Origin of the sequence: Saccharopolyspora sp. NPDC000359, assembly GCF_040300525.1 — a bacterium.
Lineage (GTDB): Bacteria > Actinomycetota > Actinomycetes > Mycobacteriales > Pseudonocardiaceae > Saccharopolyspora.
In genome coordinates this window covers 1-57671 of sequence record NZ_JBEPDU010000046.1, presented here as the reverse complement: position 1 = coordinate 57671, position 57671 = coordinate 1, and the positions used below count along the sequence as shown (strand labels likewise).

General features: G+C 71.9%; 46 protein-coding genes, 1 pseudogene and 2 riboswitches (1 of these 49 running past the window's edge). Of the genes and pseudogenes, 24 read left to right on the top strand and 23 right to left on the bottom strand.

Annotated elements, in window-relative coordinates; all coding sequences use genetic code 11:
- Positions 1–951: the 5' portion of an N-acetylglucosamine kinase gene (locus tag ABT324_RS25830; protein WP_351182701.1), read on the bottom strand. 3 nt of this gene lie to the left of the window's left edge; only the first 951 of its 954 coding nucleotides appear in the window; the start codon lies at positions 949–951; its stop codon lies beyond the left edge, outside the window.
- Positions 952–1137: 186 nt separating this feature from the next.
- Between ABT324_RS25830 and ABT324_RS25825 the strand changes: the two genes are divergently transcribed.
- Positions 1138–1980: an amidohydrolase family protein gene (locus tag ABT324_RS25825; protein WP_351182699.1), complete on the top strand. Its 843-nt coding sequence runs from the start codon at positions 1138–1140 to the stop codon at positions 1978–1980.
- A 427-nt stretch (positions 1981–2407) separates the two neighbouring features.
- Here the strand turns inward: ABT324_RS25825 and ABT324_RS25820 are convergent, their stop codons facing one another.
- The 4 genes from ABT324_RS25820 to ABT324_RS25805 form a co-directional block, all read right to left on the bottom strand.
- Positions 2408–3457, bottom strand: a complete 1050-nt coding sequence (locus tag ABT324_RS25820; RefSeq protein WP_502949795.1) for an SIS domain-containing protein — start codon at positions 3455–3457, stop codon at positions 2408–2410.
- 124 nt (positions 3458–3581) lie between these two features.
- The gene (locus ABT324_RS25815) at positions 3582–4403 is read right to left on the bottom strand and encodes a carbohydrate ABC transporter permease (RefSeq protein WP_351182695.1); all 822 of its coding nucleotides are present in this window, start codon (positions 4401–4403) and stop codon (positions 3582–3584) included.
- Positions 4400–5365, bottom strand: a complete 966-nt coding sequence (locus ABT324_RS25810; protein WP_351182693.1) for a carbohydrate ABC transporter permease — start codon at positions 5363–5365, stop codon at positions 4400–4402. Before ABT324_RS25810 ends, ABT324_RS25815 begins: the two co-directional genes overlap by 4 nt.
- A 2-nt stretch (positions 5366–5367) precedes the next feature.
- Entirely contained in the window at positions 5368–6636 is a 1269-nt protein-coding gene (locus ABT324_RS25805; RefSeq protein ID WP_351182691.1) for an extracellular solute-binding protein, read from the bottom strand.
- Positions 6637–6921: 285 nt separating this feature from the next.
- Here ABT324_RS25805 and ABT324_RS25800 point away from each other — a divergent pair, with 285 nt between their 5' ends.
- From ABT324_RS25800 to ABT324_RS25790, 3 genes are all read left to right on the top strand, one after another.
- Positions 6922–7677, top strand: a complete 756-nt coding sequence (locus tag ABT324_RS25800) for a GntR family transcriptional regulator (protein ID WP_351182689.1) — start codon at positions 6922–6924, stop codon at positions 7675–7677.
- Between the two features lie 110 nt (positions 7678–7787).
- The gene (locus ABT324_RS25795) at positions 7788–8738 is read left to right on the top strand and encodes a hypothetical protein (protein WP_351182687.1); all 951 of its coding nucleotides are present in this window, start codon (positions 7788–7790) and stop codon (positions 8736–8738) included.
- A 247-nt stretch (positions 8739–8985) separates the two neighbouring features.
- Entirely contained in the window at positions 8986–10107 is a 1122-nt protein-coding gene (locus tag ABT324_RS25790; protein ID WP_351182685.1) for a S1 family peptidase, read from the top strand.
- A gap of 254 nt (positions 10108–10361) precedes the next feature.
- Here the strand turns inward: ABT324_RS25790 and thiE are convergent, their stop codons facing one another.
- On the bottom strand, positions 10362–11033 hold the full coding sequence (gene thiE / locus ABT324_RS25785; protein ID WP_351182683.1) for a thiamine phosphate synthase: 672 nt from the start codon (positions 11031–11033) through the stop codon (positions 10362–10364).
- Between the two features lie 97 nt (positions 11034–11130).
- A riboswitch (TPP riboswitch) is annotated at positions 11131–11236 on the top strand.
- On the opposite strand from thiE, the gene thiO reads away from it, so the two are divergent.
- The 3 genes from thiO (at position 11228) to ABT324_RS25770 (ending at position 13309) form a co-directional block, all read left to right on the top strand.
- Positions 11228–12346 carry a glycine oxidase ThiO gene (gene thiO / locus ABT324_RS25780; RefSeq protein WP_351182681.1) on the top strand — a complete coding sequence of 373 codons (1119 nt, stop codon included), beginning with the start codon at positions 11228–11230 and terminating at the stop codon, positions 12344–12346. (Overlaps the previous riboswitch by 9 nt.)
- Positions 12343–12543 carry a sulfur carrier protein ThiS gene (thiS, locus tag ABT324_RS25775; protein ID WP_351182679.1) on the top strand — a complete coding sequence of 67 codons (201 nt, stop codon included), beginning with the start codon at positions 12343–12345 and terminating at the stop codon, positions 12541–12543. Before thiO ends, thiS begins: the two co-directional genes overlap by 4 nt.
- Before the next feature lies 1 nt (position 12544).
- Positions 12545–13309 carry a thiazole synthase gene (locus ABT324_RS25770; protein ID WP_351182677.1) on the top strand — a complete coding sequence of 255 codons (765 nt, stop codon included), beginning with the start codon at positions 12545–12547 and terminating at the stop codon, positions 13307–13309.
- Positions 13310–13509: 200 nt separating this feature from the next.
- Here ABT324_RS25770 and ABT324_RS25765 read toward each other — a convergent pair whose 3' ends face one another.
- From ABT324_RS25765 to ABT324_RS25750, 4 genes are all read right to left on the bottom strand, one after another.
- Positions 13510–15516, bottom strand: coding sequence for an FUSC family protein (locus ABT324_RS25765; RefSeq protein WP_351182675.1), 2007 nt, complete (start codon positions 15514–15516; stop codon positions 13510–13512).
- Between the two features lie 181 nt (positions 15517–15697).
- On the bottom strand, positions 15698–16564 hold the full coding sequence (thiD, locus tag ABT324_RS25760; RefSeq protein ID WP_351182711.1) for a bifunctional hydroxymethylpyrimidine kinase/phosphomethylpyrimidine kinase: 867 nt from the start codon (positions 16562–16564) through the stop codon (positions 15698–15700).
- Positions 16565–16688: 124 nt separating this feature from the next.
- A complete protein-coding gene (gene thiC / locus ABT324_RS25755) occupies positions 16689–18332 on the bottom strand; it encodes a phosphomethylpyrimidine synthase ThiC (RefSeq protein ID WP_351182673.1) in 1644 nt (547 codons plus the stop codon).
- Positions 18325–18448: riboswitch (TPP riboswitch) on the bottom strand. It overlaps the preceding gene by 8 nt.
- 313 nt (positions 18449–18761) lie before the next feature.
- Positions 18762–19340, bottom strand: coding sequence for a peptide deformylase (locus tag ABT324_RS25750; RefSeq protein WP_351182671.1), 579 nt, complete (start codon positions 19338–19340; stop codon positions 18762–18764).
- Between the two features lie 292 nt (positions 19341–19632).
- On the opposite strand from ABT324_RS25750, the gene ABT324_RS25745 reads away from it, so the two are divergent.
- Both ABT324_RS25745 and ABT324_RS25740 read left to right on the top strand, forming a co-directional pair.
- Complete coding sequence (locus ABT324_RS25745) at positions 19633–19944, top strand: DUF3263 domain-containing protein (RefSeq protein ID WP_351182709.1); 312 nt, start codon at positions 19633–19635, stop codon at positions 19942–19944.
- Positions 19944–20576 carry a LytR C-terminal domain-containing protein gene (locus ABT324_RS25740; protein ID WP_351182669.1) on the top strand — a complete coding sequence of 211 codons (633 nt, stop codon included), beginning with the start codon at positions 19944–19946 and terminating at the stop codon, positions 20574–20576. The genes ABT324_RS25745 and ABT324_RS25740 overlap by 1 nt, the downstream gene beginning before the upstream one ends.
- 30 nt (positions 20577–20606) lie before the next feature.
- Here ABT324_RS25740 and ABT324_RS25735 read toward each other — a convergent pair whose 3' ends face one another.
- The 5 genes from ABT324_RS25735 to moeA form a co-directional block, all read right to left on the bottom strand.
- Complete coding sequence (locus ABT324_RS25735; RefSeq protein ID WP_351182667.1) at positions 20607–22808, bottom strand: AAA family ATPase; 2202 nt, start codon at positions 22806–22808, stop codon at positions 20607–20609.
- A gap of 790 nt (positions 22809–23598) precedes the next feature.
- Positions 23599–24528, bottom strand: coding sequence for a CDP-diacylglycerol--serine O-phosphatidyltransferase (gene pssA, locus ABT324_RS25730; protein ID WP_351182665.1), 930 nt, complete (start codon positions 24526–24528; stop codon positions 23599–23601).
- Positions 24525–25241 (bottom strand): phosphatidylserine decarboxylase, encoded by a 717-nt coding sequence (locus ABT324_RS25725; RefSeq protein ID WP_351182663.1) that lies wholly within the window; start codon positions 25239–25241, stop codon positions 24525–24527. The genes pssA and ABT324_RS25725 overlap by 4 nt, the downstream gene beginning before the upstream one ends.
- 502 nt (positions 25242–25743) lie before the next feature.
- Positions 25744–27696, bottom strand: coding sequence for a M48 family metallopeptidase (locus tag ABT324_RS25720; RefSeq protein WP_351182661.1), 1953 nt, complete (start codon positions 27694–27696; stop codon positions 25744–25746).
- A 62-nt stretch (positions 27697–27758) separates the two neighbouring features.
- Positions 27759–29003, bottom strand: a complete 1245-nt coding sequence (gene moeA, locus ABT324_RS25715; protein WP_351182659.1) for a molybdopterin molybdotransferase MoeA — start codon at positions 29001–29003, stop codon at positions 27759–27761.
- Between the two features lie 157 nt (positions 29004–29160).
- On the opposite strand from moeA, the gene ABT324_RS25710 reads away from it, so the two are divergent.
- The 6 genes and pseudogenes from ABT324_RS25710 to ABT324_RS25680 all read left to right on the top strand — a co-directional run bounded on the left by ABT324_RS25710 (position 29161) and on the right by ABT324_RS25680 (position 36600).
- Positions 29161–29844, top strand: a complete 684-nt coding sequence (locus ABT324_RS25710; RefSeq protein WP_351182657.1) for a TIGR00266 family protein — start codon at positions 29161–29163, stop codon at positions 29842–29844.
- Positions 29845–30217: 373 nt separating this feature from the next.
- A complete protein-coding gene (locus ABT324_RS25705) occupies positions 30218–30421 on the top strand; it encodes a cold-shock protein (protein WP_093268692.1) in 204 nt (67 codons plus the stop codon).
- Between the two features lie 128 nt (positions 30422–30549).
- On the top strand, positions 30550–31776 hold the full coding sequence (locus ABT324_RS25700; RefSeq protein ID WP_351182655.1) for a serine/threonine-protein kinase: 1227 nt from the start codon (positions 30550–30552) through the stop codon (positions 31774–31776).
- Positions 31777–32005: 229 nt separating this feature from the next.
- On the top strand, positions 32006–33640 hold the full coding sequence (gene groL, locus ABT324_RS25695; protein WP_351182653.1) for a chaperonin GroEL: 1635 nt from the start codon (positions 32006–32008) through the stop codon (positions 33638–33640).
- Between the two features lie 120 nt (positions 33641–33760).
- Positions 33761–34422: pseudogene (locus ABT324_RS25685) on the top strand (copper homeostasis protein CutC).
- A gap of 168 nt (positions 34423–34590) precedes the next feature.
- Positions 34591–36600, top strand: a complete 2010-nt coding sequence (locus ABT324_RS25680) for a glycoside hydrolase family 84 protein (protein WP_351182649.1) — start codon at positions 34591–34593, stop codon at positions 36598–36600.
- Between the two features lie 7 nt (positions 36601–36607).
- Here the strand turns inward: ABT324_RS25680 and ABT324_RS25675 are convergent, their stop codons facing one another.
- From ABT324_RS25675 to ABT324_RS25665, 3 genes are all read right to left on the bottom strand, one after another.
- Complete coding sequence (locus ABT324_RS25675; RefSeq protein ID WP_351182647.1) at positions 36608–36838, bottom strand: PspC domain-containing protein; 231 nt, start codon at positions 36836–36838, stop codon at positions 36608–36610.
- A gap of 83 nt (positions 36839–36921) precedes the next feature.
- Complete coding sequence (locus ABT324_RS25670) at positions 36922–37479, bottom strand: suppressor of fused domain protein (protein WP_351182645.1); 558 nt, start codon at positions 37477–37479, stop codon at positions 36922–36924.
- Between the two features lie 27 nt (positions 37480–37506).
- The gene (locus tag ABT324_RS25665) at positions 37507–37998 is read right to left on the bottom strand and encodes an SRPBCC family protein (RefSeq protein ID WP_351182643.1); all 492 of its coding nucleotides are present in this window, start codon (positions 37996–37998) and stop codon (positions 37507–37509) included.
- Between the two features lie 66 nt (positions 37999–38064).
- Between ABT324_RS25665 and ABT324_RS25660 the strand changes: the two genes are divergently transcribed.
- The 4 genes from ABT324_RS25660 to ABT324_RS25645 all read left to right on the top strand — a co-directional run bounded on the left by ABT324_RS25660 (position 38065) and on the right by ABT324_RS25645 (position 42080).
- Positions 38065–38643: a TetR family transcriptional regulator gene (locus ABT324_RS25660; RefSeq protein WP_351182641.1), complete on the top strand. Its 579-nt coding sequence runs from the start codon at positions 38065–38067 to the stop codon at positions 38641–38643.
- Positions 38644–38687: 44 nt separating this feature from the next.
- Entirely contained in the window at positions 38688–39581 is an 894-nt protein-coding gene (locus tag ABT324_RS25655; protein WP_351182639.1) for an AAA family ATPase, read from the top strand.
- A gap of 18 nt (positions 39582–39599) precedes the next feature.
- Positions 39600–40730, top strand: a complete 1131-nt coding sequence (locus tag ABT324_RS25650; protein ID WP_351182637.1) for a vWA domain-containing protein — start codon at positions 39600–39602, stop codon at positions 40728–40730.
- Between the two features lie 234 nt (positions 40731–40964).
- Entirely contained in the window at positions 40965–42080 is a 1116-nt protein-coding gene (locus ABT324_RS25645) for an XdhC family protein (RefSeq protein ID WP_351182635.1), read from the top strand.
- Positions 42081–42083: 3 nt separating this feature from the next.
- Here the strand turns inward: ABT324_RS25645 and ABT324_RS25640 are convergent, their stop codons facing one another.
- A complete protein-coding gene (locus ABT324_RS25640; RefSeq protein ID WP_351182633.1) occupies positions 42084–42965 on the bottom strand; it encodes a transglutaminase-like domain-containing protein in 882 nt (293 codons plus the stop codon).
- A gap of 224 nt (positions 42966–43189) precedes the next feature.
- Here ABT324_RS25640 and ABT324_RS25635 point away from each other — a divergent pair, with 224 nt between their 5' ends.
- From ABT324_RS25635 to ABT324_RS25615, 5 genes are all read left to right on the top strand, one after another.
- A complete protein-coding gene (locus tag ABT324_RS25635; protein WP_351182631.1) occupies positions 43190–43756 on the top strand; it encodes a (2Fe-2S)-binding protein in 567 nt (188 codons plus the stop codon).
- Positions 43753–46185, top strand: a complete 2433-nt coding sequence (locus ABT324_RS25630; RefSeq protein ID WP_351182629.1) for a xanthine dehydrogenase family protein molybdopterin-binding subunit — start codon at positions 43753–43755, stop codon at positions 46183–46185. Before ABT324_RS25635 ends, ABT324_RS25630 begins: the two co-directional genes overlap by 4 nt.
- Positions 46182–47036, top strand: coding sequence for an FAD binding domain-containing protein (locus ABT324_RS25625; protein ID WP_351182627.1), 855 nt, complete (start codon positions 46182–46184; stop codon positions 47034–47036). Before ABT324_RS25630 ends, ABT324_RS25625 begins: the two co-directional genes overlap by 4 nt.
- 755 nt (positions 47037–47791) lie before the next feature.
- The gene (locus ABT324_RS25620; protein ID WP_351182625.1) at positions 47792–48610 is read left to right on the top strand and encodes an SRPBCC family protein; all 819 of its coding nucleotides are present in this window, start codon (positions 47792–47794) and stop codon (positions 48608–48610) included.
- 707 nt (positions 48611–49317) lie between these two features.
- Positions 49318–49803 (top strand): hypothetical protein, encoded by a 486-nt coding sequence (locus ABT324_RS25615; RefSeq protein WP_351182623.1) that lies wholly within the window; start codon positions 49318–49320, stop codon positions 49801–49803.
- A 4-nt stretch (positions 49804–49807) separates the two neighbouring features.
- On the opposite strand, the gene ABT324_RS25610 is transcribed toward ABT324_RS25615, so the two are convergent.
- The 4 genes from ABT324_RS25610 to ABT324_RS25595 form a co-directional block, all read right to left on the bottom strand.
- The gene (locus tag ABT324_RS25610) at positions 49808–50794 is read right to left on the bottom strand and encodes an o-succinylbenzoate synthase (protein ID WP_351182621.1); all 987 of its coding nucleotides are present in this window, start codon (positions 50792–50794) and stop codon (positions 49808–49810) included.
- A gap of 43 nt (positions 50795–50837) precedes the next feature.
- The gene (locus ABT324_RS25605; protein WP_351182619.1) at positions 50838–51431 is read right to left on the bottom strand and encodes a suppressor of fused domain protein; all 594 of its coding nucleotides are present in this window, start codon (positions 51429–51431) and stop codon (positions 50838–50840) included.
- 214 nt (positions 51432–51645) lie between these two features.
- Entirely contained in the window at positions 51646–53307 is a 1662-nt protein-coding gene (locus tag ABT324_RS25600) for a DNA repair helicase XPB (protein ID WP_351182617.1), read from the bottom strand.
- Between the two features lie 168 nt (positions 53308–53475).
- The gene (locus ABT324_RS25595; RefSeq protein WP_351182615.1) at positions 53476–57639 is read right to left on the bottom strand and encodes an RHS repeat-associated core domain-containing protein; all 4164 of its coding nucleotides are present in this window, start codon (positions 57637–57639) and stop codon (positions 53476–53478) included.
- Positions 57640–57671: the final 32 nt, after the last annotated feature.

The window sequence follows — 57671 nt, the reverse complement described above, 5'->3', positions numbered from 1 at the left end:
GGCGGGGAGGAGATGGTGGTGGAGGGTTGTCGGGTCTGGCGTGAGGTCGTGGGCCGCCAGCCAGGCCGCGCCTGCCGCTCCGGGACCTGCGGTGTTCGGCGTGGGGAACCCGCGGGACGTCAGCTCCGCGCGGAGCGCTTCGCCGACCGGGTTCTCCGGGGTGACCAGTCCGCCCGCCAGGACGATCGGGGTCGTGTCGTCCGGGGTGCGGGTCTGCTCGGCGGTGTCGGCCAGCACCTGGGCGGCGCGCTCGATGATCGCCGTGGCCGTCAGGTCGGAGGCCTTGGTGACCAGCGGTGCGAGCTCGGCGAGCCGGATCGGGGGTGCCGCGTTGACCGCGGTGATGAGCTGCTTGCGCTGCGCGTCCGGGACGTTGGGCAGCAGGGCCTCGCGAACCGCCTCGGTGAGGCCGTGCAGCGGCTCGCCGCGGTCCAGCGCGTCGAGCGTGGCTCGGACGGCTTCGCGCCCGAGCCAGTAGGCCGAGCCCTCGTCGCCGAGTAGCCAGCCGTAGCCGTTGACGGTCCTGGTGAGCTGGTGCTGCTCGATGCGCGCCGCGATCGACCCGGTGCCCGCGATCAGCACCGTCCCGTTCGGCTCCGGGCTCCCGGCCGCGAAGGCCACCTCGCAGTCGCTGATCGGCCGCACCGCGCAGGTCAGGCCCAACCCTGCCCACGCCTGCTCGAACAGCTCGCGGAACTGCGGATCGGCCATCTTGCTGACCCCGGCCATGCCGACCACGGCCGCGCGCACCCGCGCCGGGTCGACGTCGCGCAGGGCGGTGCGGGTCGCGGTGGCGATCTGCCGCACCGCCTCGTCGGCCGGGTGCGAGTTCGGGTTGCCGCCGTCTGCCTCGCCCTGGCCCAGGACGTGGCCGGACAGGTCGCTGACCAGTGCGCGGCTGCTGGTGCCGCCCACGTCCAGACCGAGGACGACCGCTGTGGTGTCGAGCATGCGCCATTTCTACGCGCCCAGGGGTGATGCGCACGACAGAACCCGTGAACATGACTGTTCTCGCCATCCGCTGGATTCCGCGTCCGCGACCGGCTATACATCGAGGCGCTCGCGTGATCAGTCGGGGAGAAGCATGATGGTCGACCTTGCCCAACCGGGTTCGTCCGATGTGGACCAGGAGGGCCGATGACCGTCGACACCCACCACCACCTGTGGGATCTCGACGTCCGCGACCAGCCGTGGATCACCGGACCGGAGATGGAGCCGCTGCGCCGCGACTTCCGGCCCGCGGACCTGCAGGCCGCGCTGCGCGGCACCGGGGTGGACGCCACGGTGCTGGTGCAGACGGTCTCCGACCCGGACGAGACCCCGGAGATGCTGGTGCTGGCCGACTCGGTCGACCGCATCGCGGCGGTGGTCGGCTGGGTCGACCTGACCGCGCGCGACGTGCGCGAGCGCATCGGCGGCCTGCAGACCCACCCGTCCGGCCGCTGGTTGAAGGGCATTCGCCATCAGGTCGAGGACGAACCCGACCCGGACTGGCTGGTCCGGCCCGACGTGCTCAAGGGGTTGGCCGCGGTCGAGGACGCGGGTCTGGTCTACGAGCTGCTGGTCCGGGTGGACCAGCTGCCCGCGGCGATCAAGGCGGTCGGCCAGTTCCCGCAGCTGACCTTCGTCCTCGACCACTGCGCGAAGCCCCCGGTGGCCAGCGGTGAGCTGGAACCCTGGGCGGAGCGCATCCGCGCGCTCGCGGCGCACCCGAACGTGGTGTGCAAGTTGTCCGGTTTGGTCACCGAGGACGACTGGTCGGAGCAACCTGATCCGGTGAGGCTCCGGCCCTACGTGGACGTGGTGCTGGAGGCCTTCGGGCCGCGCCGCCTGATGTTCGGCTCGGACTGGCCGGTGTGCCTGCTCGCGGCCGAGTACGGGCAGGTCATGGACGTGGCCCGGCAGCTGGCGGCGGACCTGGACGAGCGGTCCCGTTCGGCGGTGTTCGACGCGAACGCCCGAGAGGTCTACGACATCTGAGGACTTTGGCCTCTTCCCGGCCCGAGCCCCGACGTTTGCGCCCTGCTCCGTTCGGCGTAACCTGGCGATGCCCGCCTTACCCCGCCCCCTCGGTGAGGCGGGCCCTTACATGAAAACCCCAGCGCAGCAGCGCTTGCGAAGATTCAGCGGCTCGCCAGCCCCGCGCCCACGGCACGCCAGGACCCGCCAGGCACCACACCCACGTGGAACGTCAGCTCAACGCCCTGCAACGGCGAGGGCGAAGCATCACGACCTGCGGCGCAGCGGTGAGGATTGCGATTCCGATTGATATCGCACCACCCGAAGCAACCACCCACCGCTCCGGCTGCCACGCAACCCCGCGGAACCGCACCCAACCTGCCCAACCCCGGCAGGGCGCAACGCGGTGAGTGGTCCCGGCGGGAGCCACTCACCGCGTTGCGCGCGATCACCGGGTCCGGGTGACCTTGTTCAGCCCCCGTGGGTTGTCCGGGTCGAAGCCGCGGGCCAGGGCCAGGCCGAGGGCCAGCTGCTGGACCGGGAGGATCTCCAGCACCGGGGCGAGCTCCTCGGCGCAGGTCGGGACCGGGATGCGGTGGGCCGCCGGGATGTCCGCGGCCGCCGAGCCGATGGCGCAGATGTCCGCGCCGCGCTCGGCCACCGCTGCCAGCGGTTCGCGCATCGCCGCGCCGCCGCGTCCCTGGCTGGCCAGGGCGAGCACCGCGGTGTCCGCGTCGACCGCCGCGACCGGACCGTGCAGCAGGTCCGCGCCGCTGTAGGAGCGGGCCGACAGGTAGCTGGTCTCGGCCAGCTTCAGGGCCGCTTCGTGCGCGGTGGCCAGCGAGTAGCCGCGCCCGGTGGTGACCATCCGCTCCAGGAAGCGGTAGCGGCTGACGGCTTCGTCCACCGCGCCCTGGCCGCTGGTCAGGGTGGTCTCGGCCAGTTCGGGCAGCTTCGCCGCCTGCTCGCCGGTGCCGCCGCGCACCGCGTCGACCAGCAGGTAGAGCGCGAGCAGGGTGGCGCCGTAGGTCTTGGTCGCGGCGACCGCCTGCTCGCGGCCCGCGCGGACGTCCACCGACAGCTCGGCGGCCGAGTTCAGCGGGGAGTCGGCGGTGTTGGTGACCGCGACGGTCAGCGCGCCCTGCTTGCGGGCGGCTTCGGTGACCTCCAGCAGGTCCGGCGATCCGCCGCTCTGGCTGACCGACACCAGCAGCACGTCGGTCAGGTCCGGCTGCGCGCCGAACAGCGTGGTGGTGGACGGCGAGGCCAGCCCGGCGGGCAGCTCCAGCAGGGTTTCGACCAGGTACTTCGCGTAGAGGGCGGCGTGGTCGCTGGAGCCGCGGGCGGCCAGCAGCGCGAAGCGCGGGCGGCGTTGCGCGACGGTGGCCGCGACCTGGGCGATCGCGTCCCTGGTGGCCAGCAGGTCGGCGAAGATCGCGGGCTGCTGGCGGATCTCGTCGGCCATGTGCTGGCCATGGGTGGCGGTCATCGGGCCCATCCCTTCGATTGAGGTCTAGACCAATCGTACTCGGGGATCGCCCCTCGGCTCAATCGTCGCGCGGAACGACGACGGCCGCCTCGCCGAACCGTGCCCGGACCGACGAGGCGGCCGTGGTGGCGGGTCAGCCCTTGACCGCGCCCGAGGTGATGCCCGAGACCATCTTCCGCTGCACGATCAGGAAGAACACCAGGACCGGCAGGGTGAACAGGGTGGCCGACGCCATCGTCGCCCCCCAGTCGGTGCCGAACGCCGTCTGGAACGTCTGCAGGAACACCGGCAGCGTCTGCAGGCTCTCGGAGCGCATCAGCACCAGCGCGTACAGGAACTCGTTCCACGCGGTGATGAAGGCGAACACCGAGGTGGCCACCAGGCCCGGGCCCAGCAGCGGCAGGGTGACCCGGCGGAACGCCTCGGCGCGGCTGCAGCCGTCCACCATGGCGGCCTCCTCCAGGTCGACCGGGATGCCGTCGATGAACCCGCGCAGCGACCAGATGGTGAACGGCAGCGTGGTGATCCAGTACACCAGGACCAGCGCGGGCAGCTTGTTCAGCAGCCCCAGGTCCCGCATGAACAGGAACATCGGCACCATCAGCGCCTCGAACGGCACCATCTGCGCGACCAGCACGAGCATCAGGAAGCCCTTGCGCCCGCGGAACCGGAACCGGCTCATCGCCAGCGCCGCCAGGGTGCCCGCCACCAGCGAGCACGCCACCGCGGTGAGCGTCACCAGCAGGCTGTTGCCCAGGTAGCGCAGGAAGTCCGAGCTGAACAGCGCGGTCGCGTAGTTCTCCAACGTCGCCGAGCTGGGGACCAGGTCGTAGGACGTGGACAGCACCTCGCCGCGCGGCTTGATCGAGCTGGTGAACATCCAGTACGTGGGGAAGGCGAACACCAGCGCGATGACCACCGCCACCGCGGACAGCCCGATTCGGCGGATCGTCACAGCTCACCCTCCTGAGAACGCAGCAGCAGCCGCAGGTACTGCGCGCAGACCACCACGAGCACGACCACCATCAGCACGCTGACCGCGGCGGCCACGCCGAAGTGCTTGCCCGCGATGCCCTCCAGGTACTGCAGCACCGGCAGCGTGGTGCTCTCCCCGTTCGGGCCGCCCTCGCGGATCGCCCACACCTGCGAGAACACCTTGAAGTCCCACAGGATCGACAGGAACGTCACGATCATCAGCACCGGCTTGAGGTGCGGCCAGGTGATCGAGGAGAAGGTCTGCCAGCCGTTCGCGCCGTCGATCCCGGCCGACTCGTACAGGTCCTTCGGCACGCCGACCAGCGCGGCGTAGAGCGTCATCGCCACGAACGGCACGGCCTGCCAGACGATCAAAATGCCGACCACGGTGAGCGTGCTGGTGCCGCTGGCGAACCAGGAGGCGCGCTCGAAGGAGTCGAAGCCCAGCAGCACCAGGGTCTTGTTCAGGATCCCGAACTGCTGGTCGAAGATCCACTGGAAGACCGTCGTCGCGGCCAGCTGCGGCATCGCCCACGCCAGCAGCAGGCTGATCTGCAGGACCACGCGCGGCACCGCTGGGATGTGCCGCATCAGCAGCGACAGCAGCAGCGCGATGCCGACCGTGGCACCGACGATGCAGGCGGTGAACACCACGGTCCGCAGCGCGACGACCCAGAAGTCCGATCCGCTGAGGACCTCCACGTAGTTGTCGAAGCCGGTCCAGACGACCTCGCCGCGGGTGAGCTCGCCGAGGTCGAGCTTGCGGAAGCTGGTCACGATCACGTTCACCGCGGGCCAGCCGAGCAGCACGACCAGCGCCAGCACCGCGGGCGCCATCAGCAGGTAGGGCAGCGACACCGATGTTCGGGGGCGGCGCCGAGCGCCGGGCACCACGGGCGGACCCGCGGTGCCCGGCGCCGGGCGGGTGTGCGTGGCGGTCATGGTCAGTTCTTCGCCGCCAGCAGCTCATCGAGTTTGCCGTTGGCCTCCATCGTGGCGTCCACGATGGTCTTCTGGCCGGTCAGCACGGACGTCATCATGTCCTTCAGCGGGTTCTGCCCGGACTCGACGGCGGCCCACTGCGGGATGGCCGGCGGCACCTTGCCGGACTTGGACGCGATGGCCATCGCGGCGCTGACCGGGTTGGCCTCCAGCGCGCTGGTGTCCTGCGAAGCACCCGGCACCACGCCGCTCTCGGCGATCTTGGTCTGGTACTTCTGGCTGGTCAGCAGCTTCAGGTAGTCCTTGGCGGCGTCGGCGTCGGCGCTGCCCGCCGGGATGGCCAGGTTGGAGCCGCCGAGGAAAACCGGCGCGGTCTTGCCCGGGTACTTCGACGGGATCGGGAAGGCGCTGGAGACCTCGGCGATCCGCGGGTTGTTCTCGGCGGCGGTCTGCACCTCCCACGGCAGCGCGATCATCATCGCGACCTTGCCCTTGGCGTAGACCTCGTTCTGCTGCGGCTCGGCCTCGTCGGTGTCGGCCGGTGCCTGGGTGGCCGACTTCTCGACCAGCTGCTGGTAGAAGGCGATGCCGTCGCGGGCCTGTTCGGTGTCCAGCGCGCCCTTGTGGTCCGGGCCCTCGGGCACCGCGATCTCACCGCCGGAGTCCCAGATGAACGACAGCAGCGCGTACCAGGACTGGCCGGGCAGGTACAGCGACTGGAAGTCGGGGTCCGAGCCGTGCTTCTGCTCCAGCTTGTCGATGACGGCCAGCAGCTCCTCGCGGTTGGTCGGCAGCTGGGTGATGCCCGCCTGGTCGAACAGCTCCTTGTTGTAGACCACCACGCGGTTGGCGGCGTAGAACGGCACGCCGTACTGCTTGCCCTCCCACGCGCCGGACTCGCTGAGCGCCGGTACCCACTGCGACTTGTTCAGGGCTTCGGCGTCGGCGGTGAGGTCGAGCAGCGTGCCCTCGGCGGAGAACTGCGGGTTCTGGCTGTTCCCGAGCTCGATCACGTCCGGCGGGTCGTTGCTGGCCAGCGCGGTGGTCAGGCGGTCCTGGATGCCGTTCCACTGCTGGATCTGGTAGTCCACCTTCATCCCGGGGTGGCTCTGCTCGAACTCCGCGTTGAGCTCCTCGACGAACGCGTCCGACGCGGACCCGTCCATCAGCCAGACCGTCAGGGTGTTGTCGCTGGCGCTGGGCCCCCCACCGCACCCGGCTAACGTCAACGACAGCGCGGCAGTGGCCGCGAGCGTTCTCCAGGCCTTCAATTTTCGCCCCTTCCTCCGCACTGGTGCGGAGTTGCAAGCCTTTGGTGTAGACCAATGCGATGAGGATTGTGGTGTTGCACACCCGATGTCAAGACCATGCGGGGTTACTGTTCACCCACGCATAAGGCTGGCTTCAACTTCGGGAGTTGATCGCCGTCCGGATCAGATGCCCCGGTGTCGCTCACCGCACCGCCCGGTTCGGGCATGCTGAAGGTCTGGACGACTTCGGCGAGGCGGCGACCACGGCGCTTCTGGGGTGGCAAGGTTGTGGCGGTAGGAGGAACGATGCTCGAAACGTCCGTGTCCGGCGGGGCGGACTCCACGGGGCGCGCGCAGCGCGAACCGAAGTACTGGGGGCTCAAGCAGCACCTGTTGGACATGCTCCGCTCGCTGCCGCCGGGATCACCGATCCCTACCGAGCGATCACTGGCCGCCGAGTTCGACGTCTCCCGCACCACGGTGCGCCAGGCGCTCGCCGAGCTGACCGTGGAAGGCCGGTTGCTGCGGGTGCAGGGCAAGGGCACCTTCGCGGCCAAGCCGAAGGTCGCCCAGCGGCTGCAGCTGAGCAGCTACACCGAGGACATGCGGGCGCACGGCAGGCAGCCCGCCTCGCGACTGCTGGAGGTCGTCGAGGAACCGGCCGACCCGGAGCTGGCCACGCTGCTGGACACCAAGCCGAGCGCCACCGTGCTGCGGCTGCGCCGGTTGCGGCTGGCCGACGGCGAGCCGATGGCGATCGAGACCACCCACCTGCCGTTGACCCGGTTCCGCGGCCTGACCGGTCGGCTGGAGTCCGGCGGCTCGCTGTACCAGGTGCTGCGGGAGAACTTCGACGTCGAGCTGGGGCACGCCGAGGAGACCATAGAGACCGCGCTGGCCAGCCCGGAGGAGGCCGAGTTGCTCGGCTCCGAGGTGGGCCTGCCGATGCTGCTGCTGTCCCGGCACTCCTTCGACACCGAGGGGCGCCCGGTGGAGTGGGTGCGGTCGATCTACCGCGGCGACCGGTACAAGTTCGTCGCCCGCCTGAACCCGCCCGGCTGAGCCGCGTTACGCGGAGTGGGAGTACTCACGAAACGCGCTGATCAGGAGAAAAGCCGTGCAGTCGGCCGTTCCCCGTTCTGGAGAGAGTGCGTTCGGAGTACGTGGGAGCCATGGTCAGGCAGAAAGAGGATCAGCAGGACGAGCCGGACGGGAAGGACTCGGACGAGGAGCCGAAGCCCAAGAAGATCGACATCAAGCCGGCGCAGGTCGCGGGGGCGGCCACCGCGTCGGTGACGGCCGCCTTCCTGGGGTCCCGGCTCGGGGTGGCCGGCACCGTGATCGGGGCCGGCATGACCAGCGTGATCATCACCGTCGGCGGTGCGCTCTACCAGCGCTCGTTCGAGAACGCGAAGGAGAAGGCGCTGCTCGCGGCGGTGAAGGCCAAGCGGGCAACTCGCGTCCAGGCCCGCGCGGTGGACGCGGGGAAGACCAGCCAGGCGTCGGACTCGGGGGAGTCGACGCGGCTGCTGCCGCCCGAGGGATCCGGTGACGCCACGCGGCGGATCCACCTCGAACCCGGCATGCACTGGCCGGGTGGTGAGCAGGTCGTCGACTCCGAGGGCACCAGGCGGATCGACGTGTCGACCCGCCTGGTGGACGGGGACGCGACCGAGAAGGCGGAACTGCCCGTCAGCCCGCCGGTCGACCCCCGCAGGCGGCGGATGCGCTGGGCGGTGGCCGCCGCCACCTGCGCGGTGGCGTTCGTGGTGAGCATGCTGGTCGTCACCGGCTTCGAGGGCTTCCTCGGTCGCCCGCTGTCCGGTGGGGAGGGCGGCACCACGCTCGGGCAGGTCTGGCACCGGGAGCCCCCCGCGGAGGTGGCTCCGCCGCCGCAGACGACGGAGGTCGAGAAGCCGACCGGGACACCGACCCGCGAACCGGCGCCGACCACCGAGGTCCGGCCGACGCAACCGCCGACCCAGCCGCCGACCCTGGAGAACCCGCCACCCACCGAGAAGCCGACGCAGGCGCCGTCGACGGAGCCGAGCCCGACCCAGCAGCCGACCCGCACGCAGGAGTCGAGCGAACCGGCACCGCCGACGGGCGGACTGCTGGACTGATCCCCAGGCCGCCACCCGGAGCTCCCCGGGTGGCGGCCTTCCTCATGTGCCCGTCCACCGCCGGAAGTGGGAGCTCGGCCCGTTCGGCGGCGCAGTCCGAGATGGTGCGAACGGCCCGCCGCCCTACCTCGATCAGGCCGTTTTTGTGCGGGATGAGGCAAAAGGTGGATGTGGGACTGGTGACGGCCTCTGATACTGGCAGGCGCGACGGGGGCTCTGAGATCCAGCTCACAGAGGGAGACATCAGATGAAGCGCAGACTCGCGGCCCGGGTGGCCGGGACCGTGCTCCTGGCAGCGGGGACTGTCGCCGCGCTCACCATGCCGGCGACCGCCACCGAATCCGCCCCACCGGAAACCCCGGTGGTGACCCAGCTCGACGCGATGCAGCGCGACCTCGGCCTGACCAGGGAGCAGGCGTTGCAGCGGCTCGACCAGGAGGCGGACGCCGCGCGCGCCGAGCACGCGCTGCGCCAGACGCTGGGCAGCACCTACGGCGGCGCCTACTTCGACCCGCAGCTCGGCCAGCTCGTCGTCCTGGTGACCGACGAGGCCCGCTTCGACGAGGTGCGCGCGGCGGGTGCCGTGCCGAAGAAGGCCGACTTCTCCGCCGAGCAGCTCAACGGGGTGATCGAGGGCCTCAACGCGCGCAGCGCGAACGCCCCGAGGTCGATCTCCGGCTGGTACGCCAAGGCCAGCGAGAACTCGGTCATCGTGACCACCCGGCCCGGCTCCGAGGCCCAGGCGGCCAAGTTCGTGCAGGCCACCGGGGTCCTCACCGACGCGGTGCGGGTCGTCGAGTCCCTGGAGAACCCGCGGACCTACGCCGTGGTCGGCGGCAACGCCTACTACATCGGCAGCGGCTCCCGCTGCTCGGTCGGGTTCTCCGTGCAGGGCGGGTTCGTCACCGCCGGTCACTGCGGCCAGGCCGGTGCCACCACCTCCCAGCCCACCGGGCGGTTCGAGGGCTCGACCTTCCCCGGCGACGACTACGCCTGGGTGAGCGTCAGCTCCGACACCCCGCAGCCGCTGGTGAACCGCTACGACGGCAGCACCGTCGGCGTCGCCGGCTCCACCGAGGCCAGCGAGGGCGCGTCCATCTGCCGCTCCGGCTCGACCACCGGTTGGCACTGCGGCTCGCTGGAGGCCAAGAACCAGACCGTCCAGTACCCGCAGGGCACCGTGACCGGCCTGACCCGCACCAACGTCTGCGCCGAGCCCGGTGACTCCGGCGGCTCGTTCATCTCCGACGACCAGGCGCAGGGCGTGACCTCGGGCGGCTCGGGCAACTGCAGCTCCGGCGGCACGACCTACTTCCAGCCGGTGAACGAGATCCTGCAGGTCTACGGGCTGACCCTGCTCACCCAGTGACCCGTCTCCCCTGACGCGGCCCCCGGCTCCGGCCGGGGGCCGCCTCGCGTCCGGGCCACGCCGACCACGTACCCCACAACTTCAATGGAAGTCGCGCACCCCGGAGGGCCACCCGGGGAAACCGCGGAGGCGGGATCCGAGGTGGCCGCGGACGCCAGATCGCGCCCGGCGGAACCGCCGAGGTCCGACGGGGTGCGAGGGATCCTGCGGAGGTCGGACGTCGTGCAGTGGTTGGTGTCCGGGGCTTGTCGAGGTCAGGGGAGGCGGTTGCGGAGTTCCCGGGCCGCTGCGGTGGGGTCCTCGGCCTCGGTGATCGCTCGGACCACGACGATCCGCTCCGCCCCCGCCTTCAGCACGTCGTCGAGGTTGTCCGGGCCGATGCCGCCGATGGCGAACCACGGCCGACCGTGCCCGCGGTGCTCCGCGGCGTGCTCGACCAGGTCGAGTCCGGCCGCCGCGCGACCCGGCTTGGTCGGCGTCGTCCACACCGGGCCGGTGCAGAAGTAGTCCACGCCCGGCTCGGCCGCCGCCGCGTCGGCCTGCACCACGTCGTGCGTGGAGCGGCCGACCGCGATGTGGTCGCCGACGACGCGCCGCGCGACGTCCACCGGCAGGTCGTCCTGGCCCAGGTGCAGGATGTCGGCCTCGGCGGCCAGCGCGATGTCCGCGCGGTCGTTGACCGCCAGCAGGGCGCCGTGCCGGATGCACGCCTCGGCCAGCACCTCCAGGGCTGCGAGCTCGTGCCGGGCCTCCAGCGGTGCGCCGCCGGGCTGCTTGTCGCGCAGCTGCACGATGTCCACCCCGCCCGCGAGCGCCGCGTCCACGAACTCGGCGAGATCACCTCGCTCGGTGCGCGCGTCGGTGCAGAGGTACAGCCTCGCCTCGTTGAGGCGGGCGCGGATGCCGAAGCCGTCCATTCCAGGCATGTCCCACAGGGTAGCTCCAGACGTTCGGTCCCCTCTCGCCTCGAGCCCGCGTTCGAACGCGGGCTCGGAGTCGGCGTTCTCGGCAGGTACGGTGTAAGGCGGTGAGCACGGGAGCCCGGTCGCCGGGCTGAGAGGGGGCGTTGGCCCCGACCGTCGAACCTGATCCGGGTCATGCCGGCGCAGGGAGCGTGGAGTTGTCTGAATCGCGAACCGCACACGTCGTCGTGGTCGGCGGCGGGGTGATCGGGATGTCCGTGGCCTGGCGCGCCGCAGCCGCCGGGCACCGCGTCGAGTTGGTCGATCCGGCCCCGGCGTCCGGGGCGTCGCACGTCGCGGGCGGGATGCTGGCGCCGATCGCCGAGGCCTGGCCCGGCGAGGAGGAGCTGCTGGAGCTGGGCAGCGCGTCGCTGGAGCGGTGGCCCGCTTTCGCCGAGGAGCTCAGCCGCGCGTCCGGGCTGCCGTCCGGGCTGCGCCGCGAGGGCACGCTGGTGGTGGGCGTGGACAGCGCCGACCGCGCCGAGCTGGACGACCTGGCCGACTACCTGTCCCGGCAAGGCCGCACCGTGGCCAGGCTTTCCAGCCGGGAGGCGCGGCGGCTCGAACCGTCGCTGGGGCCCGCGGTGCGCGGCGGCCTCGAAGTCCCGGGGGACCTCGCGGTCGACAACCGCCTGGCGCTGGCCGCGTTGCGCGCGGCGGCGACGGCTGCCGGCGTCGAGTTCGTCGCAGCGGCGGCGAAGGAGGTCCGGGCCGGTGCGGTGGAGCTCGATGACTCCACTGTGGACTGCGATGTGGCGGTGATCGCGGCGGGCGCGCACTCCGGTGCGCTGCACCCCGCGCTGACCGGCCGGATCCGGCCGGTCAAGGGCGAGATCCTGCGGCTGCGCGCGCGGTCCACCGCGCTGCCGCCGCCGAGCCGCACCGTCCGCGGACCGGTGCACGGCCGCCCGGTCTACCTGGTGCCGCGCGACGACGGGGGGCTGGTTCTCGGCGCCACCCAGTACGAGGTCGGCTTCGACACCGAGGTCACCTTGGGTGGGGTGCGCGACCTTATCGCCGACGCCGAGCAGGTGGTGCCGGGCATCTCTGAGTACCAGCTGGTCGAGGCCCAGGCCGGGCTGCGCCCCAGCACCGATGACAACCTGCCCGTGCTCGGCTGGCTGGAACCGGGGGTGCTGGCCGCCACCGCGCACCACCGGGGCGGCTTCCTGCTCGCTCCGGTGACCGCTGACGCGGTGCTCGCGCTGCTGCGCGGCGACGAAGCCGACGCGCTGATCAAGGCCACCGATCCGAACCGATGGGGAGGACAGCAGTGAACGTCGTGATCAACGGCAAACCGCGGCAGGTCGCCGACGGCGCCGACCTCGCCGCCGTGCTGGCCGAGTTCGGCGTCCCGGAGCGGGGCGTGGCAGTGGCCGTGGACGGCGCGGTCGTGCCGCGCGCGAGCTGGCCCGGGACCGAACTGCACCCCGGCGCCACGATCGAGGTCCTCACCGCAGTGCAAGGAGGGTGACATGGACGACCCGTTGGTGATCGCCGGTCGCGAGTTCGGCTCGCGGCTGATCACCGGGACCGGCGGGGCGGCGAACCTCGCGGTCCTGGAACGCGCGCTGATCGCTTCCGGCACCGAGCTGACCACCGTGGCGATGCGCCGCGCGGACGCCGGTGGCGGAACGGGGGTGCTCGACCTGCTGCGCAAGCTCGGCATCGAAGCGCTGCCGAACACGGCGGGCTGCCGCACGGCGGCCGAGGCGGTGCTGACCGCGCAGCTAGCCCGCGAGGCGCTCGGGACGAACTGGGTCAAGCTGGAGGTCGTCGCCGACGAGGACACCCTGCTGCCCGACCCGGTGGAACTGCTGGACGCTGCGGAGCAGCTGGTCGACCAGGGCTTCGTGGTGCTGGCCTACACCAACGACGACCCGGTGCTGGCGCTGAAGCTGGAGGAGGTCGGCTGCGCCGCGGTGATGCCGCTGGGCTCGCCGATCGGCACCGGCCTGGGCATCCGGAACCCGCACAACATCGAGATGATCGTCTCCCGGGCCGCCGTCCCGATCATCCTCGACGCGGGCCTAGGCACGGCCTCCGACGCGGCCCTGGCGATGGAACTGGGCTGCTCGGCGGTCCTGCTGGCCACGGCGGTGACCCGGGCCCAGGACCCGGGGCGCATGGCGGCGGCGATGCGATCGGCGGTCGAGGCGGGACGCCTGGCCTCCCTCGCCGGCCGGATCCCCAAGCGCTTCTGGGCAGAAGCCTCCAGCCCCGGCCGCCCCCTCGGCTGACCCCGGCAGCCCGCACTTCCCGTCGGAACCGCCCCAGTGTCGGCGTGTCCCCACCGACACGCCGACACCAAGGCCCTGCACACGCCGACGTCAATGGAACTCGCCTCGCGACCGGGTTCGTGAGTGGCGATGGTGGTTCTGGCGACCATCGCCGCTCACGAGGGTTCGCAGTACGCGGGAGGCTGGGCCCCGGTGCGGGGTCAGCGGATGTGGAGGCGTTCGGGGCGGACGAAGGAGATCGTGTAGCTCTTCCACGGGTTGTCGTAGCCGAAGGTCCGGTCGATCGCGTGGCGCGCGTGGAGCGCGTTCTCCAGCAGCGAGCTGGCCAGCAGCTCCGTCGCCGGGGCACTGCCCTCCGGCACGTCCGGGATCTTCGCCGTCGGCTTGCCGCCCAGCAGGTCGTCCACCGCGCGCAGCGCCGGAACCGCCACCGCCTGCTCGGCCTCCGGGCGGAACGCCAGCGTCGCGACGTCCTGGCGGAGGGCGTCGAGGGCGATCGCCGCGTCCCGCGTTGCGCGGTCGTCGTCGGTCTCCTCGCCTGTGCCGTCCAGCAGCGCGGGCATGCCCAGGAGGTCCTGGGTGCGCCGCAGCGCCAGCACGTTCGCCGCCTGCAGTGCCGCGGGCAGGTCGACGCCCTGGCCAGCCGCTCGGACGCTGCGCATCAGCTCGGACACCGCCCACACCGTCGAGCGGACCGCGCCCCGGACGTCCGGCAGGATGCTGCTGGGCAGCACCAGGTAGGCGACGTAGCCGACGAACAGCGCGATGGCCGCGCCGACCGCGGTGTTGGCGGCGAAGCTGATCCCGACGTTCACCAGCGGCCGGTCCAGCCGCATCGCCTGGTCCACGACGGTGATCACGATCAGGCAGCCGAGCAGCGTCTGGTACTCGGTGCGCAGCTTCGGCATGCTCAGCAGCATCCCGCCGATCACCAGCGGCACCAGCAGGAACGCGCCGGGCAGCAGGCTGATCAGCAGGGCGAGCGCGGTCACGCCCAGCACCGCGCCACCGGTGCGCTCCAACGCGCCGGTCATGCTGTCGCGGGCCGCGGGCTGCAGGACCACGTACAGCGCGAGCAGCAGGCTCGACGCCGACGGGTCGCGCAGCAGCAGCACGATCACCATGCCGAAGGCGACCGCGAGTGTGCAGCGGATCGCGTGCCGGAACAGCGACGACCGGAACGACAGGTGCGCGCGCACCGCCCCCATCACGCGCTCGCGCCGCGCGCCCGCGGCCTGCGGCGGCAGCGGGGTCTCGACGCGGCGCACCACGGTTGCCCGGATCCGGTCGAGGCCCTGGTTGATGCCCTGCACCGCCTCCGGCAGGTCCTGCCGCCCGCCGCGGGCCAGGACGGCCTCCGCTGGGTCGCGGCGGGCCGCATAGGGGAGTCCGGTGCAGGCGCGGGAGCGCACCGCGCGGGCCAGTTGGGCGGCGACCTCGTCGGCTTCCGCGACGATCCGCTGCAGCCGGTCGGCCTCGATCCGGTCGCTCTGCTGTGCCTGCGCGAGCAGGGTTTCGCGCGCGGCGCGGAAGCGAGCCGCACCGGCGAGCACCTCGCCGAGCCAGGTGCTGGAGCCGTCGGCCCGCCACGCGGCGGCAGCCGACTCGATCACCCCGGGGCCGGGTTCGAGCAGCGTCCGCGCGACCACCACGCGGGTGGCCCGGCCGGGATCGCCCAGCCCGATGATCACCCGCAGCAGCAGCGCGAAGGCCGCACCGGACGCGGCAGCCGCGAGCAGCACCCAGGCCGGTTGGTCGCTGCCGATGCCAGTGGTGGTGGACACCAGGGTCGCCGCGGCGAAGACCTGCCCGCCGATCCGGTAGTGCTCGCCGAGCGCGGGCAGCATGCCGGTGCCGAAGACGACGACCGCCACCACCAGCCCGGCCAGCACCGGGATGCTGGCCAGCAGCGGGCCGATCGCCATCACCAGCACCAGGGCCGGGGTGAACCAGACGAACCGGCGCAGGTCCGAGCGCAGCGACTGGCCGCCGGTGGCGACCAGCGCCAGCACGGCGGTCAGCCCGGCCAGCAGCGCGGGGGTCTGCAGGTCGAACAGCCACCCCACCGCGGTGCCCGCGACCACCGCGACCAGCACCAGCACGGCGTACTGGCGCTGCCGGGGGTCTGGCGCCCCCGCCTCGGTGGCCAGTAGCTGCCGGGCCCGGGAGGCCAACGCCGACGTTGCAGTCCTGACCGATTTAGCCACGCTGTCGAAAACCCCTGTCATCGTCGTTCGCGCAGCGCGCAGCGGACCGCGCGCAGCAGCGGCGTGCGGTCCTGGGAATTACGCGCTTCTCGACCAGTTTGTCGATGAGGCACACCATTCGGGTTACAGATCCGGGATGGAAATCACTCTATTAGGGGCCCCGTTGGGGGGTGTCGGGGCCTCAGATCGAGCGCGGGCTGACCCGCCAGAAGGTCGACACCGGTCCCACCCCGGCACCGAGCGGGTAGGCGTGCGAGACGCTGCGCGTGACGAACCGCTTGCCGCTCCGGACCGCGTCCGGCATCGAAGCGCCCTTGGCCAGCGCCGCCGTGATCGCCGAGGCGAAGACGTCCCCGGCGCCGTGGGTGTGCACCGTGGCGTAGCGCGGACCGGCCAGCGGGACCGCCTCGGTGCCGTCGAAGAGCAGGTCGATGCACTCCGGGTCGTCGGGCAGGTGGCCGCTCTTGATCAGCACCCACTCCGGGCCGAAGTCGTAGATCGCCTTGGCCGCGTCCAGCAGGTCGGCGCGGGTGCGCGCGTCGATGCCGGTCAGCAGCCGCACCTCGTCGAGGTTCGGCGTCACCAGCGAGGCGCGCGGGAAGGCCTCGTTGCGCAGCGCGTCCAGCGCGTCCTTGCGGAGCAGCGGTTCGCCGCTGCGGGATGCGGCGACCGGGTCCACCACGAACGGTGTGCGCCCGCCGCGCCCGATGCCGTGCCTGTCGCAGACCTCCAGCACCGCGTCGATGGTCGCCGCGGAGGCGAGCACCCCGGTCTTGGCGGCGTCCACGCCGATGTCGGAGGCCACCGCGTCGACCTGCGCGGCCACGGTCTCCGGCGGGATCTCCACCAGCCCGGTGACGCCGACGGTGTTCTGCACGGTGACCGCGGTGACGGCGGTCATCCCGTGCACCCCGCAGGCGAAGAAGGCGCGCAGGTCGGCGTGCATCCCGGCGCTGCCCCCGGAGTCCGAACCGGCGATGGTCAACGCGGTCGGTGGGGCGGTGTCGTTCGCGGGCCGTGCTTCGTGCTCCGCCGAGGTCTCGTGCATCCAGTCCATGCTACGACCCCGACCTCCTCGATCTCCCCGGCCGCGAGCCGTCCCGGGGGTGCGCGATCCCAGTGGAAGTTGCGGTCCCCCGGCGCGTCGGCGCACGACGCGCCGGGGGACGCGCTCAGTCGGCCAGCGGCAGGTAGACCTTGCCGCCGGCGCCGGAGAACTCCTCGGACTTCTCCCGCATGCCCGCCTCGATCGCCTCGATGCTGGTCAGCCCGCGCTCCTCGGCGAACTTCCGGACGTCCTGGGTGATCTTCATCGAGCAGAACTTCGGCCCGCACATGGAGCAGAAGTGCGCCGTCTTGGCCGGTTCGGCGGGCAGCGTCTCGTCGTGGAACGCCCGCGCGGTGTCCGGGTCCAGGGACAGGTTGAACTGGTCGGTCCAGCGGAACTCGAACCGCGCCCGGGAGAGCGCGTCGTCCCGCTCCTGCGCCCGCGGGTGGCCCTTGGCCAGGTCGGCGGCGTGCGCGGCGATCTTGTAGGTGATCACCCCGGTCTTGACGTCGTCCCGGTTGGGCAGGCCCAGGTGCTCCTTGGGCGTGACGTAGCAGAGCATCGCGGTGCCCGCCTGGGCGATCATGGCCGCCCCGATGCCGGAGGTGATGTGGTCGTAGGCGGGCGCGATGTCGGTGGTCAGCGGGCCGAGCGTGTAGAACGGCGCCTCACCGCACAGCTCCTCCTCCAGCCGCACGTTCTCGGCGATCTTGTGCATCGGCACGTGGCCGGGCCCCTCGATCATTACCTGCACGTCGTGCTCGCGGGCGATGTGCGTGAGCTCGCCGAGGGTCTCCAGCTCGGCGAACTGCGCGCGGTCGTTGGCGTCGGCGATGGAGCCGGGCCGCAGGCCGTCGCCGAGCGAGAAGGTGACGTCGTAGTCGCGCAGGATCTCGCACAGCTCGCTGAAGTGCGTGTACAGGAAGCTCTCCCGGTGGTGCGCCAGGCACCAGGCGGCCATGATCGACCCGCCGCGGGAGACGATGCCGGTGACGCGCTGGGCGGTCAGCGGCACGTAGCGCAGCAGCACCCCGGCGTGCACGGTCATGTAGTCCACGCCCTGCTCGCACTGCTCGATCACGGTGTCCCGGTAGATCTCCCAGGTCAGCGCGGCCGGGTCGCCGTTGACCTTCTCCAGCGCCTGGTAGATCGGCACGGTGCCGATCGGCACCGGCGAGTTGCGCAGGATCCGCTCGCGGGTCTCGTGGATGCGCTTGCCGGTGGACAGGTCCATCACGGTGTCGGCGCCCCACCGGGTGGCCCACACCATCTTCTCCACCTCCTCCTCGACCGAGGAGGTCACCGCCGAGTTGCCGATGTTGGCGTTGACCTTCACCAGGAAGTTCTTCCCGATGATCATCGGCTCGCTCTCCGGGTGGCACCGGTTGGCCGGGATGACGGCCCGGCCGCTGGCCACTTCGTCCCGGACGAACTCGGGGGAGAGGCCCTCGCGGGTCGCGATGTACTCCACCTCCCGCGTGACGACCCCGGCCCTGGCCCAGCCCAGCTGGGTGCGGTGCTCCCGCCCGTCGGTCCACCCCGCCCGCATCCGGTGGAGTCCGCTGTGGACATCCACGGTGGTGTTCTCGTCGGTGTACGGCCCGGAGGTGTCGTACACGTCGAGGTGCTCGCCGTTGGTGAGCTCGATGCGGCGGAATGGCACTTGGAGGCCGGATTCGGTGCTGCGAAACACCTTCCGCGAGCCGCTGATGGCCCCGGTGGTGATCTCGCTGCCGTTCTCGGACGCGTTCGGACGCACGTCGGCCACTGCCAATCCACTCCCTACGCCGGCATTACCCGGTCAGGTTCATGCGGTCGGCGGCCCCGGAGTTCTCCAGCCGCCCTCTCAGCCCGCTGTTGGTGCGAGCTCCCGCGGTCTTAGGTTGTCGCTGCGAGGCTAGCCGCCGCCCCGGTGCCTGCCAAGCCCCGTTCATCCCGATGGCGGTGGCGCGGTTTGCGAGCAGGCTCGTGACCAGGGCGATCACGCCGATGACGATCGGAAGAAGAAGCTCTGGGCGTACGCGCACGCTGAAGTGCCCCTGTACCTGATCGACCGATTCGCCTACGAGGGGCGGTCGTGTCCCTGCGCTCCAAGCTGCACGGTGGGCGCTGCTGGAATCACGAGGACGTCCCGTTCGGGCAGCCGATCGAGATCCCCGAGCCGTTCGGGTTCGCCTTGGACACCAAGGACTTCTGATCAGTCCTCGTCGTCGAAGGGGTCGCCGTGCTCGGCCGGGTCCCAGGTCAGCCCGGGCACGCCCCAGCCGTTGCGCTTGAGCATCTTCTTCGAGGCGCGCTTGTGGCGGCCCACCAGGCGGTCCACGTAGACGTAGCCGTCCAGGTGGTCGGTCTCGTGCTGCAGGCAGCGCGCGAAGTAGCCGGTGCCCTCGACCTCGATCGGCTTGCCGTCCACATCGGACCCGGTGACCTTCGCCCAGCTGGCCCGGCCGGTCGGGTAGGACTCGCCGGGCACCGACAGGCAGCCCTCCCAGTCCTCGTCCGGGTCCGGCATCCCTTCCGGGACCTCCGAGGTGGTCAGCTCCGGGTTCACCACCACGCCGCGGTGCTGGACGCCCTCGTCGTCCGGGCAGTCGTAGACGAACAGCCGCAGGTCCACGCCGATCTGGTTGGCCGCCAGCCCGACACCGTTCGCGGCGGCCATCGTCTCGAACATGTCCTCGACGAGGGTGCGCAGCTCCTCGTCGAAGCGCTCCACCGGACGCGTCGGGTGGTGCAGCACTGGCTCGCCGTAGATGCAGATCGGGTGAACAGCCATGACAGGGACCTTATCGGCACCGCCGCGGACCCGGGCGGGGTGCTCTTTTCCGGTACCCGCCGGTGTGATCGGCGCCGCCGCGATCGGCGGCCGTGGTGTAATCGGGGGTGGAATCACAGCCGTGTGATTCCGCGAACGCGCCGAAGGCCCGGATCGCGAGGCGAGGAGTCGGATGGACGCCGCCCAAATGCTGACCGCGCAGGAGATCGCTCGCCAGTGCGAGCAGTTGGCGCGCGCGCAGGAGGAGCAGAGATCGCCGGAGGGGCGGCGGTTGCGGCTCGCCGAACCGGTGGTGGAGGTCGCCGAGCCGGTCGCGGAACCGGCGCCCGAACCGGAGCCGGTGCCCTCCGAGGTGCTCACCGACCGGGAGCTGGGGGTGCTGGCGTTCGAAGCGCAGTGGTGGAAGCGGTCGGGCGCGAAGGAGCAGGCGATCCGGGAACTGTTCGACATGTCGCCGTCGCGCTACTACCAGGTGCTCAACGCCCTGCTGGACAGTCCTGCAGCTTTTCGCGCGGACCCTATGCTGATCAAACGGCTGCGCAAGGCACGGGCGGCGCGGCAGCGCGCGCGGGCCGCCCAACGACTGGGAATCGAGTTGCACTGATGACTTCAGGGGAATCCACCGGACCCGCCAAGGCCAAGCTCGTCGGCTTCGGGCTGATCGGGGCCGGTGTGATCGCGGGTGCCATCGGCATCGCCACGCTGGTCTCCGGCGGCGACACGTCGAACTCCGCCCAACCGCTGCCCCCCGAACCGGGGAACTACCCGGCGAAGTCGTCGCTGGTGCAACCGTCGCCCGCCACCTCGGAGCCGGTGCGGCAGCCCGAGGCCCCGCCGCCTGCACCGCTGCCGCCCGAGACCGGCCAGCAGCTGCCGCCCGAGACCGGCCAGCACCAGCAGCGTCCCGACGCGCCGGGCGGCTCCGGCGAGCAGGCCGAAGTCGTGATGGTGCGGGTCTACAACAACAGCACGATCAGCGGGTTGGCGCACCGCGCCGCCGAGGACATCCGCCGCGCCGGGTACGACGTCCCGGAGGTCGGCAACTACTCAGCCGGGCTGATCCCGACGACCACGGTCTACTTCCGGCCCGGCACCCCGGAGGAGGGCCAGGCGAAGGCCCTGGCGGCCCGCTTCGGAGCCCGCGTCGAACCCCGCTTCGACGGCATCCAGGACGCGACGCCCGGCCTGATCGCCATCATCACCAACGACTACAAGGGCCCGACCGCCACCAAGTAGCCCGGGTGGGCCTGCCACCCGGGCGACGTGTCAGGGGCGGTGCGAGTGCGCGTAGGACTCGAGGGCCGCGAGCTGGGCCGGGTCCAGGGACGGGCGGACCGCCTTGCGGGCGGCGGCGAGGTGGTCCGCTGAGACCTCGGCCGCCGCGAGGGATTCGCGCATCGCGGTGAGCGCCGCCTCGCGGACCAGGGCCGCGCAGTCGGCCGCCGAGTAACCGCCCAGCTCGGCCGCCAGCGCCGGGATGTCCACATCGGACGCCAGCGGGGTGTTCCGGGCGGCGGCGCGCAGGATCGCCTCGCGCGCGTCCGCGTCCGGCGGCGGCACGTAGACGAGGCGCTCCAGGCGCCCGGGGCGCAGCAGCGCTGGGTCGACCAACTCCGGGCGGTTCGTCGCGCCCAGCACCACCACGTCGCGCATCGGCTCCACGCCGTCGAGCTCGGTCAGCAGCGCGGCCACCACGCGGTCGGCCACCCCGGAGTCCGAGGACTGGCCGCGGCGGGGCGCCAGGGCGTCCACCTCGTCCAGGAACACCAGCGCCGGGGCGGCGTTGGCGGCGCGCAGGAACAGCTCGCGGACCGCGCGCTCGGACTCGCCGACCCACTTGTCCATCAGCTCCGCGCCCTTGACCGCCAGCACGTTCAGCCGCCCGCTGCCCGCCAGCGCCCGGACCAGGAACGTCTTGCCGCAACCGGGCGGCCCGTACAGCAGCACGCCGCGCGGCGGATCGACGCCGAGGCGGGTGAACGAGTCCGGGTACTGCAGCGGCCACAGGACCGTCTCGGTGAGGGACTGCTTGACCTCGGTCATGTCGCCCACGTCGTCCAGCGTCAGCCCGCCGGTCTGCAGGTTGTCCGATGTGGACATCGAGATCGGGCGGACCGACGCCAGCGCGTCCAGTAGGTCCTGCTGGCGGATGCGCGGGTCGGCCGCATCGCCCTGGTGGCGCAGGGCCGCGCCGACCGCGGCTTCCCGGCACAGCGCGACCAGGTCGGCGACGACGAAGCCCGGGGCGCGCTCGGCGACCTCGGACAGCTGCACGTCGTCGGCCAGCGGCGCGTTGCGCAGCAGCACCCGCAGCAGGTCCGTGCGGGTGGCGTCGTCGGGGAGCCCGAGCGTCAGCTCCCGGTCGACCAGACCGGGTTCGCGCAGCCTGGGGTCAATGGACTGCGGCTGGGAGCTGGTGACGACCACCGCCAGCCCGTCGGTGCTGATCGCGCCGCGGATCGCGTCCAGCGCGACGGTGGCCAGCGGCGGCGGTTCGGTGCCCGGGAGCAGGCTTTCCACGTCGGTCAGCAGCAGGACGCGGTTGCCCGTTGCGCTGGTGGCGCGGTTGATCGCGTCCTGCAGGCGCTGCGCGGCGGCGCCTGGTTCCAGCGCCGCGACGCTCGGGGCGGCCAGCTCGACCAGCTCGGCGCCGACGGCGGCGGTGACCGCGCGGGCCAGCGTTGCCTTGCCGACGCCGGAGGGGCCGCTGAGCAGCACGCCGAGGTGCGGTTCGGCACCGAGGCGGCGCAGCAGCTCGGGCTGCTCGAAGGCCAGGCGCAGCCACTCGCCGAGCCGCTTGGCGGTGTCGCGGGACCCGACCAGGTCGGCGACCGGGACGACCGGCTCCCGCGGCTGCTCCACGGGTGGGGCCGGTGCCGGTGCCGGGGTTGGGGCGGCCTCCGGGGTCTCCGCGTCGCGCCACTCGACCACTGTGGACGGCTGGACGGCGACCGCCCCGGCCGGTTCGGTGGCGGCGATGGTGATCAGCTCGTTGGTCCAGGTCAGGCCGATGGCGTTGGACAGCTTGCGGCGCACCTCGCCAGCGTTGGCGGTGGTGGCCGGGGCCACGTCCTGCGGCAGCAGCGAGACGGTGTCGCCGGTGCCGAAGACCTTGCCGGTGAGCGCCAGCCGCAGCGTCTCCGGTGCGACGGTGGCCCGCGCGATCCGCGAACCGCCGATCACCACCCACTTCGCCGCGCTGACCTGCACCGGGGACACACCGACTTCGGCGCCCTCGGCGAGCCCGAGGTTCATCAGCGCGACGTCGTCGAGCAGCACCACGCCGGTGGGGCTGCTGGCCGGAGCAGCGGCGGCGAGCGCCACGGTCACCCGAGCGCCGGTGAGCTGCACGGCGTTCCAAGCCCGCAACCCCAGCGCATCGAGCACTTCGGGGTGCAACCGCACCACCCCGCGCCGAGCGTCCTTGGCGGAGGGCGAAACCCGAGCGGTCAAAGTTATCGACGACACGCCGCGAGCTTAACCACGCTCACCCCACCCACCCGACTTCCGCCCACGCGGCCCGCCCGAGCTCCCGCCCCGACGGCTCGCCCGAGCTCCCGCCCACGCGGCCCGCCCGAGCTCCCGCCCACGCGGCTCGCCCGAGCTCCCGCCCACCCCAACCGCTCGATCCAGGCCCCACACCGACCGTCCGCCCAGCCCCCCACCCACCGTCCGGTCCGCAGTTTCAATTGAAACTGCGATCCCCACCCACGCCGATCCGCAGTTTCAATTGAAACTGCGACCCCCTCGGCCTCACGTCAACCCACAGTTTCAGTTGAAACTGTGACCCTCTCGCTCGGCGTCGAACCACAGTTTCAGTTGAAACTGTGGTGCCGGCGGTGTGTTGTGTGTCCGACACGGCGAGGCGAGGAGGCGGGGACTCGACCCTTGGGCATGCCGTTGCGGCCCCTCGGCGGGGCGTCGGTCCGGTGGCGGTCGAGGACGTCTCGGTTGACCGGTTGAGGGGGCGGACGTCTGCGTCGGTCGATGGTGGTCTTGGGCGTGGGGCGGGCCCTCCGCCGGTCTCCGGCCGGGGAGGGGTGCGATTCCAATGGAGATCAGACGTCTGGTCTCCATTGGAATTCCGTTCCACGGGACGCCGCAGCGTCGGACGCCGCGGGGTTGGACCAGCTGGCCGACCAGCGCGCGGGCGAGGCCCCCGACGGCACCGAGGTCGGCGGGGCGTGGCCGGAGTGCGCTAAGTCCCACGGGGTCGGACTCCGCGGGGTCGGACGTCAGCCGGGTCGGCGGGGTGGGGTCAGCGGTTGGTGTCGTTGCGGTTCCGGCGGAGTTCCAGGCGGCGCCAGCTGCGGCGGGGGCTGTTGGGGTGGTTGTAGCGGCGGCGGACGCGGCGGGCCGCTCCCGCCACGCTGCGGCGCAGGGGTGGGCGGAGGCCCATGCGCTGGGAGCGGCGGCGGATCGCGCGGCGCTCGCGCGGCGGGGCCTCCCAGGCCTCCGGGTGCTTGGCCAACCAGTTGTGCCGGTACACCGCGTACGGGATGTGCAGCAGGTAGACCACCATCGCGATGGCCAGCGAGATCAGCGGGAACATGATGATCCCGGCCGCCAGCATCGCCACCAATACCAGCAGTGGCGCGACCAGCCGCGGCGGCACCTTGACGGTCTTCAACGACAGCGTGGGGACCCGGCTGACGGCGAGCGCGGCGATCAGCACCATCCAGACCATGAGCACGGTCTGGTTCGCCCACCACCCGGCGTGGTTGAAGTGCGCGGTGAGGATCAGCGGCAGCAGCGCGAGCAGCCCGGCGGCCGGGGCGGGCACCCCGACGAAGAACTCCTTGGTGTACGGGGGCTGGTCGGCGTCCTCCAGCAGCGTGTTGAACCGGGCCAGCCGCAGCACCATGCACACCGCGAAGACCAGCGCGGCCACCCAGCCGACCCGGTTGTCCTGCAGCTGCCAGGCGTAGAGCGTCAGCGCCGGGGCGACGCCGAAGGACATCGCGTCGGACAGCGAGTCCAGCTCGGCACCCATCTTCGAGGTGGCGTCGAGCAGGCGCGCTATCCGCCCGTCGAGGCCGTCGAGCACCGCCGCCACCGCGATGGACCCGATGGCGCCGGTGAGGTTGCCGTTGAGCGCGAACTGGACCGCGGACAGCCCGGCGCACATCGCCAACACGGTGATCGCGTTGGGCAGCAGCCGGACGCCGGGAGTGGTCCGCATGCTCATGAGCGGACCTGGGGGAGTTCGGCGAGCACCGTCTCGCCGCCGATGGTGCGCTGGCCCGGCTCCACCAGGATCCGGCTGTTCGCGGGCACGTAGAGGTCGACGCGGGAGCCGAACCGGATCAGCCCGTAGGTGCTGCCCGTGGCCACCTCGTCGCCCTCGGCCACCGAGCAGACGATGCGCCGGGCCACCAGTCCGGCGATCTGCACCACGGCCACCCGGGTGCCGTCCGCGCCGCGGATGACCATCGAGTTGCGCTCGTTGTCCTCGCTGGCCTTGTCCAGGTCGGCGGAGAGGAACTTGCCGGGCCGGTAGGCGACGGTCTCGATCCGCCCGGCGAGCGGGATGCGCTGGACGTGCACGTCGAAGATGGTCAGGAAGGCGCTGATGCGGACCATCGGCTCGTCGCCCAGGCCGAGCTCGGCGGGCGGCTCCGCGGGTTCGATGTGCGAGACGGTGCCGTCGGCGGGGGCCACCGCGAGGCCCGGGCGGCTGGGTGTGGTGCGCGCCGGTTCGCGGAAGAACCACGCGCACCAGGCGGTCAGCACGCCGCCGAGGACGCCTGCGGGGCGCCAGAGGCGGCGGAGCAGGAGGGTCGCGGCAGCGGCGCCGAGGACGAACGGACGCCCGGCCGGGTGCATCGGCGGGATGGTGTCGCGGGCCAGCCCGGCGAGGTGGGCCAGCGGGTTCTTCTTCGGTTCTTCCGTGGTGCTCATCGAGGTGCTTCGCCCCTGCGTCGGCGGGTCCTTGGTGCGGCCGCGCGGTCGCCGGTCCCGGAGGTGTTCGGGGCCGGTGGCCGGTGCCGTGGTCGGTACAGCATCTCGGACGCCCCGGGCCAACCGACGCCAGGGGGCGCAGTTGATCAAGAACAACCTAGCTGACCTGCGCATATAGCGCGCTGAAATGGTACCGCTGAGACGATTCGGAAGTCACTCGACGGGGTGAAGAAGAGGAGCAGGGACCGTTCGGCGGCTCCCCGTAGCCGCCGAACGGCCCCTGCTGCGCGGGTCCGTGCGCCCCCCGACGGCGCACGGCCCTCGAAGTGTCCGCTCCACCGACAAGCAGAGGTGGATTGCGCGGACGTCCATGAGATGCAGCTGGACGACTGTTCGTCACGCGGGTTTCAGTGTAATTGAGGTCACACGAAGTCCGTAGCCGCTTTCGGAGGATAGTTTCGGACCGTTACATGACGCGGAGTGATCAAGGTGGAATCCAAACTCACTCGATAGTGGCTAATGGCTCTTCGACGTTCATCCGCGCACCCATCAGCTCCCCGAGCCCCCGGTACGGGTCCCCGTGCTCCACGCCGTCGGCGCTGCTGCGCAGCACCAGCTCGGCCGCCCCGTCGACGTCACCGCGCACCAGTCCGTCATCCAGCTCGGACACCGCGTACTCGTCGAGGTAGAGCTCCAGCGCCAGCGACCAGCCGGTGCGGTCCTGGTCGAGCCGCGCGCTGGCCACGTCGCGGCTGTCCACCCACTGCGCGCTGGTCCGCTCGCGGAGCTCGCCGATCGGCGTCGCGGCGAGCTCGCCGAGCTGCTCCAGCTCCGCCTCGCGGAACCGGGCCAACGTCCCGGCCAGCAGCCGCTTGGTGGTGCTCGCCGAGCTGGGCAGCAGCACCAGGCCGCGGTCGGTGACCAGCAGGTCGTAGCTGGTGCCCGCGCACTGAACCGGGCTGACGATCCCGGCCAGCTCCGGTTCCGGCTCGGCCGCCGGGCGGCGCGCGTGGTTCAGCGGCACCCCGAGGTTGACCAGCGCCCGGTGCAGGCCGGGGATCAGCCGGGGGTCGACCACGGCGGGGCGCACCAGCCGGTCGGCGTCCAGCGGCTGGCCGCCGACCAGCCGGACTGGCGGCGGACCGCCCCAGTCCAGCTCGTGGTGCGCCCGGCGCGCGCAGACCAGGGCGTCCACCACGGCGCAGCCGAGCAGGTCGACCAGGGTGTCCTCGGCGGCCTGGTCGATGAGGTCGGGGCTCAGGCCCGGGTTGAGCACCGGGTTGATCAGGTCGCGGCCGTGGCCGCGGTGGATGGCGGCCAGTACCCCGGCGATGGACGGCTCGATCGGCAGTCCGCTCTGCTCGACCGCGGCGCTGAGCTGCGCGGCCTGCTCGGCGACGTGCGCGGCACCGGCCCGCTGCGCCAGCTCCGGCCAGGGCAGCCGGGGGCCAAGGTTGTCGACCATCAGCCGGTCCTCCAGCTCCGGCACGCTCTTGCGCGGGCTGCGCAGCACCGCGAACGCCGGGCGCTCGTCGGGCTCGCGGTCGCCGGTCTTGATCCGCTTCATGGCGTCGATGCGGTGGCGGGTGCGGCCGTCGGGTTCCTCGGCGATGGTCTGCTTGGCGCGCTCGGCCAGCCGCGGCTTGCGCGTCGGGTGGGCCATGAAGTTGCGGAAGCCCAGCAGCACGTCCGGGGCGTGGCCGATCGAGGTGGCCATGCTCAGGTAGTCGTCGGCGTACTCCTGCCAGCCGATCCGCACGGCCACCGACTTGCGCAGGGCCAGCACCGCGGTGCGGGTGCCCGCCTCCCGGACGGCGACCGCGTCGGCGGCCAGCTCCAGGTCCTGCGCGGTGGTGGCGGCGACCGCCATGAACGCCCGCGCGTACCCGGCGAACAGCCACTTGGTCGGCCCGCCGGTGAGCCCGGCAGCGGTGCGCTCGACGCTGGCGCATGCGCGGTGGGCGAGCACGGTGAGTTTGTTGCGGCCGGTCAGGCGGCCGATCTCGCGGGCCATCGCGGCCCGCAGCTCGCCGACGTTGAGCGCCGCCAGCAGCGGCAGCCCGAGTTCCAGGTACCTGGTCCGGGTGCGCAGGCCGAGCAGTGCGGTGTCCTCGCGGACCGCCACCACCGGCTCGGAGGTGATCCGGATCTCGTCGGGTTCCGGCGCCTCGGCGGTGGCCGCGATGGACGAGGCCATCCGCCACAGCTGGGGTTGTTCCGAGCGGTCCACCCGGACCCCGCGGGCTCGCACCCGCGAGCGCAGCACGGCGCGCAGGCCGACCGCGAGCACGGCGCCGACGACCAGCGCCGCAGCGGCGGCCTTGAGCCCGCTGGTGTGGTCGTAGCGGAAGGTGACGGCGGCGATCGCCAGAAGGCCTAGGACCAGCGCGATCGGCGCGACGAAGAAGGCGATGTGCAGCGCCAGTGCCAGGGCGGCTCGCCAGGGGCCACGCACGTGCAGACTCCGGAGGGGTGGACGGGGACGGTGGTGCAGTCTTCGCGACGGGACGGGATCCGTCAATCCAGCACCATCACGTCCACTGTGGACCCGATGGCGAGTTCGGTGACGTGCTCGGGGATCTCCAGCAGGCAGTTCGCCTTCGCCAATCCGGCGAGCAGGTGCGAACCGGGCGCGCCCTGCAGGGTGACGGACCCGGTGGCCGGGTCGAACCGGCCGCGCCGGTACTGCCGCTTGCCCGCGGGCGCGGTGAGCGGTTCGGCCAGCGACGCCTGGCGCACCGGCCGCCGCGTCGTCCGGTGCCCGGCCGCGGCGCGCAGCACGGGGCGCACGAAGACCTCGAACGACACCATCGAGCTGACCGGGTTGCCCGGCAGCGTCACCACGGCCGGCCCGCCCCGGTAGCGGCCGCAGCCCTGCGGCATGCCCGGCTGCATCGCGACCTTGGTGAACTCGACGCCGTTGCCGGTGAGCGCGTCCTTGACCACCTCGTACGCGCCCGCGCTCACCCCGCCGGAGGTGATCAGCAGGTCGGTGCCCGCCAAGTGCGGGGCGAGCGCCTGGTGGAAGGCGTCGACGTCGTCCGGCACGAAGCGCAGCAGCGTCGCCTCGCCACCGGCCTCGCGCACCGCGGCGGAGAGCATCAGGCCGTTGGACTCGTAGATCTGACCGGGCTGCAGCGGCGTGCCGGGCTCGACCAGCTCCGAGCCGGTGGACAGCACGAGCACCCGCACCGGGCGATGCACCGGGAGCTGCGCCGCGCCGACCGCCGCGGCCACGCCGAGCTGCGAGGCGGCCAGCGTCGTGCCCGCGGTGAGCACCGTCGCACCCGCCGTGACGTCCTCACCTGCCCGGCGCACGTGCGCGCCCGGCTGCACCGGGCTGAACGCCCGCACCCGCTCGGTGCCGCCGTCGGTGCGCTCCACCGGGATCACCGCGTCGGCGCCCGGAGGCAGCTGGGCGCCGGTCATGATCCGGTGCGCGGTGCCGGGCTGCAGCGGTGGGACGTCCACCCGACCGGCCGGGACGTCCTCGTGGACCGGCAGCTCCACCGGCTGCTCCGGACCGGCGTCGGCCAGGTCCACCGAGCGCACCGCGTACCCGTCCATCGCGGAGTTGTCGAACGGCGGGAGCGGGATCGGCGCGACCAGGTCCTCGGCCAACGCGTGCCCTAGGCACTCCGCGAGCGGCTTGACCAGCACCGGGGTCGGCGGCAGCAGCGCCGCGACCGCCGCCTGGTGATCGGCGACCGCGGTCAGGTCGGGTGTTCCGGTTCCGTTCGACACGCCCCGATCATCGGCCATCGGCACCCCCGCTGTCGCCACCGGCGTGCGAATCGACACCGGATCTCGCCGTGGCACACTCGTTCGAGACCGTTCGGCTGTGCTCCGCGGGGCGTCCGGGCTGGTGGGGCGCGCCGGGACCGCTGGTCGGGCCGAGCGGCGGGGACAGGAGGTAGTCGTGCAGGTTCGGACCCGCCACACGCCGTCGTTCGGGGTGGCCCGGTTGGTGCTGGCGCCGGGCGAGCCGGTGCAGGTCGAGAGCGGGGCGATGCTGGCCAGCAGCTACGGGGTGACCGTGGAGGCCCGCGCCCAGGGTGGCTTCCTGAAGTCGCTGGCGCGTGCCGCGCTGGGCGGCGAGTCGTTCTTCGTGTCCACCTACACCGCGCCGCAGCAGGGCGGCTGGGTGGACGTGGCGCCCAACCTGCCCGGCGACCTCAACGTGCTCGAACTGGACGGCCGGGTCGGCTGGTGCGTCACGCGGGGCTGCTGGCTCGCTTCGGCGAGCACGGTCCAGCTGGAGGCGCAGTGGGGCGGGTTCAAGAACCTCTTCGGCGGTGAGGGCGGCTTCATGACCCACGCCACCGGGCAGGGTCCGCTGGTGGTCTCCTGCTACGGCGCGCTGGACGTGGTGACCCTCCAGCCCGGTGAGTACGTGACGATCGACACCGGTCACGTGGTGGCTTATGCCGACACGGTGCAGAGCCGGTTGCGCCAGATGAGCCAGGGCGCGGTGCAGTCCCTGAAGAGCGGTGAGGGGCTGGTCTTCGATTTCGCCGGGCCCGGGCAGGTCCTGACCCAAACTCGCAATCCGCGAGGACTGGTCACCTGGCTGCAGGCGAATGGGTTGGGCGCCCGGTCCTGACCTGAGTCGCATTGGCGTTCTCCGCAATCGGCTGTTCGGGTGATTCGGAAAATCGCGCCGCCCCTATTGGTGGTGCCGGTCAATAGCGCTCGCGGTCCGGGTGAACAATCCGCGCGCCGGACACCCGGAGCTGCTCGACTGGTCCTCGCGCTGCCGCTCACCGCTGCTTTCGCTGTGGGCGGAATCTGTTGGTGCCGTTGGGGGAACAATCCGCCGCGATGACGGACGGTGTTCGGAACTGGCACCCGTTCGGCCCAGCGTTTAACGGGAAAGTTGCATTGCCGAACCCGCGACGGGGCCCGAATTCGGGGGTAATGTGGCCGTTGCTCCAGCGGCGCTCGCGCCGTGCACCACTTTTCATGAGGAGGACGCCGTGGCGGTCGGCACGGTCAAATGGTTCAACTCGGAGAAGGGCTACGGATTCATCGCCACGGACGGTGGATCTGATGTGTTCGTCCATTACTCCGCCATCAACATGTCGGGTTTCCGCACCCTTTCCGAAGGGGACCGGGTGGAATTCGAGGTGAAGGCGGGGCGTGACGGCCGCACCCAGGCTGACGGGGTCCGCAAGGTCTGACCGTGGCTCACCGCACGGCCCGGTCCCGCCGCGGGACCGGGCCGTTGTGCTGGTCCTCACCGGTGGGATCGCGACCGGCTCGGCCAACCGTGAGACGCGCGTGATCTGGGCCGGTTAGGCTGCTGATCGTGTCGGAAGACCTCACCGGGAAGCGCCTCGGCCACTACAAGATCGACGGAGTGCTCGGTCGTGGTGGCATGAGCGTGATGTACCGCGCCACCGATGTCCGGCTCGGCCGCAAGGTCGCCCTGAAGGTGATGGGCGAGCACATCACCGGTGATGCCGAGTTCCGCGAGCGGTTCGTGGACGAAGCGCGCAACACCTCGGCCATCGACCACGCCAACATCGTGCCGCTGTACGACTTCGGCGAGGTCGACGGCATGCTCTACATCGCGATGCGGCTGGTCGACGGCTCCGACCTGGCCAGCCTGATCAAGGACGGGCCGATCTCGCCCAAGCGCACCCTGGAGCTGCTGGCGCAGATCGCCGAGGCGCTGGACATGCTGCACGAGCGCGGTCTGGTGCACCTCGACCTGAAACCGGCCAACGTGCTGGTGACCTCGCGCGAGTCCGTCCACGAGCACGTCTACCTGGCCGACTTCGGGCTGACCCGGCGCGGCGCGACCGGCCACCGCACGGCCAGCGGCGACTTCCTCGGCTCGCCCACCTACGCGGCGCCGGAGCACCTGCGCGGCGAGCCGGTGGACGGCCGCACCGACCAGTACGCGCTGGCCTGCATGCTTTTCGCCTGCCTGACCGGCCGCCCGCCGTTCCAGGGCCAGGTGCAGGACGTCATCCAGGGCCACCTCGCCGCCGAGCCGCCGCCCGCGACCTCGCTGGTGGTGCTGCCGGGCAGCATCGACGAGGTGCTGCGCCGCGGCATGGCCAAGCGGTCCGACCAGCGCTACAGCAACTGCCAGGACCTGGTCTCGGCCGCGCGTGCCGCGCTCGGGCAGGCCGCCGGGGACGCCCCGCCGCAGCCGCGACCCGTCGCCCCGGCGCCGGTGTCCGGCCCGCAGCCGGTGCAGTACCCGCCGAGCCAGCCGCTCCCGGCGCAGGGCTACCGCCCGCCGTACCCGCAGCAGCCGCCGCACCCGCTGCCGCCGCCGGGCGGCGACCCGGTGCGGCTGCGCCCGCCGATGCCCGCGGGGTCCACGTCGTTCGCGACCACCTCGAGCAGCTCGGCGAAGTGGATCGTGCCGGTGCTGGTGGGTGTCGCGCTGGTGCTCATCATCGTGGTGTTCGTGGTGATGGCGAACATGGGTGGTTCCAGCGGCACCAGCACCGAGACCAGCACCACGAGCTCGTCGTACAACAGCAACGACCTGCCCACGTCGGTCCCCACGGGCGACTGACCCGACGCCCGGTCGCTTGCACTCGCCCGGGGAGAGTGCTAAACACGGTATTGGCACTCACCAAGGTTGAGTGCCAGGTCGGGACGGTGAGGCCGTCACCGGGGGTACCACCCGACGGTACCTCCGAACGGTCGTCCGTCGCGGGCACCGAGCCTGGCCGAGCACGAGTCTTGCCGTGGGGTGCGTACCCACCTCCGCGGCGTCCAGACAGGTGGAGGACCACACCGCAATGGCCAAGATGATCGCGTTCGACGAGGACGCCCGCCGCGGTCTTGAGCGCGGCATGAACACCCTCGCCGACGCCGTCAAGGTGACGCTCGGCCCGAAGGGCCGCAACGTTGTGCTCGAGAAGAAGTGGGGCGCACCCACCATCACCAACGACGGCGTCTCCATCGCCAAGGAGATCGAGCTCGAGGACCCGTGGGAGAAGATCGGGGCCGAGCTGGTCAAGGAGGTGGCGAAGAAGACCGACGACGTCGCCGGTGACGGCACCACCACCGCCACCGTGCTGGCCCAGGCCCTGGTTCGCGAGGGCCTGCGCAACGTCGCGGCCGGCGCCAACCCGATCGCCCTGAAGCGGGGCATCGAGAAGGCCACCGAGGCGATCGCCGAGCAGCTGCTCAAGAACGCCAAGGAGATCGAGACCAAGGACCAGATCGCCGCCACCGCCGCGATCTCGGCTGGCGACCGCCAGATCGGTGAGCTGATCGCCGAGGCCATGGACAAGGTCGGCAAGGAAGGCGTCATCACCGTCGAGGAGAGCAACACCTTCGGGCTCGAGCTCGAGCTCACCGAGGGCATGCGCTTCGACAAGGGCTACATCTCGCCGTACTTCGTGACCGACTCGGAGCGGATGGAGGCGGTCCTGGAGGACCCGTACCTCCTGCTGCTGAGCTCCAAGGTCTCCAACGTCAAGGACCTGCTCCCGCTGCTGGAGAAGGTCATGCAGGCCAACAAGCCGCTGCTGATCATCTCCGAGGACGTCGAGGGCGAGGCGCTGGCCACCCTGGTCGTCAACAAGATCCGCGGCACCTTCAAGTCCGTCGCGGTCAAGGCGCCGGGCTTCGGCGACCGCCGCAAGGCGATGCTGCAGGACATGGCCATCCTGACCGGTGGCCAGGTCATCAGCGAGGAGGTCGGCCTCAAGCTGGAGAACGCCGACCTGAACCTGCTGGGCCGCGCCCGCAAGGTGGTCGTCACCAAGGACGAGACCACCATCGTCGAGGGTGCCGGTGACGACGAGCAGATCGCCGGGCGGGTCAACGAGATCCGCGCCGAGATCGAGCGCTCGGACTCCGACTACGACCGCGAGAAGCTGCAGGAGCGGCTGGCCAAGCTGGCTGGCGGCGTGGCCGTCATCAAGGCCGGTGCGGCGACCGAGGTCGAGCTCAAGGAGCGCAAGCACCGCATCGAGGACGCGGTCCGCAACGCCAAGGCCGCCGTCGAGGAGGGCATCGTCGCCGGTGGTGGCGTCGCGCTGCTGCAGGCCGCGCAGGCCGCCTTCGACGGGCTGAAGCTGGAGGGTGACGAGGCCACCGGCGCGGGCAGCGTCAAGGTCGCCGTCGAGGCCCCGCTGAAGCAGATCGCCGTCAACGCCGGCCTCGAGGGCGGCGTCGTGGTGGAGAAGGTCAAGAACCTGACCCCGGGCCACGGCCTGAACGCCGCGACCGGCGAGTACGAGGACCTGGTCCAGGCCGGTGTCCTGGACCCGGCGAAGGTCACCCGTTCGGCGCTGCAGAACGCCGCTTCCATCGCCGCGCTGTTCCTGACCACGGAGGCCGTGGTCGCGGACAAGCCGGAGAAGGAGGCCGCGGGTGCGGCTGCCGGTGCCGACCCGATGGGCGGCATGGGCGGCATGATGTGAGTCCTGCCCCAGGCAGCCGAAGGGCCGTCCCCCGCGTGGGGGCGGCCCTTCGGGCTTTTCCGGTGCCCTGGCGTCCCTGAGCCCTGCGCGGGCTCCAGGAGCTGCGGTTACGGTGCCAGGATGGGTGGGTTGCTGGAAGTCATCGCGCTGGACGCCGCCGATGCCGAGGCTGCGCAGGCGGGCGGCGCTGACCGGGTCGAGCTCTGCCGGGACCTGGCGGCCGACGGCCTGACGCCGGAGCTGGCGACGGTGCGCAGCGTGCTGGCCGCCACCGACCTCCCGGTGCGCGTGATGGTGCGGAGGGGGCCGGGTTCGCGGCCGAGGTGGACGTGCTGCGGCGACGGGTCGGTGAGCTCCTCGACGTCGGTGCGCGGCAGTTCGTGCTCGGGTTCCTCGACGCGCACGGGCAGGTCGACGTGGGTGCCACCCGCGCGGTGGTCGCCGAGCTGGCCGGGTGCCCGTGGACCTTCCACCGCGCGGTGGACCATGCCGAGCAGCTCCGGATGGCCTGGAACCAGGCGGTGTCGCTCGGGCCGGACACCGTGCTGACCGCGGGCAGCCCGGACGGGGTCGACGAGGGCCTCGCCCACCTGCGCGAACTCGCCGCGGCCCAGGACGTCGACGGGGTGGAGCTGCTCGTCGGCGGCGGCCTGCGCCAGGAGCACGTGCCGGACCTGCGGGCGGCGGGCGTGGGCGCGTTCCACATCGGCAGCGGTGCCCGGGCGTCGACCTCGGTGGCCGCCGACCGCGTCCGCTCGTGGCGCGCGCTCCTCGATTCCTGACCAGCACCGGGGGGCCGGACATGCCGGGGCGTGTCGGGACGGGGGCAGAAGTTCCGGGTCAGGGGCGGGTCCGCGCGCGGCCGGGTGGGGTGGGCCCGTGCCTGCCAGCGGTCGAGCCCCGGATGTGCTCTCCTTGATCTCGTCCGATGTCCAGGCGAGGTGGGGGTCATGTTCGGTCGAGATGCCCGGCGGCGGTCTGCTGTGGTCGCGACGGTGTTGTGCGCCGCGCTGGCGGGGTGCACCAACGCCCCGCAGCAGCAGGAGCAGACCGCGCCAGGACCCGCGCAGTCGCTGCCCGGGACGGGTCTGCCGCAGGTGACACCGCAGCCGCAGCAGGTGCGGCGGCTCGGCGACGACATCGCGGTGCAGGGCAAGGCCGAAGTGGTCGTCGACCAGCTGGTCGACCAGCCGACCCGCGACCTGGCCGCGCAGGTGCTGCGGATGGCCGGGGCCAGCGACGTCGTGGTGCGCGAGCAGGGGCAGCCGCCCGCTGGCGGTGCCGCGCTGCGCATCGAGATCGGTACGCACGGCTCGCCAGCCATCGCGCAGGGCGTGCGGGGCTTCGACTTCTCCGCGCCCGCGAAGCTGCCGCCGGAGGGGTACGTGCTGGCCGGGCGCGGCGGCACGGACCCGGCCGTGGTCATCGGTGCCTCCGACCCGGCGGGCGCGTACTACGGCGTGCAGACGCTGCGCCAGCTCGCCTCGCCCGGACGCATCGCCGGGGTCGGCGTCGTCGACCACCCGGACATGCCACTGCGCGGTGGTGTCGAGGGCTTCTACGGTCCACCGTGGACGCACCAGCAGCGCATGGACCAGCTCGCCTTCTACGGCGACGTCAAGCTCAACACCTACATCTACGCGCCCAAGGACGACCCGTACCACCGGGAGAAGTGGCGCGAGCCGTACCCGCCGGAGGAGTTCGCCTCCGTGCAGGAGCTGATCGGGCAGGCCGCCGCGCACCACGTGAAGTTCACCTTCGCGCTCTCGCCCGGCACCTCGATCTGCTACAGCGACGAGGCGGACTTCCGCGCCCTGCTGGCCAAGTTGCAGGCGGTCTACGACTCGGGTGTGCGCGACTTCTCCATCCCGCTGGACGACATCTCCTACACCCGCTGGAACTGCCCGGGTGACCAGGCGAAGTACGGCAGCCCCTCGCAGGGCGCGGCGGGCCGGGCGCAGGCGGAGCTGCTCAACCGCGTGCAGCGCGAGTTCGTCGACACCCACCCCGGGGTGGCGCCGCTGCAGTTCGTGCCGACCGAGTACTCCGACGTGGAGGACTCGCCGTACAAGACCGAGATCCGGTCGACGTTGGACCCGCGGGTGCTGACGATGTGGACCGGGGACGGCGTGATCCCACGCCAGATCACGGTGTCCGACGCCCAGCAGGCCGAGGAGGTCTGGGGGCGCAAGCTCTTCCTGTGGGACAACTACCCGGTCAACGACTTCGACGGGTCGGTCGGCCGGGTGCTGCTCGGCCCCTACGCGAAGCGGGAGCGCGGGCTCGACGAGCAGCTCACCGGTGCCGTGGTGAACCCGATGAACCTGGCCGCGGCCAGCAAGGTGGTGACGGTCGGCGCGGCCGACTTCTACTGGAACACAGCCGATTTCGACGAGCAGCGGGCCTGGCGCGGGGCGGCGGACCACCTGGCCGGTCGGCGCGCGGCGGGTGATGCACCCGGGCTGGTCGCTGACCAGGAGACCGCCGACGCGCTGCTGGTGTTCTTCGACCTGAACACCATGGGGCCGCTGCCCAGCGGACGACCATGGTTGCCGCAGGCCCCGGAGCTGACCCGGCGCATCGAGGCGTTCCGGGCGGCGTGGGGGAGTGGCGACCGCGAGGAAGCGGTGCAGGAGCTGCGCGAGTACGCGCAGGCGATCGCGGACGCGCCGCGGCGCATCAAGGAGGGGGCACCGCCGGACTTCGCCTCCGACGTCGAACCCTGGTTGAGCGCGGCCGGGCTCTGGGGGCAGGCGTTGCTCGCCTCGCTCGACGGGTTGGAGTCGCGGGTGGACGGGGACGAGGCTGCCGCGTCCGGGCACTTCGACCAGGCCCGGCAGTTCGCCTCGCGCGCCGAGCAGATCCGGACGGTGCCGGGCAAGGTCCGCCCGCAGGGGCCGGTCCGGGTGGGCGACGGCGTGGTGGACGTCTTCGTCGAGCAGGCACCCGGGCTCCGCTGACCTGGGGTCACTCCTCCGGGACGACCAGCCAGCAGGCCAGGTACAGCAGGAAGCCGGAGCCGAAGCCGAACAGGGTCAGGGCGATCAGCCCCACCCGGACCAGGGTGGGGTCCAGGCCGAGCGCCTCGGCGGCTCCGCCGCACAGCCCGGCGATCATCCGCTCGTCCCGGCTGCGGCGGAACTTCCGGCTTGAGGTCTCGGTGTTCGCGGCGGTGGAGGTGGGGATCTCGTCGGTCATACCTGGATCCTGCGGCCCAGGTGGCCGCGGCGCGTCCGGGAACAACCCCGAGCGTCCCCTGAGACTGCCCTGAGAACCGCTGGTCAGGTGCTGCAGGGGCGGTGGATGTCCAGAAGGTTCGCCGAGGTCTCCTCCCAGCGGTCGTAGAGGGCGTCCCGGCCGTAGCGGGCGACCAGCTGGGCCTCGCCCCGGGTGATCGGGACGAGCGTGATGAGCTGCAGGACCGGTTCACCGCTGTCGTCGAGCAGGACGTCGAACTCGTCGCCCAGGTAGGGGTGCGGTGCGGCCAGGGCCCCGGCGATCTCGGTGTCCGGCAGCAGCACGCGGTCGTTCATGATCAGCGCGCCGTAGCCGACCCGGCTGTTGGACTCGGTCAGCAGCTCGGCGACCACCCCGGTCAGGTGCTTGGCGTGCAGCTCCTGGTCGGCCTGCAGCGTGCACAGCAGCTCCTGCGGCAGCGGCGCCCCCGCGGTCCGGTCGCGCAGGCCGCTGGTCAGCACGGTGACGTGCGCGCCGTCCGGATGGTCGCAGTAGACCAGGTGGTAGCCGCGGTCGCGGCCACCGGCGATCCGGCCGTCGGCGCCGCGGACCCGGCCGACGTGCCGCTCGATGTGCGCGGGGAACCCGCTGAACCGACCCATGCGCCTCCTCCCGAAGCCGCTGGGATCCTATCGGCCCCGCGCCGACACCAGTCCGCGCAGCAGCCGCACCCACCAGGACCAGCGGGCGGGTTCGCGCACCGCGCCGGTGGTGGCGAGCTCGGCGCGGTCGAGGCTGTCCTCCAGCGCCGCGTCGTGCAGCGGGCGCCACAGCAGTGGCCAGGTGATCCGGGCTGGTCCGCGGGCGTGGATGGACAGCAGGTGGTGCAGCGAGGTGCGGTCGCCGTCGCGCTGCACGGCGTACTCGTGGAACCCGTCGAAGCCGCGCGGGGCGGTGAAGCGGAACCGGATCCAGCGGCCGGGGGAGTACCCGGTGATCCGGTAGCGCACCGGGCCGTGCCCGCCTTCGGCGCCGACGCCCAGCGGGCGGTCGAAGCGCATCGGGAACCACTCCTGGCCCGGCCACAGCTGGTCCTGCGGCCCGGCCAGCGAATCGATCAGCGCACCAGCGGTGTCCTCGTCCACCGGCAGGTGCCGGACGTGCACGTTGCGGACGGCCATCGGAGCCTCCCCCACGAGTTTTAGGTGGTTCTCTCCAAAACTGTATTGGAGTTTATCCTCCAATACATGGGCAGGCCCCCTCGGCACGACGCCGACCGACTCCTCGACGCTGCCGTCGCCCTGGCCGCGGAAGCTGGGCCGCGTGGCGTGACCATGGCCGCGGTCGCCCGCGCCGCAGGCGCGCCGAGCGGCTCGGTCTACCACCGGTTCCCCGACCGGCCCGCACTGCTGTCGGCCCTGTGGTTGCGGGCCGTCACCCGGTTCCAGGCGGGCTTCTTCGCCGCGGTCGAGGCGCCACCGCTGGACGCCGCGGTCGCGGCCGCGCGGCACGTGGTGGAGTGGTGCCGGGAGAACCCGGCGGAGGCGGCCGTGCTGCTGGCCGGACCCGGCGCCTACGGCTTGGCGGAGTGGCCCGGCGAGGCGCGCGAACGCCTGGCGGAGGCGAACGCGCAGGTGGACGAGGCCCTCACGCGCTTGGCGCAGCGTCTCGGCCGGTCCGGTGCGGCTGGCCGGTCCCGGGTGGTGCTGGCCGTGGTCGACCTGCCCCACGCGGTCGTCCGGCGGCACCTCGGGCGCGGCAGTCCGATCCCGGACTTGGAGGTTGGCACAGTCACCGGCGCGGTCCGGGAGCTGCTGGCCGGATGATCTGATGATCGCCTTCCCGGCGGTTGTTCGCTTACGCTCGCGGTATGGCGGTGGATGACGCGTTCGACCTGAAGTCCCCGGCCGCGGTCGCCGAAGCGCTGGACGGCACCGGGTACCTGCCCGACGACGGCATCGCGACGGCCGCGTTCCTGGCAATGCGGATGCGGCGCCCGCTGCTGTGCGAGGGCGAGCCGGGCACCGGCAAGACCGCGTTGGCGCAGGCTCTGGCCACCGCGCTCGGCGTGGACCTGATCCGGTTGCAGTGCCACGAGGGCATCGACGCGGCGCAGGCGCTCTACGACTGGGACTTCCCGCGCCAGCTGCTGCACCTGCGCACCCTCGAGGCCGCCGCCGGGGGCGAGCTGGACGCCGAAGCCGCCGAATCCTCCCTCTACACCCGCAGGTTCCTGCTCGCCCGGCCACTGCTGCGGGCGCTGCAGGAGGCACCGTGCGTGCTGCTGGTCGACGAGATCGACCGCGCCGACGACGAGTTCGAGGCCTTCCTGCTGGAGGTGCTCTCGGAATACGCGGTCACCATCCCGGAGTTCGGAGTGGTGTCGGCGGTGGAGCCGCCGATCGTCGTCCTCACCTCCAACCGGACCCGCGAGGTGCACGACGCGCTGAAGCGCCGCTGCCTGTACCACTGGTTGGAGCACCCGGACCTGGATCGCGAGGTGGCGATCCTGCGGCGGCGGCTGCCGGGACTGGACGAGCGGCTGGCCGAGCAGGTGGCCGCGACCGTGCAGCGGATGCGGCAGATGGAGCTGCTGAAACCGCCGGGCGTGGCTGAGGCGCTGGACTGGGCGCAGGCCCTGCAGGCGCTCGAGCAGGACCACTTGGACACCGAGGTGGCCGCGACGACGTTGGGTGCGGTGCTGAAGTACCGCGAGGACGCCGAGCGCGTCCGCGCTGCGGGCGTGCTGACCGCCGAGCGCTGAGGCCCGGGAGGGGGCGGAATGCACACCGTGACCGGACTGGTCGGGTTCGCCCGCGCCCTGCGGCACTCCGGCATGGCCTGCGGGCCGACGCGCGTGCAGGCCTTCCTCGCCGCGGTGGAGCAGGTCGGGTTCGACCGCGACGCGATCTACTGGGCGGGCCGCCTGACGCTGTGCTCCGACCCGGACGACCTGCCGCGCTACGACGTGGCCTTCGAGTCCTGGTTCGGTGCTGCGGAGACGTCCGCCGAGCCGGTGGGACACCCGCTGCCGCGGCCCTCGCAGATCGCGGCGCTGACCGCGGCCGACGCCAGTGGTGACGAGGGCGAAGCGGACCGGCCGCTGGCCGCCGCGGCCAGCGACGCCGAGGTGCTGCGCCGCCGCGACCTCTCCGAACTCGGCGTCCCGGAGCGCGAGCACCTGCGACGGATGCTCGCGGTGCTGCGTCCCGAACCGCCCACGCGCCCGGCGCTGCGCCGCCGCCGCGACAAGCGCGGTGCGCTGAGCTCGCGCGCCACCCTGCGCGAGATGCTGCGCTCCGGCGGCGAGCCGGTCCGGCTGCGGCGGCAGCGGCGTTCCCGCCGACCGCGACGGGTCGTGCTACTGGTCGACGTCTCGGGCTCGATGAGCCCGTACGCGGACGCGCTGCTGCGGTTCGCCCACGTCGTGGTGCGCCGTTCGCCCGCCAGCACCGAGGTCTTCACGCTCGGCACCCGGATGACGCGGGTGAGCAGGCAGCTGCGGCAGCGGGACCCGGAGGCCGCGCTGCTGGCCGCGTCCCGCGCGGTGCCGGACTTCTCCGGCGGCACCCGGCTCGGTGAGACGCTCCGGGTCTTCCTGGACCGGTGGGGGCAGCGGGGCATCGCCCGCGGTTCGGTGGTCGTGCTGTTCTCCGACGGCTGGGAGCGCGGCGACGCCACCGAGCTCGCCGACCAGATGCGGCGGCTGCGCCGACTGGCCCGCGCGGTGATCTGGGCGAACCCGCACGCTGGGCACGACGGGTACCTACCGGTGCAGTCCGGGATTGTCGCGGCCATGCCGCACGTTGACCGGATGGTGGCCGGGCACAGCTTGCGCTCCCTGGAGGACGTCTGGTCCTGGGTCCGCAGGCTGTCCCACCCCGCCGTGGGAGGCGCGAAGTGCCAGGACTAGCAATGAGCCCCACAACCGGGACCGGCGTCGCGCCGGCAGTTCCGGGGTCCTCGTGCGTGACTTCCCCTGAAACCAGCTGCTTGATTTCCATGGAGATCGGACGCTTGGCCGACAGGGGGCTCGTGGGTCCTGCGGCGATGAACAGGACCGGGCCGGGCGCCGAGGCCCGTTCCGGGCGAGGACTCCGCGCCGGTGGTGCCCGGTCGGGCGGTGCGGTGAGAGCGGAGGTGCGCAGTGCGTGACGTGCTGGACGAGTTGACCAAGCGCTGGGAGTCGGGCGAGTCGATCGGCCTGGGCACGGTGGTCGCCACGTTCCGATCGGCCCCGCGCCCGCCGGGCGCCTCGATGCTGGTGACCAGCGACGGCGAAGCTTTCGGCAGCGTCTCCGGCGGCTGCGTCGAGGGCGCGGTCTACGACGAGGCGACCGCGGTGCTCGACGGCTCAGAACCGGTCCTGCGCCGCTACGGCGTCAGCGACGACGACGCCTTCGCGGTCGGCCTGACCTGCGGCGGGATCCTGGACGTCTTCGTGGAGCGGGTCGACCGCGAGACCTTCCCCGAGCTGGACGAGGTCGCCGCGTCGGTGCGCGCCGAGGAGCCGGTCGCGGTGGTCACCGTCGTGGAGCACCCCGACGCGGCGAAGGTCGGCAAGCACCTGCTGGTCTGGCGTGACCGCAGCAGCGGCGGCCTGGGCTCGGCGCGGATCGACGACGCGGTCCTCGACGACGCGCGCGGCATGCTGGCCAGCGGCCGCAGCGGGGTCATCGAGTACGGCCCGGAGGGGCAGCGCCGCGGCGAGGGGCTGCGGGTGTTCGTGAACTCCTTCGAGCCGCCGCCGCGGATGCTGGTGTTCGGCGCGATCGACTTCGCCGCCGCGATGGCCCGGATGGGCGCCTTCCTCGGCTACCGCGTGACGGTGTGCGACGCGCGGCCGGTGTTCGCCACGCACAGCCGGTTCCCCGGCGTCGACGACGTCGTCGTGGACTGGCCGCACCGCTACCTCGCCGCGGAGGCCGCAGCTGGCCGGGTCGACGAGCGCACCGCGGTCATGGTGCTCACCCACGACCCGAAGTTCGACGTGCCGGTGCTGGAGGAGGCACTGCGCCTGGACCTCGGCTACGTCGGCGCGATGGGCTCCCGCCGCACCCACGAGGACCGCCTCCGCAGGCTCCGCGAGCAGGGCTTGGGCGAGGAGGAGCTGGCCAAGCTGTCCTCCCCGATCGGCCTCGACCTGGGCGCCCGCACCCCGGAGGAGACGGCGGTGTCCATCGCGGCGGAGCTGATCTCCCTCCGCTGGGGTGGCCGCGGGGTGCGCCTGACCGACCTCGAAGGCCCGATCCACCACTCCTGACGCTCAGGTGAGCTCGACGAGCGCGTCCACGCCGGAAGGGGACTGGCAGTGGACGCGCTCGCCCGGGTGCAGCCTCGGGTCGGCCGAGTAGCGGTCGGCCAGCTCGCGCTCGGCGGCCTCGTCCCCGCCGTCGGCGGCGAGCAGCAGGGCGGCGATCTCGTCGACCAGGTCCACGTCGACGGCGGAGTCGGTGGTCACCAGCGCGCCCCAGAAGTCCCAGAGCAGCAGTTCGTCGCGGCGGCGGTGCGCCAGTTCGCGCAGCACGTAATTGGCCGCGAACCAGTGGCCGCGCATCGGGTGGTCGGGGCCGACGCCGAAGCGGTCCACGTCGACCTCGCCGCGCCTGTGGGCGGTCCACACCTGCGCCGCGGTGGCGAACGGTGCCGACGCCAGGTCGGCGTCGCGCGGGATGTCGCAGGTGTTGAACGGGTGGTCCGCCTGGTCGAGCTGCGCGTCGGCGAGGACCCAGCGCTGCCCGTCCCAGAACTCGGCGATCACGTGGTCGGCGTGGAAGCCCTCGTGGAAGTAGGCGGCGAAGCCGACGCGGCTGCGCGCCGGGATCCCGTGCTGGCGCAGCGCCGCGACGGTCAGCAGCGTGGCGTCCCGGCAGCACCCGACCAACCGCTGCTCCAGCGGGCGCGGTGCGGTCAGGGGCACCGGGAACCGGCGCTGGTCGGTGGCGAGCAGGCGTTCGGTCCAGCGCGAGTCGACCTCGGCCAGCCGCTCACCGGTGAAGGCGATGCCAGCGCCCCGGTAGTGCACGACGAGTCCGCCCGTCACGGCCGCCAGCTGCCGGATGTCGGTGGGCAGCGCGTCGAGCAGTGGCGCGTACCGCCCCGGATCGGTGTACCGGGAGTGGTGGGCGCATTCCTGCGGTGTCGTCATCGCTGCGGACCTTAGGGCGGATTGCTCCGCTGCTCCAACGAATTTTCCCGCGCCCCGCGCTGGCCGCTACGGAACGCGATCAAGCGGCCAGCCTTTTGCGCGCTTGCCCGGGTCCGCATGGCGTAGCAGGCTCTAGCGATGTGACGCCCGTCACCCAGGCGGAGTAGTCCGTGTTCCCGACCGTCCGCGCACCGCGGGCCAGTCCCTCCTAGGAGGCCGCCCAAATGCCGCGCATCACCATCAACGTCGATGGCACCCAGTACACCGATGAGGTCGAGCCGCGCACGCTGCTCGTCCAGCACCTCCGCGAACGACTAGGCAAGGTGGGCACCGTCGTCGGTTGCGACACCAGCAACTGCGGGGCGTGCACCGTCCACCTGGACGGCCACAGCGTGAAGTCGTGCTCGGTGCTGGCAGTGCAGGCCGACGGCCACGACGTGACCACCATCGAAGGACTAGCCCAGGACGGCAAGCTGCACCCCCTGCAGCAGGCCTTCCACGACCACCACGCCCTGCAGTGCGGGTTCTGCACCCCAGGGATGATCATGCAGGCGCTCGACCTGCTCGCCGAGGTGCGCGACCCCGACGACCAGCAGATCCGGGAGGGCATGGAGGGCAACCTCTGCCGCTGCACCGGGTACCAGAACATCGTCCGCGCGGTCTCCGACGCCGCGCAGCGGATGCGCCCCGGCGCCGGACCCGAGGTGGAGCACACCGAGGACACCCCCGTGCCGCGAACACCCGCCGACGAGCAGGCCCAGCCGAAGGTGACGGGAGGACGGCAGTCATGACCTCAGTCGCGGAACCCGAACTGGGGCGCGCCCGCAAGCGCAAGGAGGACGCGCGGCTGATCACCGGCCGCACCCGCTGGACGGACAACATCACCCCCACCGGCACCCTGCACCTGGCGGTCCTGCGCAGCCCCGTCGCGCACGCCCGGATCAGGTCGGTCGACACCGACGCCGCGCGGCGGATGCCCGGCGTGGCAGCGGTGTTCACCGGTCGGGACCTCGCCGACGAGCAGGGCAGCCTGCCGTGCGCGTGGCCCGTCACCGAGGACATGAAGGCCCCGGCAGCACCGCCGCTGGCGGTCGACGAGGTTCGCTTCGCCGGTGAGGCGGTCGCGGTCGTCGCGGCCCGCAGCGCGGCCGAGGCGCGCGACGCTCTGGACACCATCGACGTCGACTACGACGACCTGCCGGTGGTGCTGGACATGGAAGCGGCGCTGCAGGCCGGTTCCCCGCTGGTGCACGAGGACCTGGGCACCAACCGCAACGCCACCTGGACCTTCGACTCGGCGGCCGCGGGCACCGGCGGCGACGTCGAGGACGCCCTGCGCGGCGCCGAGGTGCGCGTCGAGCGGACCTTCCGGCAGCAGCGGCTGATCCCGGCGTTCATGGAGCCCCGCTCGGTGGTCGTCGACCCGACCGGCGAGCAGATCACCATGTGGTCGGCCACCCAGGTGCCGCACATCCTGCGGCTGATGCTGGCCATGTCGCTGGGCGTGCCGGAGCACAAGATCCGGGTCATCGCCCCCGACGTGGGCGGTGGGTTCGGTGGCAAGCTGCAGGTGACGCCGGAGGAGTTCATCGCCTTCGTGCTGGCCCGCAAGCTCGGGAAACCGGTGAAGTGGACCGAAACCCGCTCCGAGGCCATGGTGTCCGCGCACCACGGCCGCGACCAGGTCCAGAAGCTGTCGATGGCCGCCGACCGGGACGGCCGGATCACCGGGCTGAAGGTCGAGCTGCTCGCCGACATGGGCGCCTACCTGCGGCTGGTCACGCCGGGCGTGCCGATCCTGGGCGCGTTCATGTACAACGCGATCTACAAGATCCCCGCCTACCACTTCAGCTGCACCAACGTGTTCACCAACAAGACGCCCACCGACGCCTACCGCGGTGCCGGGCGGCCGGAGGCGACCTTCGCCATCGAGCGGATGATGGACGAGCTCGCCGCCGAACTGGGCATGGACCCGATGGAGGTGCGGCGCAGGAACTGGATCGCGCACGACGAGTTCCCCTACGACACGGTCGCCGGGCTGACCTACGACTCCGGCAACTACGAGGCCGCCACCGACAAGGCGGTGGAGCTGTTCGGCTACGACGCGCTGCGCGCCGAGCAGGAGGAGCGGCGGCGCCGCGGGGACCCGGTGCAGCTGGGCATCGGCATCTCGACGTTCACCGAGATGTGCGGGCTGGCCCCGTCGCGGGTGCTGGGCTCGCTGTCCTACGGCGCGGGCGGTTGGGAGCACGCCGCGATCCGCGTGCTGCCGACCGGGAAGGTCGAGGTCGTCACCGGCACCTCGCCGCACGGACAGGGGCACGAGACGGCGTGGAGCCAGATCGTCGCCGACCGGCTCGGAGTGGCGTTCGAGGACGTCGAAGTGCTGCACGGCGACACGCAGGTCTCGCCGAAGGGCCTGGACACCTACGGTTCGCGGTCGCTGGCCGTCGGCGGCATGGCGGTGGTGCAGGCGGCCGACAAGGTCGTGGAGAAGGCCAAGAAGATCGCCGCGCACATGCTGGAGTGCAGCGAGGACGACGTGGAGTTCACCGCCGGGCGCTTCGGCGTCCGCGGCACCGACCGGGGCACCGCGCTCGGCGAGGTCGCGCTGGCCGCCTTCGCCGCGCACGACCTGCCCGACGGGGTGGAACCGAACCTGGACGCCGAGGCCACCTTCGACCCGGAGAACTTCTCCTTCCCGCACGGCACGCACCTGTGCGCGACCGAGGTCGACACCGAGACCGGGCAGGTGAAGATCCGCGAGTACGTCTGCGTGGACGACATCGGTGCGGTGATCAACCCGCTGATCGTCGAGGGCCAGGTGCACGGCGGACTGGCCCAGGGCATCGCGCAGGCGCTGTTCGAGGAGGCCGTGCACGACGAGACCGGCACCCTGACCACCGCAACGCTGGCCGACTACCTGGTGCCCTCGGCGGCCGACCTGCCGGAGTTCACCACCGACCGCACCGAGACCCGCGCGACGTCGAACGCGCTGGGCGTCAAGGGCGTCGGGGAGGCGGGCACCATCGCCTCCACCCCGGCGGTGGTCAACGCGGTGGTCGACGCGCTGCGGCCGATGGGCGTCTCGGACGTGGAGATGCCGTGCTCGCCGCAGCGGGTGTGGCGGGCCATCACCGGCGCGCGCGCCAGCGGTGCCACCGCGCCGGAAGCCGGTGGCGGACTCGGTTCGATGAACCCCCAGGGAGGTGTCCGGTGATCCCCGCCCAGTTCGAGTACCTCGCACCCTCCACAGTGGAGGAGGCGGTGACCGCGCTGGCCGAGTGCGGCGACGAGGCCAAGGTGCTGGCCGGCGGGCAGAGCCTGCTGCCGGTGCTGCGGATGCGGCTGGCCGACCCGCAGCTGCTGGTCGACCTGAACCGCGTCGAGGAGTTGCGCGGCGTCCGCGAGGACGGTGACGCGTTGGTGATCGGTGCGATGACGACCCACCACGACGTGCTGCGCGACCCGCTGGTCCAGCAGCACGCCGAGCTGATCGCGCTGGCCACCCGCACGGTCGCCGACCCCCAGGTGCGCCACCGCGGCACCTTCGGCGGATCGCTGGCGCACGCCGACCCGGCGGGCGACCTGCCCGCCCCGGCCCTGGCGCTGGACGCGGAAATGGTGCTGGTCGGGCCGTCCGGGCGGCGCGTGGTGCCCGCGGCGGAGTTCTTCGTCGACTACTTCACCACCGCGCTGGAACCGGCAGAACTGCTGGTCGAGGTGCGGATGCCGAAGTGGACGGGCTGGCGGGCGCACTACGAGAAGTTCAACCGGGTCGCGCAGGCGTGGTCCATCGTCGGGGTGGCGGCGGCGGTGCGCGTCACCGACGGCCAGATCGCCGAGGCCCGCATCGCCCTGACCAACATGGGCCCAACCCCGATCCGAGCGAGGGGAGTCGAACAGGCCCTGGTCGGCCAACCCCCCACGGCAGAAGCGGTCCGAGCAGCGGCCCGCCACGCAGCGGAGGGAACGAGCCCCACGGCCGACGCCAGCGCCGACGTCGACTACCGCTCCCACCTCGCGGAAGTCCTCACCGGCAGAGCGGTCCTCGCGGCCACCGGACCCTGACCCCAGGCTGGCCGCGAGCCCACCCAGCCCCCACCCCCCGCCCGGCGGGGGGTGGGCGGCGGGGAGCGCAACTCCCATGGAAATCGCACGTCCGACTGCCACGGAACTTGCGCAGTCACCCCGGCGGCCTGTCCACATCCTCCGGCGTGTCGGGTGCACGACACACCGGTGCATACAGTTTCAATTGAAACTGTGATCGGTCGGGGGTGGCGCCGTCGGCGTGTCGGGCCCCCGACATGCCGGAAGCCCGCCGTTTCAATTGAAACTGCGCCCGTTTGTCACTCGTCCGACGGCCCTTCGTCGCTCTTTCGAGTCCGGGGTGAAGGGTTCGTTCACTGGCTCAGTCGTCGAAGGATGCTCCGCGCTCACGTCCGCGATCGGCGTTGGGGGTGGTGGGAGCGGCTTCGGCGCTTGCCTGGCGGGTACAGTTTCAGTTGAAACTGTGGATCGTCTGGCGACTTGCTCGTCGGGGTCCCGGTGGGATCACCTCGGTGGAAGTGGGACGTCTGATTCACATGGGAGGTGCGGAGTTCTCCACGCCTCGCGCGGCTTGTCCACATCCTCCGGCGTGTCGGGTGCACGACACACCGGTGTGTACAGTTTCAATTGAAACTGTGGTGTGCCGGGGGTTGGGTGTTGGTGATCCGAATGGGGTAGTCGTTGGTCGCTGGGGCTGGGAAGCTGGGGGTGACGCCTCAGCAGGAGGACGGCCCGTGCCGCCGGGCCACGTTCGGTTCGAACCAGGAGGACACCCCGTGCAGATGCAGCACCAGTTCAGCGTTCCGGTGCCGGTCGAGGTGGCCTGGCAGGCGCTGCTCGACCCGGAGCGGGTCGCACCGTGCATGCCCGGCGCCACGCTCACCAAGGCCGAGGGCAACGAGTTCTCCGGATCGGTGAAGGTCAAGCTCGGGCCGGTGACGCTGCTCTACAAGGGGACCGGCACCTTCAAGGAGGTCGACGAGGACGCCCGCCGCGTGGTCATCGACGCCAGCGGCAAGGACTCCCGCGGCAGCGGTACCGCCGCGGCGTCGGTGACCGCGGTGCTCACCCCCGAGGGCGACACCACCTCGGTCACCGTGGACACCGACCTGAAGGTCACCGGCAAGCCCGCGCAGCTGGGCCGGGGGCTGATCTCCGAGGTCGGCGGCAAGATCCTGAACCAGTTCGCGGCCAACCTCGCCAAGCAGCTCACCGAGGAGGGCGCCCCGGCGGCAGCCGAGGCGAAGCCGTCCGCCGGCGAAGCCGCGGCGGCGAAGCCCGCCGAAGCCGAAGCGGCGAAGCCCGCGGCGGCGAAGGCCGGAGGCTCGGCGAGCGCCGGAGGCGCGCAGCCGGCGAGCTGGCGGGTGACCCCGGCGGGGAGCCAGGGCGGCGGGCTCGCGAGCACGGCGACGGAGGAGCCGTCGCGGCGCGCGGACTCGGTCGTCACGGGCGGGGCGGTGCCGTCGGACGAGGCGATCGACCTCCTCGGCACGGCTGGAGCCCCGGTCCTCAAGCGCTTCGCTCCGGTGGCGGCTGCGGTGGTGGGCCTTGTCTTGGTCGTCCGCCTCATCCGGCGTCGGCGCCGCCGCGCCTGACATGCCACCAGGGAGGAGCGCGATTTCGCGGGGGCCGACCACGAAACTTGGAGTTGGTCGCGTCCTCGTGAGGTCGCGCTCCGTCCTCCACGGGACGTTCAGAGCAACCTGCTCCGTTCCGCAACCTCGACTTTGATTCAAGGTCAAGGGCCTTGGTTACCTGGGAGCATTCCGCTTCAAGCGGCCCTGGGGGTGTTTGGTCGAGCCTGGCGGGCCTGGCCGCGAGCGCGGACCTCGGGCCGCTCGGCGGGGATCGGCCGTGGTGGTTCCACGCTTGGAGATCACCGTGTGGGCGGAGGCCGACGCCAGTAACGCATCCCGAGGCTGAGCCGCTCCCGTCGTGGGGCACGACCTGGTGCGGCGTCGTCCGCGTTCATCGGCTGATTGCAGTTGAGACCACGGAGGTCACTCGCAGTTTCGATTGGAACTGTGGTCCATCGGAGTGTCGGGTGCTCTCGCCCCTCCGCTCGTGGTCGTGAGTGCGTAACAGTGTTCGAACACTGTTACGCACTCACGACCCGACACGCCGGAGCGGTGTGGGCAGGTCCTCCGGGGTGTGGACAACTCCGCCACCTCCATCGGAATCGCGTTGTTCCGTCGGAGGTCGGCGACGGGCCTGGGTTCCAGTGCAAGGGACCACGGTTGTTGCTGGGGGGGGGGCGTCGGACGGTGGTTGCGGTCGTCGGAACCCCGTCGGACAGAGGGGCATGCGAGCACGGGGAATGACCTACGACACCGGATTCGTCAGGTGCGGCCGGATGTCCCGCGAGCACTTCGACCCCGCCGTGGTCCGGCGCGAGCTGGCCAACATCCGCGACGACGTGTACTGCAACGCCGTCCAGATCATCGGCGGCGACCCGGACCGGTTGGAGGTGGCCGCCGAGCTCGGCCTCGAGGTGTGGTTCTCCGTGCGGCTCACCGGCAGCTACGAGCGGGACGAGGCTGGTCAGGCCGCCTACCTGGACGAACTGCTGGAGATCTTCGAGACCGAAAGCGTGGGCAGCGCGTTCGTGTGCCTGTTCGCCCTGCCCGACTACCCGCACCGCCCGGGCGGTGCCCCCAGGGACGACCTGGACCGGGCCAGCCTGAGCATCGTCGAGGTCCTCGAAGGACGCCGGGGGCAGACCTACCCCGACAGGGCGTGGGAACCCAAGGCGGCCTTCGCGGCGGTGGCGAGCGGTACCGGAGGATGAGGGGCTAGGCCCGGCGGAGGGTGTCGACGCGGCCGAGGCGTTCGAGCCAGCGGTGTTGGACGTCTGCGGTGGGCGTGGCCGCTGCGACCAGGGCCGGGTCGGGTTCCGGTGGGCGGCGCAGCACCGGGAGGTGGCCGTCCACCGGGAGCAGGGAGTCCGCGACGACGTCGCCGTCCAGCAGGGCCATCGTGCCCAGGCCGCAGGCGAAGGGGAGTTCCGGCAGCGCTCCGGCCAGGGCCAGCTGCGCGGCGAGGCCGATGCTCGTCTCCACCGCCGACGACACCACGCACGGCAGTCCGCAAGCTTCGGCGACGCGCAGTGCTTGGCGCACCCCGCCCAGCGGTGTCGCCTTGATGATCGCCACGTCCGCCGCCTCGGCCACCGCGACGCGCAGCGGGTCCTCGGCGCGGCGGATGCTCTCGTCCGCGGCGATGCGCACGTCGACCTGGCGCCGCACGGCGGCGAGCTCCTCCACCGCGGGGCAGGGCTGCTCGGCGTACTCCAGACCACCGGCGGCGCGGTCCAGCTCGCGGATCCGGGCGACCGCCGTGTCGACGTCCCAGGCAGCGTTGGCGTCCACGCGGATCGCACCGTCCGGGCCCAGCGCGTCGCGCACGGCGGCCACCCGCTCGACGTCGTCACCGGCCGCCTGACCGGGCTCGGCGACCTTGACCTTCGCCGTGCGGCACCCGGACGCCGCGGCGATCGCGTGCGCCTTGTCCGCCGGGACCGCCGGGACCGTGCAGTTCACCGGGATGCTGGTGCGCACCGGCTCCGGCCACGCCTCGGTGCAGGCTTCCAGCGCGGCGGTCAGCCACGGCACCGCCTGCGCGTCGCCGTAGTCCTCGAACGGGCAGAACTCGCCCCACCCGGCCGGCCCGCTGAGCAGCACCCCGCGCCGGACCGTCACCCCGCGGAACTTGTTGCGCATCGGCAGCGCGTACACCCGCACCGCGTCCAGTTCCGCCAGGTCGATCGTCGCAGGGGCCATGTCTCCGATCCTGTCACCCCGCCGCCACCGCGGCGTGCCAAGGTCAGGCGACGCTGGGGCGGCCGAGGTCGAAGACGTCGACCTCGAAGCGGGCCCACTGCTGGCGCAGTGCCGTCACCCCGTTGTCGAGGATGTAGTTCAGCTCGCCGAGGGTCACCGGGAGCAGGGTGAAGACCTGGAGCTGCTCGATGCCGTCCGGGTCGGTGAACCGGGTGAACTCCGGCGGGAACAGCGGGTGGCCGCTGGCCAGCACGCCGTGGAACTCGGTGCCCGGCAGCAGCGGTTCCTCGTTCGGGACGATCTGGTCGGGGACCAGGTGGGTGCGCTGCTGGACCAGCACCTCGGCGGTGAGGTCGACCAGGTGGCGGGCCGCCTCGGCCTGCTCCTTGTAGACCGAGCAGGCCAGCTCCTGGGCGGGCTCGGCGCCCAGCGGCTGGAAGCGCAGGCCGCTGCTGATCACCGTGGTCAGGTGGTACTGCTCCAGGTGGAAGAAGACCAGGCCGTAGCCGCGGTTGGTGCCGTGCACGTTGGGGGGTTCGGCTGCGGTCGGAGCGCCGGCGTGGCGTTCGAGGTTCTCCGCGAGTCCGACGAACCGGTGCGCACCGCCCATGGCGGTGCGTTCCTGCTCGGTGGTCATCCGATCTCCAGTGTCCCTGCCTGTGCGGTGCGCGCGGCGCACCCGTCCCGCTTCCGGCGTTCGCCCGATCGGTGGTCACCCGGGGCTGCAGTTTCAATTGAAACTGCGCACCGCAGGACCGACGTGCCTGGTCAGCTCGTGTGCGTCCACCGCAACCGTAACGGCTGCCGGGCGCAGCGTGGACACATTTGGGTGACAGCTGACCGGTGTGTCGTCACCCAGCGTCCGGGATCGCGGGGCCGAGCAGGTCGTCGGCGTCCACGATGCGGTACGCGTAACCCTGCTCGGCGAGGAACCGCTGCCGGTGCGCCGCGTAGTCGGTGTCCAGCGTGTCCCGCGAGACCACCGAGTAGAAGTGCGCCTGCTTGCCGTCGGCCTTCGGCCGCAGCAGCCGACCGAGCCGCTGCGCCTCTTCCTGCCGTGACCCGAAGGTGCCGGAGACCTGCACCGCCACCGACGCCTCCGGCAGGTCGATGGAGAAGTTCGCGACCTTCGACACCACCAGCCGGTTGATCTCGCCGTTGCGGAAGGCGTCGAACAGCGCCTCGCGCTCCTTGTTCTTCGTCGAGCCCTCCACGATCGGCGCGTCCAGCGCCGCGCCGAGGTCGTGCAGCTGGTCCAGGTAGGCGCCGATGACCAGGGCCGGTTCGCCGGGGTGCTGGTCCAGGATGGCCTTGACCACCGGGGCCTTGGTGCGGGCGGTGGAGCACAGCTTGTAGCGCTCGTCGGCGTCGGCGGTGGCGTACTCCAGGCGCTCGTTGTCGGTCAGCGTCACTCGGACCTCGATGCAGTCGGCCGGGGCGATCCAGCCCTGCGACTCGATGTCCTTCCACGGCGCGTCGTAGCGCTTGGGGCCGATCAGCGAGAACACGTCGCCCTCGCGGCCGTCCTCGCGGACCAGCGTCGCGGTCAGCCCGAGCCGCCGTCGGGACTGTAGGTCGGCGGTCATCCGGAACACCGGGGCGGGCAGCAGGTGCACCTCGTCGTAGACCACCAGGCCCCAGTCGCGGGAGTCGAACAGTTCCAAGTGCTTGTACTCGCCCTTGGAGCGGCGGGTGATCACCTGGTAGGTGGCGATGGTGACCGGTCGGATCTCCTTCTTCTCGCCGGAGTACTCGCCGATCTCCTCCTCGGTGAGCGAGGTCCGCTCGATCAGCTCCCGCTTCCACTGCCGCCCGGCCACGGTGTTGGTGACCAGGATCAGCGTGGTGGCCTGCGCCTCGGCCATGGCCGCCGCACCGACCAGCGTCTTGCCCGCGCCGCAGGGCAGCACCACGACGCCGGACCCACCGGCCCAGAACGACTGGACGGCCTGCGCCTGGTAGTCGCGCAGCTGCCAGCCGTTCTGCTCCAGCTTGATCGGGTGCGCCTCGCCGTCGACGTACCCGGCCAGGTCCTCGGCGGGCCAGCTGACCTTGAGCAGCATCTGCTTGAGCCGCCCGCGCTCACTGGGGTGCACCACGACGGTGTCGTCGTCGATGCGCTGGCCCAGCATCGGGGCGATCTTCTTGTTCCGCAGGATCTCCTCGAGCACCGCGCGGTCCAGCGAGCTCAGCACCAGCCCGTGCGCCGGGTCGTTGACCAGCTGCAACCGCCCGAAGCGCCCCATCGTCTCGACGATGTCCACCAGCAGCGGCTGCGGCACCGGGTAGCGCGAGAAGCGCACCAGGCCGTCGACCACCTGCTCCGCGTCGTGCCCGGCGGCGCGCGCGTTCCACAGCGCCAGCGGCGTGATGCGGTAGGTGTGTACGTGCTCGGGCGCGCGCTCCAGCTCCGCGAAGGGGGCGATGGCGGTGCGCGCCTCGTCGGCGAGGGCGTGGTCGACTTCGAGCAGGAGCGTCTTGTCGGACTGGACGATCAGGGGTCCGTCGGTCACGGGTGCGCAGCTCCCTCGGGTCCGCAGGTGATCAGTGACCTCGCGGACACCTCCGCCGGGGGCGTGTCCGCTGGTCACACGACACCACGAGGGTACTTGTCGCAGGCGGCCGACGTCCCGCGCCGCCCGGCCCCGTCGCGCTGGGGCCGGGCGGCGCGGTACCGGGCGTCAGCGGCGGCCCTTGCCCTTGCCCGAGCCCGAGTCGTTGGGCATCTGCGGGTAGTAGGTGCCTTCGTCCTTCTTGCCCGCGCCGGGGTGGGCGATGTCGAGGTGGTCGCTGAGCTTGGCGTCCTTGACGATGACGTCCTTGACCTCGGAGGGGCCTGTGTTGTTGTCCTGGAAGATCTGGTGACCGCCGACGGACTTGGGGTTGTCCGCCGCGTTGTAGGCCTTGATCTGGTCCGGCGTCATCGTGTCCGGGTACACCGTGCTGGTCTTGACCGGCAGGTTGCCCTTCTTGTCCGCTTTGGCGTCGGTATTGGTGTAGTCGATCTTGTGCACGTCCGACCTGTCGCCGGTGATCTTCTTGATCTCGACGTTCTGCGGGACCTTCCCGTCGGTGTAGGCGTGGAACCCGGTCGGCTTCCCGTCCTTGTTGAGCTCGCCCTTGAAGATGTGGTTCACCTTCTGCTGGTTCATCTCCTCGAACTTCTTGGCGATGTTCGGGATGGCGTCGCGGGCCTTCTGCTCCTTCGACCTCGTGTCGACCGAGCCCTCACCGTTGCCGCCGTTGTTCCCCCCGTTCCCGCCGCACGGTCCCTTGCCGCCGCCTTTGCCACCGCCGCCCTTGCCACCGCCGCCGCCCTTGCCGCCACCGCCTTTGCCGCCGCCCTTCCCCATGAGCCCCAGCGGGTCGCTCCAGCCGCTCGGGTTGGGCACGTAGGCGCGGTGGTTCGGGCCCGCTTCCAGGCCGAGCGGGTCGGAGCTGATGTAGCGGGCGGTGAGCGGGTCGTAGTAGCGGAGGTAGTTGTAGTGCAGCCCGGTCTCGCCGTCGTAGTACTGGCCGGGGAACCGCAGCGGGGTGTCGGCGCCGGTGTGGGCGCGGTCGAGCGGGTTGCCCCAGGTGCTGGTGCGCTGGAACCAGGCGATCCCGCCCTGCTCGTCGACCAGTTCGGTCGGGGTGCCGACGAGGTCGGTGACGATCGCGTAGAACTGGTCGTCCACCCATTCCTGCGGTGCGCGGGAGATCCGCTCGCGCTGCGTCAGCGGGCGGAAGCCGTCCGGCCCGTGGTCCCACACCGTGACCCGTCCCGGGGCACCGGGCTCGAAGCGGGCCTGCTCGACCAGCGTGTCGCCGTCCCAGGTGAAGTCGACCTGCTCGGTGACGCTGCCGTCCGGGGCCAAGCGCTGCTTGGCGATGCGCCGCCCGAACACGTCGTAGCGGTAGCGCCAGTGCGCGCCGTCGGGCGTACGCACACCGACCAGTCGGTTGCCGGAATCCCAGGAGTAGTGCCAGGTCTCGGGCTTCTGCGAGAGGCGCTTGCGCTGCCGCAGCACCATGCGGCCCAGCGCGTCGTGCTCGTCGCGGACGCTGCCCGCACCGCGCGCCACGGTGCCGGTGTAGGCCCGGGGGCCGAGCGCGTCTTGGTCGCTGCTGGTCGGCCACGAAGCGCGGGTGACGTTGCCCGCGGCATCGTAGGCGTACTGCTCGGTCCAGCCGGGCCCCTGTACGGACAGCACCCGTCCGGCGTGGTCGAGGCCGAACGTCCGCGGCCCGGTGAGCTGGTCCCGGAGGCCAGTCAGCATTCCGTCGGCCCGGTAGGAGAAGGTCCGCTGCTGGCTCCGCCGTCCTGCGGCGTCGACGACGCTCTGCGTCTGCAGGAGCTCGTCGTGCGCCCACGTCTGGTCGATCGACATCCCCGCGCCCAGGCTGCGCCGGACCTCACGGCCGAGGGCGTCGTAGGTGAAGCGCAGAGTCCGTCCCGCCGCGTTCAGGGCGACCGGTCGGCTGTTCGCGTCGTACTCCCAGGAGCTCTCCGCCCCGGACGGCGTGCGCCGCAGGACCCGCCGGCCCAGCTCGTCGTAGACCGAGGTCACGGTGCGGCCGTTGACCGTTTCGGCGGTGACGCGGCCGAGCCGGTCGCGTTCGAACGACACCCGGCTGTCGTCGTCCACCGCTTCCACCAGGTGGCCCTGGGCGTCGTAGGTGAACCGCGCGACGGCGGAACCGGTGCGCCGCTCGACCAGCCGCCCCAGCTCGTCGTAGGCGAAGCGGGTCACCTCCCCGGCGGCGTCGATCCGCTCGACGAGCTGACCGGCCGCGTCGCGGACGTACCGGATCTCGTGCCCGTTGAAGTCGGTCTCCCGGACCAGGTTGCCCGCCGGGTCGTAGTCGTACGTCCAGACGAGCCCCTGCTCGTTGGTGACGCCGACCAGCCGCGTCTCGGAGTCGTAGGCGAACCGCAGCAGGCTGCCGTCGGGGCCGGTCTGGACCGTGACCAGGTCGAAGTTCGTAACCTCGGTGCGCGTGGTGGCCGCGAGCTCGTCGGTGTAGGTGCGCTCGTTGTCGCCGCCGTCGTAGGCCCACCGCTGCGTGGTGCCGTCCGCGTCGGTCTGCCAGATGACCTGCCCGGACACGGTGTAGCCGAACCGCTGCACGCCGCCCTGCGGGTCGGTGATCGCGGTGGCCCGGCCGAACTGGTCGCGGTCGAATTGGGTGACCGCGCCCGACGGGTCGGTGATGGCGGTGGGCAGGCCGCCGATCCCGCGCTCGATCCGGGTGGTGTTGCCCAGCGCGTCGGTGAAGGAGGCCAGGCCGCCCTGCTCGTCGTAGGTGTAGGTGGTGGTCGCCCCGGTGGGGTCGGTCTGCGCGACCAGGTTGCCCAGCTCGTCGTACTCGCACCGGGTGACCGAGCCGTCGGCTTCGGTGGCCGCGACCGGTAGCCCGAACTCGTTGTGCTCCCAGCGGAGTTCGCTGCCGTCGGGGCGGGTGAGGGCAACGAGGTTGCCCGCGTCGTACTCGTAGCGCGTCGTCCGGCCGAGCGGGTCGGTGCGGCGCAGCAGCCGGTCGTGGGCGTCCCACTCGGATTCGGTGGTGGCGCCGAGCGGGTCCACCTCCTTGACGACCTGGCCCGCCTCGTTGAGGTGGAACTCGGTGCGGTGGCCGAGGGAGTTGGTGTAGTAGGTGATCCCGGTGCCGTACTCCAGGGCTCCGCTGAGGAAGCCGCCGGACCCTGCGGTGCGCACGCAGCGACCGAGCTCGTCGTAGGTGTAGCGGTACCACTCGCCGTTGCGGTCGGTCCAGCTGGTGATGCGCCCGTCGGGGTCGTAGCTGAACCGCAGCGGCAGGCCGGAGGAGTTGATCAGCTCGGTCAGCGCGCCGTCGGTGTAGCCGTAGCGCATCAGCTCGACTTCGGTGCCGTTGGGCGCCACCGAGAACAGCGCGGTGACGCGGTCGTTCGCGGTCTCCACCCGGACCAGGTATCCGGTGCTGTGCCGGATCTCCACCGGGGCCCCGGTCTCGTCGTGGCGGAAGTCGATCCGGTTGCGGTTGCGGTCGAACATCGCGACCAGCGGACGGGTCCCGGCGCCGGGGGCGAAGTGCAGCACGCAGCCGCGCTCGTCGTCCTTGACCAGGTAGCCGCCGTCGTCCAGCCGCCCGAGAGCGCGCAGCGGGCCGTCGGTGCTGCGCACCCAGTCGTCCGAGGTCGGGTGCGGGAAGTGCTGGAGGGTGCCGTCGGCGGCGACGTAGCTGACCCCGCTTCCGTCCACCTCCAGCCGCTCGTCCAGTGTGGACACCCAGCTGGGGCCGAACCAGCGGCCGAGCCGGTAGCGGGAGAAGTGGGTGCGGGAGACCTCCAGCGGCAGCGCGTGCTCGAAGCGGATGTCGGTGGCGGAGAACATCATCTGGCCGGTGGCCACGTCGATCGGGTCGCCGACGCCGCGGCACTTGTCCGGCGAGCGGTTGTTGGACTTCTGGTCGCGGGCGCTCGTGGAGTTGGTCTGGGCGGGCGAGCGGTCCCGGTTCGGGGAGCGCGGGGGCGGTCCCGTCGGACCGCCGTCGCCGAGCGAGCGATCGGTGTTGCCCGGCCCGCCGCCGCTGCCGGACCGGTTGGGGGCCTCGCCCCCGCCGCCCTTGCCGTCCGTGCTCTGCGAGTGGGTGGACGCCGGGTCGTTGCCGCCGTCGCCCTTCGAGTTGTCGCCCCGCGGGCGGTCCGGCGTCGGGCTGTTCGGCTTCCCGCCGGGGCCGCCGTTGTCCTTCTTGATCTTGTCGAGGGCCCGCTTGGCGTCGCCGAAGCCGTCCTTGAGCTTCTTGACCAGCTTGCCCAGCGACTTCATCGCCTTGACCAACTTCGTGGTCACATCAGCGATCTTCGCGACCGTCTTGGTCACCGCCGTGACCACCTGCGGCACCACCCACGCCA

Excerpts from the sequence above, each read along its gene's own strand:
- ABT324_RS25810 (WP_351182693.1), bottom strand. The coding sequence starts at position 5,365 with ATGACCGCCACGCACACCCGCCCGGCGCCGGGCACCGCGGGTCCGCCC.
- ABT324_RS25740 (WP_351182669.1), top strand. The coding sequence starts at position 19,944 with ATGACTTCAGGGGAATCCACCGGACCCGCCAAGGCCAAGCTCGTCGGC.
- ABT324_RS25640 (WP_351182633.1), bottom strand. The coding sequence starts at position 42,965 with ATGACGACACCGCAGGAATGCGCCCACCACTCCCGGTACACCGATCCG.
- ABT324_RS25665 (WP_351182643.1), bottom strand. The coding sequence starts at position 37,998 with ATGGCCGTCCGCAACGTGCACGTCCGGCACCTGCCGGTGGACGAGGAC.
- ABT324_RS25800 (WP_351182689.1), top strand. The coding sequence starts at position 6,922 with ATGCTCGAAACGTCCGTGTCCGGCGGGGCGGACTCCACGGGGCGCGCG.
- ABT324_RS25675 (WP_351182647.1), bottom strand. The coding sequence starts at position 36,838 with ATGACCGACGAGATCCCCACCTCCACCGCCGCGAACACCGAGACCTCA.
- ABT324_RS25725 (WP_351182663.1), bottom strand. The coding sequence starts at position 25,241 with ATGAGCACCACGGAAGAACCGAAGAAGAACCCGCTGGCCCACCTCGCC.
- thiD (WP_351182711.1), bottom strand. The coding sequence starts at position 16,564 with ATGCACGAGACCTCGGCGGAGCACGAAGCACGGCCCGCGAACGACACC.
- ABT324_RS25670 (WP_351182645.1), bottom strand. The coding sequence starts at position 37,479 with ATGGGTCGGTTCAGCGGGTTCCCCGCGCACATCGAGCGGCACGTCGGC.
- ABT324_RS25630 (WP_351182629.1), top strand. The coding sequence starts at position 43,753 with ATGACCTCAGTCGCGGAACCCGAACTGGGGCGCGCCCGCAAGCGCAAG.
- ABT324_RS25660 (WP_351182641.1), top strand. The coding sequence starts at position 38,065 with ATGGGCAGGCCCCCTCGGCACGACGCCGACCGACTCCTCGACGCTGCC.
- ABT324_RS25770 (WP_351182677.1), top strand. The coding sequence starts at position 12,545 with ATGGACGACCCGTTGGTGATCGCCGGTCGCGAGTTCGGCTCGCGGCTG.
- pssA (WP_351182665.1), bottom strand. The coding sequence starts at position 24,528 with ATGAGCATGCGGACCACTCCCGGCGTCCGGCTGCTGCCCAACGCGATC.
- groL (WP_351182653.1), top strand. The coding sequence starts at position 32,006 with ATGGCCAAGATGATCGCGTTCGACGAGGACGCCCGCCGCGGTCTTGAG.
- ABT324_RS25680 (WP_351182649.1), top strand. The coding sequence starts at position 34,591 with ATGTTCGGTCGAGATGCCCGGCGGCGGTCTGCTGTGGTCGCGACGGTG.
- moeA (WP_351182659.1), bottom strand. The coding sequence starts at position 29,003 with ATGGCCGATGATCGGGGCGTGTCGAACGGAACCGGAACACCCGACCTG.
- ABT324_RS25790 (WP_351182685.1), top strand. The coding sequence starts at position 8,986 with ATGAAGCGCAGACTCGCGGCCCGGGTGGCCGGGACCGTGCTCCTGGCA.
- thiE (WP_351182683.1), bottom strand. The coding sequence starts at position 11,033 with ATGCCTGGAATGGACGGCTTCGGCATCCGCGCCCGCCTCAACGAGGCG.
- ABT324_RS25615 (WP_351182623.1), top strand. The coding sequence starts at position 49,318 with ATGCGAGCACGGGGAATGACCTACGACACCGGATTCGTCAGGTGCGGC.
- ABT324_RS25750 (WP_351182671.1), bottom strand. The coding sequence starts at position 19,340 with ATGGCTGTTCACCCGATCTGCATCTACGGCGAGCCAGTGCTGCACCAC.
- ABT324_RS25635 (WP_351182631.1), top strand. The coding sequence starts at position 43,190 with ATGCCGCGCATCACCATCAACGTCGATGGCACCCAGTACACCGATGAG.
- ABT324_RS25655 (WP_351182639.1), top strand. The coding sequence starts at position 38,688 with ATGGCGGTGGATGACGCGTTCGACCTGAAGTCCCCGGCCGCGGTCGCC.
- ABT324_RS25605 (WP_351182619.1), bottom strand. The coding sequence starts at position 51,431 with ATGACCACCGAGCAGGAACGCACCGCCATGGGCGGTGCGCACCGGTTC.
- ABT324_RS25795 (WP_351182687.1), top strand. The coding sequence starts at position 7,788 with ATGGTCAGGCAGAAAGAGGATCAGCAGGACGAGCCGGACGGGAAGGAC.
- ABT324_RS25820 (WP_502949795.1), bottom strand. The coding sequence starts at position 3,457 with ATGGGCCCGATGACCGCCACCCATGGCCAGCACATGGCCGACGAGATC.
- ABT324_RS25610 (WP_351182621.1), bottom strand. The coding sequence starts at position 50,794 with ATGGCCCCTGCGACGATCGACCTGGCGGAACTGGACGCGGTGCGGGTG.
- ABT324_RS25825 (WP_351182699.1), top strand. The coding sequence starts at position 1,138 with ATGACCGTCGACACCCACCACCACCTGTGGGATCTCGACGTCCGCGAC.
- ABT324_RS25650 (WP_351182637.1), top strand. The coding sequence starts at position 39,600 with ATGCACACCGTGACCGGACTGGTCGGGTTCGCCCGCGCCCTGCGGCAC.